This is a genomic window from Armatimonadota bacterium (assembly GCA_013314775.1).
Taxonomy (GTDB): Bacteria; Armatimonadota; Zipacnadia; order Zipacnadales; family JABUFB01; genus JABUFB01.
On sequence record JABUFB010000005.1, the window covers coordinates 288,358 to 334,648 of the forward strand.

The window sequence follows — 46,291 nt, forward strand, 5'->3', positions numbered from 1 at the left end:
AGCATGTCATGGAAGAGCATGGCATACGTGTTCTCACCACCGCGGGAGCCACCAGCATTGGCGGCGGCAGCGGCAAAGTGCAGTCTGTCACCCTCGACACCGGTTCCCGCCTGCCTGCCCAGATCGTGGTCGTGGCAGTGGGCGTGCGGCCCAACACCGCACTCGCCGAACACGCGGGCATCAGCGTGAACCGCGGCATCCTGGTGGACGACCACATGCGCACCAGCGACCCCGACATCTACGCCGCCGGGGACTGCACGGAGGGCTTCGACCCGCTCCTTGGGGAGACCCGGCCCATCGCCATCTGGCCGGGCGCGTACATGCAGGGTGAGGTCGCGGGGCGCAACATGGCCGGACAGGACGACGGCTACGTGGGGAGCATCCCCATGAACTCCATCCAGGTCTGCGGACTGCCCACCATCTCCGTCGGACTTACCACGCCGCCGGAAGGCGCCGAAGTCCTTCAGTACAAGTCGCCTGACGGTAAGCGTTACCGCAAGTTCTTTATCCTCGACAACAAGATCGTCGGGGCGCTTTTTGTTGGCGAGATCGACCGGGCGGGCATTATCACCGGCCTGATCCGCGACGGTAAGGATGTCTCCAGCTTCAAACAGAGCCTCATCGAACGGGACTTGGGCCTGCTTGCGCTGCCCAAGCATTACCGAAAACACATGGTCAGCGGGCCCGGGATCGAAGTATGAGAATCGACGCCACTGGACTTCACTACCGCCAACTCAATGATACAATCAAGGCCGCCATTGCCCAGGGCGAGACAGAGTTTGACCTGGTCAATGTGATCGGCCACAGGTACATCGGTTGCGGCATTGCCGCGCCTGTAGTCATTCGCATCGAAGGCATTCCCGGCAACGATCTTGCGGCCTTCATGGACGGTCCGCAGATCTACTGTTCCGGCAATGGGCAGGATGGCATCGGCAATACCATGAACGATGGCCTTGTGGTCGTCCCCGGCCACGCCGGCGATGTCATGGGTTACTCCATGCGGGGCGGCCGGATCTTCGTCCGCGGCAATGCTGGATATCGGATCGGCATCAATATGAAGTCCTATCAGGGTCGCGAGCCGGAAGTCGTCATCGGCGGCCGCGTCCGAGACTTCTGCGGCGAATACCTCGCGGGCGGCAAACTCGTGGTCCTGGGACTGGACCTGCCTCCGGGTGAGCCTATCGTCGGCCGCTATTGTGCCACCGGAATGCACGGCGGGCGCATGTATATTCGCGGCGAAGTCGCTCCGGATCGTGTTCGCAAGGGCGTCTCGGTGGAAGAAGCCGATGATGATGACAAGGAAATCCTGCGGGGGGTTCTGACCCCCTACTGCGCCCAGTTCGGCTTGAACGTGGAAGAACTGCTCGCCGCGCCCTTCACGCGGATCTTGTCCCAGACAACCCGACCGTATGGCCAACTCTACGCCTATTGAACGCACGCCCGGGGTGCGGCTCGTAACACAGCCGCGCCCCTCAGCGCGTGCAGTGCTTGTGGTTGACCTGCCGCCGGCACTGCACGAGACCTTCGCCCGTCCCCTCCGATCCCTTGACCTCGAGCCCATTCAGGCCAGCCGTCCCGAAGAGATACGTGACGTTCTTTTCGACAACCAGATCGCTGCTGCGCTTGTCCATTTCGGGCGAGATGTGCCCCGCGGAGCCGCGCATGCCCGAGCCTTGCGGAAACACCCCGCCGGCCGCGATTTACCGCTTCTCGCCTTGCTTCATGCCAGTTCCCTTGCGGGGTTCCCCCTGGACTGCGGCGTCGACGAGCTGTTGATCCTACCGGTCACCGCCGAGGAAGTCTTCCTGCGCCTGCGCTTCGTATTCTGGCGAACCAGTGGCGGCGAGGCCGAGGGCGTGCTGAAAATCGGTAACGTCACCATCGATGTTCCAGGGATGCATGTACGCGTGAAAGGCGTTTCGGTTGAGCTCACCTACAAGGAGTTCGCGCTTCTTCGCTATTTCGTGGAAAACGATGGTCTGGCCTTGCCCCGGACGCGCATTCTCGATGCCGTCTGGGGCGAGGACTATTACGGTGGCGACCGCACCGTTGACATTCACATCAGGCGCCTGAGGGCCAAGCTGCCCGAACTTGCACACTGCATCCAGACTGTGCATGGCGTGGGCTACCGCTTCGTCGCATCACCCGAGACGGTATAGTTCAGCCACAAGTCACGCAGGACAGCGCCGCGTTTGCGCCGAATCTGCTCCCCTATGATCCGATCCTTGTTGGTCTGCCTCCTGGCTATCGGTGGGTACTGTATCGGGCTTGCCGATGTGGACATCGGGCCCTGGGTATTCATCTATGGTGTCCACGACCCAGCCGCGATTGATCGCCTCCCGGCACTGGGCTGCAACGTCGCCTATATCGCGCCCGAGGTGGTAGACACCATCGGCCTTGGAGCCGGCGCCGACCTCATCGATCGTGCAGGAGCGGCGGGGCTCAAGTCAATCGTCGCAATTCCTACGGTTCTCAATGTACCGGGGCGCCTGCCATCCGCGGGCGGCGAAGCTTACCGGGAGTGGGTCACCGGCGTCATTCGCACGGTGGTTGAACGTTTCGGGGACAACCCCAATGTGATTGCCTGGGCCACGGGGGATCTGCTCGAGGAAGCCATCGACTACAATGAGTCCGACTTCCGCGCCTTCTTACAGCGCCGATATTCCTCAATCCAGGCTCTCAACACAGCCTGGGAAGCTTCCTTCGGCGACTTCGGCCAGGCCAGCCAGAACGAAGCGCGGAAGATTGACGAGACAATGCCTCTGGGTGTGGGCAGAGCTTCGCTGGATGTCGCGGATTACCGTCTCAAGGCTTTCCACGACGTGATGCAGCACTGGGCACGAACCATCAAGGCCCTCGATCCGAACCGGCCGCTACTCACGGGCCGTCTCTCGCGCTACCGCTCCTGCCTCGCGGTGCCCGACGAGTATGACATCATCTGCCCCTGGGCCTCGCCCGACACCCTTGAATCGGATCTGCTTGCCCACAATATGCACGCAGTCGCCATCGCCCGCCGCGCAGGGAAGTTCGCCGTCATCCCCTGCCTCGACGTGCCGCTTGACGAGGTGGCTTCAAAGCGAGGCGACCTGCAGCGCTGGATCGGCCTCGCGGGGATCCACGGGGCCCGGGGCATCGGCCTCGCGGACTGGTCACGGCTGCAACTCAGCCCCGCGCCGGCGGTGGTCGAAGCTGATGTTCAACGTTGTGCGGCCGCCGCACTCACCGGGGACACCCTGCGCATCAGTCCGATCTCCGGGTTCGCTATGCTCTACCAGCCCTACGCCGGGGGACTGTCCACCGCCACCGGACCTGCCTACGGGTTCATCGACGGCCCTGCCGAGGGTGAGCCGGGTTCGCCCTTCGCCGATTTCCGCCTGGGCTGCCGCTTCGGCTTCCCGGAGTACCTCACGCTCGATGACCTCACCGCCACCAATGTCTCGCGCTACAGCGCGATCGTCGCCCCTGTGGCGCTGGGCCTTCCCGAGCCGGTCTCGCGCCAGCTGTCGGACTACGTGCGCGAGGGCGGCGCGCTCATCACCGATCTCGGCGCCGGAATGCGTCAGACCGGCTCGTGGCTTCACCTTCCCGAACTGCTTTCGTCCACCTTTGGCATCCGACGCCTGGTGCAGATGCGTCACGAAACGGGCGCGAATCTGCGGGTAAGCTGGGCGCCGCCATGGCTGCCCTCGATGCTGCGAGGGACCCAGACGCGAGGTACCTTCCGCGACCTGTCCGTCGGCAGTCCCCGCGCAAGCGTCTCCAGCGGAGTGGATAAGCGGCGCGAAACATCAGGTCCGGCTTCCCAGAGCAAGTCCTGGCATGTCTCTGGCCCTGTCTGTTTCGCCGATCTCGACCAGAGCGCAGGCGCTGTCGCCGTGCTCACCACCGCCGCTGAGGAAGGACGCCGGGTTATCGCCGGCATCATCGGTAACCAGTGTGGAGATGGTGTAGCCCTGTTCGCTACCCACCAGCTGTGGGCCAACTGGCAGAGCAGCGATCCTGTCTATGCAGCGCTGCACCACGATCTCCTGGCGTCACGTCCGCTCGTGGAGATTGTGCAGGCGCCTTTCTGGACCGCCGGCCTGTGCGCCACCGCCACGCAGGACGGGGTTGCGGTGTTCAATGGGACCACAGAAACTGCATCGGCCGATGTGATTGCCCACGCCGCATCCGACGCGCTACACCGCAACTGTGTCTGCACATTCTCCGCCTTTGCCCGTACACCCCAGGGGCTTCGCTCCGGTGCGGTGCAGTTGTCGGTAGACGTACCGGCCTTGAGAACAGTCCATTGCCCACGCACGCCCATCACCCTCGAGCCATACCGGGGCACGTGCGCGGCAAAGCTCCTGGAGTATTCCCGGCAGCGGGTTCGCTTCGAGTTTGGGGGCACGGGAGCGCCGATCGCCCCTGGGCCTGACGGGGTACTTGGGGTGGGTGAAGGCGAAGACACCGTCGTCCGCTTGCGTCTGCGAGACGGGGACTATGCGGTAAACGTCGGTTCCTTTCACACGATAACCCTCGACCATGGGCGGGGCCGGGTCGAGCGTCTGCAGGTCGAATCAGGGCTGAACCGGGCTCTGGAAGTGACCCTCAACGCCCGGAAAGCGCTGGTTACAGTGGAGCCCGCGAGAAGGTGAGACCGCCTACTCGCCCTGGAACGCCACCCGAGTCCGCGCCAACAAGATGCCGTTGCGCTGGTGGGTCCAGATGCCCACATAGCCGTCTCCCAACGGATCCGGGTCATCGAACTCCAGGGCCTTCTTGCCATCCACGTAGTACGTCAGCTTGCTCCCGAAGCGCTCAATGCGGCAGTGGAACCAGTGCCGGTGGAAGGTATTCAGGTCCCCGCCGCTGGTGGGATTTTCGAACTTCACCGCGGTGGTCTCCGCAACCGTCTTCCCCTGTCGAATGATCTTGCTGCGGGTGTTATTGTCTCCGGCGAGCACGAAGGCATACCCGCTGCACAGGTTCTCGCCATCTCCGCAGATAATCCCGTTGATGTCGCTGGGATGGCTGTATCCGGGGGATCGCGGCAGATCCATCATCATGCATGCCCAGAATTCAAAGACCATGTCTCCACTGAACTTCCGCTTGTTCCAGATAAGCGGCGTTTCGGCGTCTCGGCCGCAGAACCAGGACCATTGCGGCTGGCAGTTCCAGCGGTCCGAGATCTCCCACAGGCCATCCTGGGGACGCCAGTCGGTTGGTGCGCCAGAGAAACTCGCGTCTACAATGTTCGGCGAGGTCAGTGTTACGTTGTTCAGGTTGACGCCCACTCCGCCCAGCCTCAACGCAACCCAGGGCGCCTCGACCCCGTCCGGCACTCTCGCCCACGCAAACGCCTCCCCGTCCAGGCGCGCGGTGAGTGTGCCCCCGCGGCGCTCCAGCACAAGCATCGGGCTCTTGTCGGCGGTCTGAACCTTCCCGCTAACGCCGTCCACGGATTCGGCCGGGCCACAGGAGATAAACTGCTCATCACGCTGCGAGCTCACCTGCACCAGGCTCGGGGCCTCGGGCAGCTTGTCCAGGCTGTCGGCCATGCACAGGTCAATCGTGCCCGTGCGTCCCACGAAGTATTCCAGTTCCATGCGCAGGACATAGTCCCCCCACGCCGGAAGGGTATAGGCATATACCCGGTTCCCCAGCGCCTGCCAGGAAGCCAACGGACGGGCCCAGTCGGCCATCGTGTCTTCTTTGGCGAACTGCTCGGTGATGGATACGGGCGGAGCCGGTGGGTCGAGGAAGCGCACCTCCATATTGTCGAATGCCGCCACAGTTTGCCCCGTGCCTTCCACGTAATACCCCACTTTGCCCGCGGATGCCCGGTTCACGTCGACCGTCTCCAGCACCCGCTGTCCATCCACGCTGACGCACACCAGTTGTCGATCCAGCGTCACTCTCACCGGATAGGTTCGCGCCCGATCAAAAGGCTGTGGGCGGGTTGCGAGCACTTTGCCCTTGCCGTCTTCAATTCGCCAAAGCTCCTGCCGGATCTCAGTCGGATTATCGTGGGACGGCCCCCAACGGAACAGGTAGTAATTCTGCCTGTCCATACAGCCGAAGCAGAGGCCTACGGAGGTGGCCGACCAAGGCAGCACGTCCGCCGACAGCTCATAGTTCTCCCAGGCGGTGCACCCCGTCAGCGCGATCCCCAGCTTGTGTTCGGCGTCGGGGCTACCGCAGAGCCGGTCGTCATGGATCAACCACCTCCCCGCGAGCTGATCCACCGGCTTGTCTCCCTGTGCCGAGTATCCGTCGCTGAAATGCCGGTACGGACGTAGCACCACGTCGTCGAAATAGGCCCTTCCGCAAGCCTCCATGTACAGGCCGATCTGACCCTCGCCGAAAGTGTCATCACGCGCGGAGCAGACTACCTGTCCATCTACGCCGGCATCCAAGAACCCATCATGGGCGCGGACTTTCAGCTCAGCCCACTGGCCCTTTACAAGGGAGCATTCCGCATCGGCGAGACTGCGCGCCTTGCCATCAACAACCGCGAGCAGTTCCGCCCGGGGCTTCTCCGTCGCGCCCGCCTCCGTGACCGGAACTCGCAGCAGGTAGTAGTTCGCCTTGTCCTGCGCATAGAACGCCAGACCTACGAAACCTGGATCTCTCGCCTTGACCGCGGCCCGAAACTGGTAACTATCCCAAAATCCCATCCCCGCCAGGGCAAGCGCGCGTGCGCCCTGCCCGCCGTACGAGAACGGATTGGCGCTCTTGGTCGCCTCCACCTGACGGTTCCGCGTTTCCGGCAAGGATGTGCTCCACTGCCCCTCCACCGTCTCCCAAGGGTTCGGTTCGTCCGGCGGCCGCGCGAAGTCATCGTCGAACACCATCTCGCCGATAGGCTGGGTGTAGACCTCCCCGACCTTCAGGCTCGAGGCCTCGTAGCCGATCCGGTCGCCGGGGGAAAAGTCCTCGTATGCCGCGAGCACGCAGTGCCCGTTCATCAGCACCCGGATGCTCCAGGCACGGCGCTTGATGGTCAACGCCAACGGTGTCTCCCCAGCCTCGGGCACCGCAGCGCTCGAGGCCAGTTCGTCCTCCTCGCCGTTGCGCCGCATGCCAAGCCGCAGGCCATCCGAGCCGGCTTCGAAGTAGAGGTGATTCCCTTCGTCCTTGTAGCAAAAGACCACCCTCAAGCGGCCATCAGCCCGCAAAGCAGCGGGTTCCGGCAGCTCGACACGGATGTCCACTTCGCCCGCGACAGGCTCGTCCAGGAAGGTAGTCGCGGCCAGCGCGGGAGTAGCGGCAGCCAGTGCAGCCAAAACAGCTGCAGAGCACGCCAGGAGCAGGCGCCGGCGGTAATTCATGGTCTCACCCTCTGCGGTGGGTCGCTTCTGTGGGAGCACAGCATCCAGATACCCCTTTGACACGTTAGCCGCGCGCATAGTTCACCGTGATGTTGGCCTGCAATGAGGGAATCCAGGAAACCAAATGGGCCGGGGCTTTGTTCGTCTCCCTTGGGGGTTGCGATATGCCACCCCCGGCGCATGCATTCGGCCCATATTTGCGGGCTCTGCGGAGTGAACTGATCTGAGAGGCTGGAGAATCGGCACTATCGGTGGCATTGCCATCGAAATCAACAGCTCGTGGCTCATCATTTTCGCCCTCGTGGTGTGGGACCTGGGCCGTCACGCCTTTCCGCAGCTCAGTGCTACCGGCCGCGAGTATCTCGCGTACGTGGCAGCCCTCGCCACTACGCTGCTTTTCTTCGCCTCAGTCCTGCTCCACGAGCTTTCCCATTCCTTTGTGGCGCGGCGCATGGGCATCGGGGTCAGCCGCATCACCCTCTTCATCTTCGGCGGCGTTGCACAGGTCGATGAGGAGCCGAGGACGCCCCGCCAGGAACTGCTTATATCCATCGCCGGACCTGCCATGAGCGTCCTGCTGGCGGCGGTCTTCGGCGCCGTGGCAATGCTCCTGCGCAATCGGTGGGGCACCACCATTCCCGGTCTGTGTCTGGAGCGTGTGGCGCAGGTCAACCTGGTGCTGGCGATTTTCAACATGGTGCCCGGCTTTCCCCTGGATGGCGGCCGCATCCTGCGCTCCCTCTTGTGGATGGGCTGGTCGGATCGGGTGCGCTCTACCCGTGTCGCCTCGGTCTTCGGACAGATGGTCGGGTACGCCCTGGCCGGCATTGGGGTTCTGCAAGGCGTCGCCCTGGCCTCCCCCTGGCTGGGTATCTTCTACGTGGGCATGGGCTTGTTGCTGGCGTCCGTTGCCCGGGGCACGTATAGGCGCGAATTGGTTCAGGCAGCCCTGGATGCCACCCCCGTGTGGCATTTCGCGGTGCCCCCCGAACTCAGTTTCCCGCTGGGTACGCCGTTGAGCTATGCCGCGCCATATCTCCTGGCGCGCGGCGGCGGAATGCCTGTCCCCGTGTTGCTCGACTCACAGCCTGTCGGCATCCTGTCCCGAGACCCTGTGGCGGCGATTCCTCCCTGGCAATGGACCCAGTTGCGCGTCGAGGACGTCATGGATACACTGCGGGAGGAGATGGTGCTGCGCACCAGTCAGTCCGCGAGTGCAGCCCTGGACCGTATGCAACGGGAAAACCGTTCCAGCCTGATGCTGGTGGACCAATGGGGCAATTTCGGAGGCATCGTCACTGCCGCGAGTCTCCACGCTGCCCTCGCGTCCATGCAGGGCTGAAAGCCGCTCACTCACCCCGCGATCCGGAGCCCACAGATGACTGGCTTCCAGCCTCGCACGTACCGTCGATCCATGAAGGCCGCCGACCTCACGGGATTCCGCCTGGTCGTGGCCGAATCCGACCTGCATATCCAGGTCGCTACCGGGTCGGGCGAGACGGGCCACGGATTGTTGGAGCAGTGCCGCGCAACAGCCCTGGCAGCAACGAAGGCAGTTCGTCGCGAGATCGCCGCGGAGATCGCTCTTCGCCCGGAGTTCGGCACCAGTCTCAAGCCACTCGACATGCGCCCGGAGTCGCCCGACCCAGTCGCGCAGATGATCCGCGCAGCCGCACTGGCCGGCGTCGGTCCCATGGCGGCGGTCGCCGGCACGGTTGCCGAGTTCGTTGCGCGCAGCCTGTCTGCCCTGGCGAGCGACGTCATCGTTGAGAATGGGGGAGACCTGTACATCATCACCACGAGGCCCCGCACCATCGCCATTTTTGCCGGCGATTCCCCCCTGAGCAACCGGGTGGCACTCCAGTTGCCTGGCCCGTGCGAGCTGTCTGTCTGCACGTCCTCCGGCACCGTCGGCCACTCACGGAGCTTCGGGAAAGCCGATGCCGCCCTGATCGCGTCTGAGGATGGAGCCTTCGCCGATGCCGCTGCAACGGCCCTCGGCAACCGCGTGAGCTCGCCGTCGGACATCGAAGCCGCCCTGGAATGGGCTGCAAGCCTTGACGGCGTCCGGCAGGCGCTTATAATCGTTGGCAGTGCCATGGGCGTTTGGGGTGAGCTCGAGATAGGGCGGGTCTGAACCGCATTCGCCGCATTTCATACTTGACACATAGACAATAATCGATATACTCTACGCATCATCCTCTCCAGAGGCGTCACGACGGAGCACGACTGCGCGAAAGGAGGCGCTTTGATGAGCCCGGTTGGAAACCTCACAGAATGGTATTACCGGATGGGCATGCCTCGGCGCCGGGCCTCCGGCGCCATCCTGCGCAGTCGCGTGGCTGTTCCGTCCAGCGCGGCCTGAGATATCAGGCCTGCCAGCCCCGGTCCAGCCTCCGACTCAAGTCTTCCCTGATTCGTTCTGTACGTTCCCAATCACCACCGAGACACAGGGACAGTGAAGGAGGCATTCACCGTGCCCAAGACTTACGCTGAGATCAACGAGAAGATACGCAAGGGCCAGGCCGTTGTCGTCACCGCCGAGGAAATGATCGACCTGGTGGAGGAAGAGGGCGTCAAGAAGGCCGCCGAGAAAGTGGACGTCGTCACCACCGGCACTTTCGGGCCGATGTGTTCCAGCGGCGCAGTACTCAATACCGGGCATTCCACTCCCCGGATGAAGATCAGCAAGGCGTGGCTCAATGATGTCCCCGCCTACTGCGGCTTGGCGGCCGTGGACCTGTACATCGGGGTCACCGAGCCCCAGCAGGATGACCCGCTCAACACCGTCCACCCCGGCCAGTTCCGCTACGGCGGAGGTCATGTCATCGAAGACCTCATCGCCCGCAAGGACGTGCGCCTTGTGGCTGAGGCCTACGGCACAGACTGCTACCCGCGCAAGGCGCTGGACACCTGGATCAATGTGAAGACTTTGAACCAGGCGTATCTACTCAACCCGCGGAACAGCTACCAGAATTACAACGTTGCGGTGAATCTGAGCACCCAGCGGGATATCTACACCTACATGGGCGTGGTCAAGAAGGACCTGGGCTCGGCCAGCTTCTGCTCGGCAGGACAGCTCAGCCCGCTCCTCAACGATCCCTACTACCGGACCATCGGCATTGGCACCCGCATCTTCCTTGCCGGGGCGCAAGGGTACGTGTACTGGGAAGGCACTCAGCACAGTCCCTCCGAGGCGCGCGGGGAGAACGGGGTACCCAAATGTGGATCAGGCACCCTCGCGGTGGTCGGCGATCTCAAGGACATGGACACCGAGTTCTTCCGGGGCGCCAGCATGCTCGGATATGGATGCACGGCGGCAGTCGGGATCGGCATCCCGATCCCGATTCTCGACGAGGAGATGGCCCGGTACACCGCGGTCAAGGACGCCGACATCGTGGCACCGGTCGTCGACTACAGCCATAACTATGGGCACAACGAGGGCAAGCCTCTCGGCTATGTGAGTTACGCGGAGCTCAAGAGCGGAACGATCAACATCAACGGTCGAGATATCCCGACTACCCCGCTGTCCAGTTACCGCAAGGCCCAGCAGATCGCCGGGATCCTCAAGGAATGGATCGCCCGGGGCGAGTTCTTCATCCAGGAGCCCATTCAGCTCCTGCCGACACCCGACACGGGGCAGAAGTTCAAGCCCCTCAAAGAGCGCCCGGTCAGCGGAGGTGTGGCGTAAATGGAAACCCGAAGAGTGGTTCTGCGCTTCCCGAAGCATCTGCTGGACAAGCCCATCACGTCTCAACTTGTGCGCCAGTTCGACCTGGAGTTCAACATCCTGCGTGCTGACATCACCCAGGAGTCCGAAGGCCTGCTCATCATGGGGCTCACCGGGAAGAAAGCCAACCTCGAGAAAGGCCTGCGCTGGGCGCGCGAACAGGGCGTTGAGATTCAGCCCCTATCCAAGGATGTGGTGCGCAACGAGAAAGCCTGCACTCACTGCGGAGCCTGCATCAACGTCTGCCCCACCGACGCGTTGACCATCGACTTGGAAACGCGCGATGTCATCTTCAACGCGAATCGATGCATCGCCTGTGAGCTCTGCGTTCCTGCGTGCCCCTTCAGGGCCATGGAAGTTGCGTTCTGATCAATTGCGGCCGTTTCTGACCTCCATCTGGGCCCGGCGCGGTCTTACGTGACCCGCCGGGCCTTCTCGCATCTCCCCGCTGAAATCTTCAGGATTGAAGTTGTACTCTACTGGACATACTACAGTAAATAGTATATAATCGCGGTCACTGTCGTTTGCTAAGGAGTTGATCACGATGAGAACCACGCTCCACTCCGTGCTTCGCTTGGTTCTGGCCTTGGGTCTCATCGCTGTACTCACCGGGGCGTATGGCCAGGAGGGTGCTCCGCCACGTTACCCGATTGCCGTGACAGACACGGACGATCTGGTGCAGCTGGCCACTATCGGGGTGGTCGCCGACACTTTCGGCTACGACGGGCTGGAGATGCTCTACCAGGTCCGCGCCATGGACATGCCCACTGCGGACATCATTCCTGTGTTCACCCTCTCGTATCTGTCCGGCGAGAGCTATCGGAGAGTGGTGGAACAGCGAGTGGAGGGCAAAACCTGGGCGCAGATCGCCGAGAACCTCAAGATTGAACTTGAGGCCTTCAATGACCTGGTGCTACCTGCTTCCTTCCGTTTCACCACACTCTCGTCGGTTCCTGACGACGTCATGCTGGACATGATGACCTGTTCCGCCCTGGCCTTGAGTCTCGGGCAGGATCCAGACCGCATCATGGACCTGTACCGGAAAGGGTGGCACCCTCTGGATGTCCTCACTGCCGCCCAGATTGCTCACCGCAGTGGCCGCCAGGTATCGGTGCTGCTTAGCGGCACACCGCGCGCCATCGACTGGTACAAGGTAGCGCGTGATGCCGGCGTTGATCTCGCGCGGATGGCCGCTGAAGGCGGCCGCTTGCGGGACAACATGGAGCCGCTGGTGCGCGAACAGGCGCAGCGCAGCGACCTCGAAACCCGTTACGCGCTTGAGATCGCGGCTGAGAACTACAAGGTTGCCTACGAGACGGTGCGAGATGTCCGCTACAGGTATCTTCTGAGCCCTTCCGAAGTGGTTATCACCTTCTACCTCTCGGATCTCGGTCCGTATGATCCGTACCGTGTTGCCCGGTATTATGTCTGGGACGGCTGGCGCAGTTGGGGCCCCACCATTGTGGGACTGGGCATCCCGCGCAGGCATTTCGCGGACTGGTCTATCTGGGTTGGAGGCTCAATCGACTTTCTGGCGATTGACGCCTGGGTGCTGCGCGATGCGCTCCTGGGCCATGCACTGTACCACGGAGGATTTGTGCCCGTCCCTGTATACAGCTACTATGATCCCTGGTTTACCTGGCGCGATGCCATTTTCTACGGTGGCATCTACCACAGGCACCACGTGCCCTTCAAGGAGTATTACCAGTGGCGCCGATCGGGCCGCAGCTGGCGTGATTACCCGCACTACAGCAGAGATCGCGCCGACTATCAGCGTGAGACCGACATCCTGCACGGCAGGCGAGTAGGTATCATCGAGGGACACAAGAGCTACGAGCCGCCTCGCGCGGCTGTGCACCGCAGCCCCGTTGGGCCGGAATACCGCGGCGGCACTCGGGGCCATGCGCGCGCGTACGAGCCGCCTATCACCCCCGGCCTGATCGAAGGCCGCAAGTCGGCGCCGCCGAACCAGCGGTACCAGCCCGCGGGCCGTCCCGGTTACGACAGCAGGCCGGTACCCCGCTACGGAGATCAGTCCGGTCCGCACTTCGAGGCCCCGTCGGGTCCGCGCCGAGACGTCCCATCCGGCCCGCGCTATGAAAGCACGCCCACGCCTCGCTTTGAGGCGCCATCCGGCCGGCCTTCCGAGACGCCAGAGCGGCCAGGCGGGCAGCCCGACAGATCCTGGTCTTTCGACCGGGGGAGTGACATCCACGTGGGTGGTGGGCCAGTCTACAACGGTCCGCCGCCCGGAGCCACGCGGTTCGGTGAGTTGATCGGTGCCCCCAGCGGTTACGGCAGCGCGCGCCGTTTCGGCAGCCCGGGCTTCGGTACATCGCGTCCTGGAGGAAGCTCTCCCTGGAGCGGTTCACCGGCTCGACCGTCCTGGTCCTCGCCCGGTGGATCAGCCAGTCCTTCGTGGTCCCCGCCGAGAAGTTCCGGTCGGCCTTCGGGTTCCGGCTATGGGCTGATTACGGGCAGTCAGTCCGGCGCCAGACCGGCCACCGCACCTTCCGGAGGCCCCAGATCCGGTGGCGGACGCCGGCGCTGACGACGACCCGCCAGTAGCCACGCATACAAAGACCCCGGGGAGCACCCGCCTCCCGGGGTCTTTGGTGACTCGCGCCTGTCGCGCCGGCTATTTGGCGCTACCGCCTCATACGACAACCGCATTTGATGCAGAAGGCGGTCGGGCGGGGGTTGAGTTCGCCGCAGTCTGGGCACGGGACGGAATCGGCGGGGACGGGAGACCGGGCAGCCCTTGCCCAGCTTGCGCCATGGTCGCCGCAGGTGGTTTCAACGGAAGGCACCGGGGACGCCATCGCCGGAGCGATGTCAGCTGCATCGAGCACGATCTCCGGTTCCTTCTCCTCGTCCTCATCATCCACAAACTCGACTTCCTCAAATACCCGCCGCGAGGTACGGATGCGCTGCAGGTCTCCCATCGCTCCGTGCAGGTCAGGGTCTGCCTTGAGCGCCTGCTTCAGCGTCTCCTCGGCGGCCTCGTACTCGCGAGCGTGTTCGTAACACAGGGCCAACAGATGGAGTAGTGATGGATCGTCGGCGCGCAGTTCCAGCCCGCGATCAACGTAACGCCGGGCCGCCCGCCACCGTCCCAGGCGGATCAGCAATTGCGCCGCGCCGGAGAGCGCGAAAATGCTCCGGGGGCTCAGCTCCAGCACCCGCTCATAGGCTGCAACGCCCTGCTCCAGGTGGCCCAGGGCCGCCAGGGTCACCGCGTGGTACGTGCAGAGCTCCACATTGTCCGGCCAGCGTTTCAGTGCGCCTTCGATGATTGCCAGCGCCCTGCCGGGATTGCCCGAGTTGAGGTGCGAGCGTGCAGCGATGAGATGGGGACCGATGCCCGCGCTCGGCCTTGAAAGTCCCGGTGGCAATAACACGCTCCCCGCCGGCGCCTCCGCTCTCCCCAGGGCGTCTGAAACCGCGTCGCTGATCGCCGCCAGGATTTCATCCGACGTCTCCGTCTCCAGCGTCGGCTCTACCACTAGCCCGTCATCCTGAACACGCAATACCAGGCGCGAGAGAGGATTCTCGCCCAGCGCCGCACGCAGGCGCTCATCCTCGGCCAGAGCAGTGAGGATCCGCAGCAGGTAGTCGGCGGCGAAGGAGGGGCCGCCCGGGGTATCACTCATCACACTCGCCGCTCACTCATGCGCTCGCGCCCTCAAGGTATTCTTCGAGTGCGCACAGAAGTTGTCGTTCGGCTTCGGTGCGCAGGAGATCGGCGGCGCGCTGACCCATTATGTCCAGCATGATATCCTCTTCGCCGATCTTCAGCATCTCGATCACCAGTGGCGGAAAGAGCGGGATCGCAGCCAGCCCTTTGTATGCCCTGAACCCCTCCTGCCAGGGCATGTCCTGCACTATCTCCCGCACTTGCCCAGCGGCGTCATCCGGGAGGACCTCGGCCGCCTCCTGCAGCGCGCGCGGCACGGGCACGCCGGCGCCCACCATCACCCCGAGGCCCAGGCAGAACAGGGACACGCGCACCATCGGCGCCGTGTCCTGCAATGCCTGCTCGATGACCTGCTCGCACCCATCGGCACTGCTCCCCTCGCGGCCCGTGGACAGTCGCGCGATCAAGCGGTAATGCTGCAGCCGCTCGTGAAGGCGCAGGTCACTGTCGATGAGGTCCGCCCACGCCGTGAGGGTCTCGTCCATCACGCCGCCGACTTCTCCTGCCCGCGCCAGGTAGCGCGCCGTCGCCGAAAACCAGTCCGGGTGCTTTCCCATCGCCTGGCTGAGTGTCTCGCCTGTGTCGAGGCGGCTCAGGATGTCGAGTAGCGCTTGGCGGAACTCCGGTTCTGGAGTGTTCTCTTCCAAAAGTCGGAAGCACTCGGTCAGGTTCACCCCGGACCGAAGAAGCACCGCCAACCTGCGGGCGAAGTTCGCAAGCGTGACTCGTCGCCGGAGCTCAGAAACGTTTGGCAACGGGAACACCTCCAGGGTTATTTCAGTCGCGCTATAGCCTGCGTTTTCTGATCCAATACCGGTCCTTTGTGACATGAATGGCACGGAATGCTTGGCAGCGAGCTATTGGTCCGACGGGTCATAGCTGACCCGGATGACTTCCTGCGCCGAGGTGATGCCCTGGTTGATCTTGATAAGCCCGTCGTATTTCAGGCTTTTCATGCCCGTCCTCAAGGCGATCTGCCGGACTTGCGCCCCTGTGGCCCCATTGGTGATGGCCTCGCGGAGTTCGTTGTTCATCACCATCAACTCGTACAATGCGACACGGCCCGAGTACCCTGTATTGCGGCATCTGGTGCAGCCCCGGCCCTTGTGGAACTGGATCTTCTTCGCCTGCTCGGGGCTGAGTTGCAGACGCTCGAGCTCGACGTCGGTGGGCATGCACGTCTCGCGGCAGTGAGTGCAGATGCGCCGGACCAGCCGCTGGGCCAGGACGCCGATGAGCGATGAGGCGATGATATACGGCTCAATGCCGATGTCGATGAGACGCGTCGCCGCGCTGGGGGCATCGTTGGTGTGAAGGGTAGTGAGAACCAGGTGCCCAGTGAGAGACGCCCTGAATGCCATCTCAGCGGTCTCCAGGTCGCGGGACTCACCCACAAGAATAACGTCCGGGTCCTGGCGCAGAATGTGTCTTAGGGCCCGGGCGAAAGTCAGGTCAATGCGGGGGTTCACCTGGGTCTGAGTGATGTTCGCGACCTCGTACTCGATGGGATCCTCGACGGTGGTGATATTCCGCGTCTCATCATTGATGGCATGGAGCGCGGCGTACAAGGTGGTGCTCTTCCCGCTACCCGTTGGGCCCGTGACCAGGATCATCCCCTGGGGCATGCGGATCAGTTTCTCGAATTCGCGCAGCACTTCGGGCGAGAACCCCAGTTGCGTCAGGGAGACCAGCACTCGGCTGCGGTCAAGCAGGCGCATGACGACCTTCTCCCCCCAGAAGGTGGGAAGGGTCGAGACACGCAGATCCACGATAGTGTCCTCGATGGACGTGGCGAAGCGCCCGTCCTGGGGCAGGCGCGTCTCGGAAATGTCGCAGTCGGCGAGAATCTTGATGCGCGAGACCACCGGTGCGTGCATATCCATGTCCAGCCGGGCCTGCTCCATCATGCGCCCGTCCACCCGAAACCGCACCTTGAATTCTTCAGCGCCGGGCTCGATGTGGATGTCGGAAGCCCGTTGGCGGATGGCCTCCGCCAGCAGTTTCTGCACAATCTGCACCGTCACGCCCTGGTCGACTACGTCCGCCAGGGAGCGGTCGGTCCCGGGGCCGAAGCTGTCCAGTTGCTCCGCCACGCGGGTGTCGAGCCGCTTCGCAGTGGCCGCTGTGTTCACCTGGGAGACTGCCGCTTGGGCGTAGTAGCGGTCGATGGCCGCCATCAGCTCCTGCGGGTCCACCTCGATGGCCTCCACGCGCCTGCCCGTGCGGGCCCGGATGGCATCCAGGGCGAAGACGTCAGTCTTGTCGGCCATGGCGACTACGAGCCTCTGCTCGCTGATCTCCAGGGGCAGCACCCTGTGCTCTTCAGCCAACACTTTCGGCACTTCCCGGAGCGCTTCCGGGTCCACGTTATAAGATTCCAGCGAGGACTTCGTGGGTCGCAAGGTGCGTGGCCCGCGCCCCGATGCTCCTGCGGCGGTCGAAGGTGCGGGGCTCGAGGGAGCAGGTCCTACCGGCTCATGCGGCGTCTCGGGCTCCGGGTCCTCGCCTACGGTCTCAGCCACGTCCGCCAGGTCGCTGGTGGTCACGTGGCCGCTCTGGATCAGGGCCGCGATGAGACTGATGCCTGACCGTTCGGCGGTCTCCTGGGCTGCAGCGATCTGCGCAGGTGAAACCTTGCCCTGGGCCACCAGGGCCTGAGCAATCTGCGACTCGCGATTGGATGCCATTGAGCGTTCTCCTCGGCGGTGCGATGGGTGTCCACTCGATGCTGTCTGACTGCACAAACAGTTCGACTGGTGCCCGGGTTTTCCTTCCGTCCAGCACGAGGCCAAGGAGATGGCGGGCATTTCGGGGAATGGAGAGAGAACTGACACTCTTCATAGGGGGAGGTCGCGCCGATGGGTGCCTTCGATGACATCCTTTCTATGCTTCAGAATGCTGGAGCCGAACACCGTGTCATGGAGCACGAGCCGGTGCGCACAAGTGAGCAGGCCGCGCAGGTGCGGGGCACGGAACTCGGACAGGGCGCGAAGGCACTGGTGCTCGAATGCGGCGATGCCCTGGTGATGGCGGTCATATCAGCGGCAAAGCAGGTGGACTTCAAAGCGCTGAAGCGTGAACTCGGTGAGAAACGAGTGCAGATGGCATCGCCCGAAAGGGTCTTTCAGGCCACCGGTTGCGAGCCCGGCGGTGTCCCGCCCTTTGGCCATCTCTTCGGGCTGCGGGTGATCCTGGACCCGGCCTTGCTCGAGTATGAATGGATCGACTTCAACGCCGGCGAGCGCACGCGCTCAGTGGAGATGCGATCCAGCGATTACCTGCGCCTGTCCGGGGCGGAGATAGTGACCTTCGCCAAGTAGCCGTCAGGACGTATCACGGCACGCGTATGCGGTATTGGAAGGCTTTTCCGTCGTGTCGCAGGACAAGTCTTCCGTTCCGGACCGCTGCATCACAGGGCGTTTCGGCACCCTCATCATTCAGGGCCCACACCGTGACACCCTGGGCCGGCAGGCCGAGCTCCGCGGCGTTCAGGCTGGCTTCGAAAGGCCTGCTGTCGGGCAGTGGCGTGAGCGCAAACCCGTCCGGCGTTTTTTCAAGACGGAACGCCCCATCCGTCACTGCGACGCCGAAGTCCACCTTTGTGCCCTCCGAGTTGAAGCGTGATGGCTCCCGCGGGCCTGCAGTCGGCGGCGGAATGAGGGAGACGCCGGCGACCTGGCCGTTCTCGCGCCGCACCACGAGCGTACCCATCAGGACGGCGTCGCTGCCCATCCCCGCCCCCACCGGCCCACGCAGTGCGAGCCGGCCTCTGCCATCATACAATCCGACTGCAAAGCGGTATTCGCCTTCCGCGTCCTGCGGGATCTCCTTGACCCTGGTGTAGCGTATCTCGCCCTGCCATCTGTCTGTTGTCGGGCTGGGTCGGTGGTCGTCCTGGAAGGCGATCTTGTCGCGGCGCTGCGAGGTGTCGGAGTAGAAATGGACGAAAACCATCATATCGCGCGGGGCCGCCTCTTCGGCGTCCCAGACCAGGTCATAGGAGACCTTGCGGTCGCCCAGGTACCGGAAGTTCTCAACATGCGGCTCGATGCGTGCCCGGCGATCGGGATCATCGGTCCGGGCATTGCAGTACCAGTATCCCGGCGCGGTGGTGCTCTCCTGCCAGATGTCCCCATCCCGGTGCATTTGGCAGGTGAGATCGCGGCCCAGCACCACATACCCGTACTGCGGTAATGTGCGGCCCTCCACAACCCAGTCGCGCTCGCCCCGGTTCACGTACACCTTTGTCCCGTTGTCCCACGTGACGATCATCCGGTGGATGTCGCCATCCACGAACTCCACGCGCTGGATCGCCCGCAAGGCCAGGTTCCGAGCCACGGGCTGGGCGAGCCAGTACTTGCGCACGGCATCCCGGCCCCAGCTGGGGCTGTCCACCATGAGCGCATGGCCGGTGAGAATCTCGGCGGAGATATAGTCATCCGAGTTGATCCCGTGGTTGATCCGGTCCAGTCCGCCCTGGTAACGGTCCGAGTAGCCGACTCCGTGCTGGATGAACCGCGCGTGGTTCACTGCGTCGAACCACGGGACCCGCTGCCAGTCGTCGCATGGCGCGTAGATCCGGAACCGATCGGGCTTAGCGGACAGTGCAAGGTGCTGCGCATCAGCCCCGTCCAGGTATCCCGTGAGCTGGTCGTGTCCTGCCTCGGAGGTGGTTGGCGCGTTGTTGCCCAGAAAGTCGCGGATGTATGCGAAGGCCTCGCCCCACATCTGCCGCGTTTCCGTGGACGGGTGGAAGTTCCCGGCGCGGTCGTAATAGTCGAAGCACCCCGCCGAGGTGAACACGTCGATGAAGTAATGGCTGGGCGACACGCCCTCCTTGATGAGCGACAAGTTCCGCGCGAGAAATGGCATGAAGCTGTCGGGGCGCCACCGGTATGACTGGGCCTCGCGGCCCTCATTCAGCCAAGCCTTGATCGGTTCACCGCTTCGTGTGAAGCAGATGTTGTCATAGGTGTAGCCCGTGGCGTCGGGATAGAAGTCGATGTAGTTGTCATGCAGGCCCCACGGGATGTCCGCCGAGTCGCAGACTTGCCCGATCTTGCGCATGTCCTCAATCGTGCCCAGCGCTGGATTCGGCGGCCAGATGTCAGGCAGGCGGTAGTCGTAACCCCAGCGCTGCCAGTTGTGCACGGTCAGGAAGCTGTCAGTGAGGCCGTAGCGAATCATCTCGCCCATTTGGTCGGCGATATCGGCGTATCGCCCGCCCCAGATGTCGAAGCAGAACCGTCCCGCGAGCCGTTGCACGCCTCCGGCCGGCGGTTTGTCGTAGATCGGGCGGTAGCGCACCGCACAGTCGAATGCCCCGCTCTCCCCGGCGACCAGTGTGAGCATCCCGTTCATGTGAGTATGCAAGGCGTAGCGCCTCGAGTCCGGGTTCACGTCGAAATAGTCCGGCGGTACGTCCACCGCCTGCAGCAGTGACAGGCCGCCCTCGAAGTCGCAGCCCACGTGGCTGGTGGAGAGATTGTGCCCGCCGAATCCCGCGCGGAAAGCCTTTGGATTGCGGATGGCGTACCCGTGCCCGTAGTAGATCACGGGGGCGATCCGATCGCAAGGACCCAGGGCGAAGTCGGTCACCCGCTCGGGGCAATCCCAGGCAATGCGCAGACCGTCCTCCTCCTTGTACACGGTGAGATTCAGGTCGATCCGTCGGCCCTCCCTGCGCAACTGGTGGGAGTGGACCGCCCGGCCGTTCTCCATTCGCGTGGAGTAGTCCAGGAACTCGATGGACGTCGGCCAGTGGACGGCGGGCTGCCCGAGGATCTCAAGGGTGAAGCCGTCGAAGCTCACGGACGACCGTCGGCCCACCAGTGTTAGCGTGCCGTCAACGATGCCGCGCTCCGAGGGCGTGAGGACCACCGCCACGGCATTGTCTCCCTCGCCCAGCAGGAACGTGAATCGGTCATCGGCCTTCAGCGTGCCCTCGACAATCCTCCGCCCGGTCTGTACCGCCTCCTCCGTCGCCTGCTGGAAGCTCACCTTACGCGGCGCAGGCGGGGCTCCCGCAACCACCATTGGCTGGGCCCAGTAAGATGAATCGCAGGATGTGTTCTGATTGGGTCCCGGGTGGCTTTCGAGTCGCAGGAGAATGGTCTTCCCGGCGAAGGCGCCCAGGTCGGCCTCGCCCGGCACCCAGACTTTCGCGTCGGTGAAGTTCTCGTAAATGACCCTGGAATCCGAGCCGCCGGGGTCTGTCCCTGCCCACACTCGGAAGAGAACGCCGTCACTCAGGGGTTCGGTAGGAGTGCTGTCGCGGATGGCATTGGCGAAGGTGACGCGGAGCGGGGCGGTGTTCGGGAGCGTTACCAGCCAGTCGCAGAATGCAGTGCCGGCCTTGGGACTCCACGGTGGATGGATATTGATGCAGGGCCGGGCATCGCCGCGACTGATGGTCTGGACACCGACCGATGTGCGGCTTGCGCTGTCACTGCCCAGCCAGCCCGCCGGTTTGTACTGCATCTCGCCGCCGAAGAACTGCCAGACGACGCGGTGAGTGCCCAGCGTCCACAGGGGCAGGGCACCCCGTGCAGGCACGATGTTAGGCTCCAGTGGCGTCGGCACGAGGCTGTTGCTGTCTGTCCGGGTGAACCTGGTGGTGACAATCCGCACCGCGTGGGCCTTGCGCCAAGCTCCAGCCTGCTGGAAATCGGCATACACGTGAACCGGGTAGAGCGCGGAGTAGCAGCCCTTCCCGAAAGCCACCTGGAAAGCCACTTGCGCCCTGCCCCCGGGTGCCACCGAGAACGGCTTGTGGCTCTCGCCGATCACCCGCGAGTCATCCACCATGTCGCGCACAGAGAGAGTGCCTTCGATGCGCTCTGCGCCTGTGTTCTCGAGGTCCACTTCAACCTGCGCGGGCGCGTCGTAATTGGTGATCTCGGGCAACTCCTGGATGAGCAGCTTCAGGTCACCCTCAGTCACCTCGTGACCGTTCCAGGCGAAGCAAAGGCCGGATGTCAAGCAGGTCAAGATGATGGCTGCGTGTCTCATGTCACTCCTCCAGGGGGCAGTGGCTCCGTATCGGGTTTCGGAGCGATTTCGTGTAGCTTAGTTACCTGTGACCCGAAAGTCGCATTGGACGGTGGGCTCCACAGCAAGCCTCGGCCGGCATGTAGCAGGCCGAACACTGCTCTGACGAGAAATGGCACTCGCCGAGGGCCCGCTGTGGGTTACTGTGGTCAAGTTCGCCCGCGAAGTCGATGCGTCCTGCACTCCGGGGCCCTGCAAACCGAAGTGCGTTCGCGGGGCAACCCCGGGGTAGAATGAAACGTGACGCGAGCATTAGCAATCAGGAGGACAGTGACATGGTGACCAACAGGCAGACATTCATGCTCATCGCCCTGATCACCTCAAGCTTCGCCCTGGCGCAGGACAGCTACGAACCGCCGGAGGGAGGCGGCGAATGGAGCTATCTCACGGTGCAGCTCAGAGGGACCGCGCTGGATACCGATGCCGTGGGCAAAGCCGTGATTGCCTGCAATATGACCGAGACTTTCCACCGACTGCAGCTCGCCGCCGAGAAATTGGAGCCCAATGGCGTTTATTCTGTCTGGGTGGTGAAGTACGATCTGGAAGGGAAGAAGGTGCTCCGGCAGTTGCGGATCGACCGACCCGACCGGCGCACCACCGCGGACCGGTTCGGCAAACTGGCATTCGCGTCCAATGTGAGTTCCTGCGTGCAAACGGCGTACTCTCATGTTGAGGTGCGGCTCCATCCGGACAAGAACCCGCGGAACATCGCGACTGCGAAGGCGGCGCTCATGGGGCCGATCTCACGGCTCGTCACTCCCGAGTGACGCGGTCTACAGTCGCTTGCGGAAGGCGGCCATTCCCAGGAGCACGAGGGTCAGCGCGAAGACAGTCAGCAGGAGCATCTGCGGCCATAGGACACTGATGCCTATCCCTTTGAGGAACACGCCGCGCACGATCTCCAGGAAGTACCGGAAGGGGATGAGGTAGGTCACGTACTGTATGGCGAGCGGCATGTTCTGGATCGGGAACATGAAGCCGGATAAGAGCACGGAAGGCATGACCAGCAAGAAAGCCAGAATCTGCGCTTCCTGCTGGGAGCGAGACAGGCCGGAGATGAGCAATCCCAATCCCAGGTTGCTCACCAGAAACACAGCGGCCATTGAGAAGAGGATTGCGAGGCTACCCCGAAACGGTACGTGGAACCAATTGATCGCCACGAGAAAGACGACCCCGGAATCTATGAAGGTCATGATGCCGAAGGGGATCATTTTGCCCAGGATCAGTTCGCTGCGGCGCAGCGGGGTGACCATGAGTTGCTCCAGGGTACCGGTCTCACGCTCTTTCACGATGGCCAGGCCGCCGAGGTTGACCGTGAGCACCAGCAAGATCAAGCCAAAGACGCCGGGCACCATGTAGTTGATGCTGCGCAACTCCGGGTTGTACCAGACGCGCGGCTCGGGACGCAGAATGGGAGCAGCTGCGCCGAAGGTGCCGTCCGTGCGCGCCAAGCGGGTGCTGATGCCCGCGGCGTGTTCCTTGAGCAGCCCCGTCATGTACCCCGCCGCCACTCCCGACGTGTTGGAGTCCGACCCGTCCACGTACAGGCCAATCTGCGGCGGTCTGCCACGGCCCAGGTCGCGCTCGAAATCCCGCGGTATGTAGACCCCGAGTTGGGCGGTTCCCCTGAGGAGCGCACCCTCAATCTCGCGCGGGTCATCCGCAACGCCGACCAGTCTGAAGTAGTAGCTGCTCGCGATTTCCTCGGCGACCCGGCGGCTTTCCGGGCCGCGGTCGGCGTCGCAGATCACCACCTTCACGTGATGCACGTCGCTGGTTGCCGCGTAGCCGAACAGGATGAGCTGAATGATAGGCGCAACCATGACCAGCCGGATCGTCAGCGGATCCCGGCGGATCTGGATGAACTCCTTGCGGATGATGTAGGGAAGACGGGTCATGGTTCTCCCCGACAGAATCAGATAGGCTCAGAGTTGCTTGCGGAATCGCTTCGCCGCAAGGGTCACGATGGCGAGAGTGAAGACAAGCAGGATGAGCAGGCTGCGTCTGAGCACTGCAAAAGGCGCGGCTTTCAGGTAGATGCCGCGAATCACGATCAGGAAGTGGGTAGCCGGGACCAGGTTCGAGGCGATCTGCAGGGCCTTGGGCATGCTGGCGATGGGGAAGCTGAACCCCGATAGAAGCACCGCCGGCAGCAGTGTGGCCAGTGTTGCCATGAGGATCGCCAGGCGCTGGGTGGGTGCGATGACCGAAAACAGCAGCCCCATGGACAGGGACGCTACCAGGTACAGCACGCTCGCCGCAAGCAGAAGGGGAATGCTTCCGGCGGGACTCACGCCGAAGACCAGCCTGCCGGTGGCGATGGACAGGAGAACATCCGCGAAGGCGATGCCCACATACGGGATCATCTTGCCCACAAGGATTTCGGGCGCCTGGGCGGGGCTGGTCACCAGGGTCTCGAAGCTGCCCCATTCGCGTTCACGCACGATGCAGGTGGAAGTGAGCAGGCCGGCGAGAATGCTGAGCAGGATTGCGATGAGGCCCGGCACGATGAACTTGGTGCTCTCAAGGCCGGGATTGTAGAGAACTGTGGGGTGGACCGTGAATGCGGGAGACAGGCTGACTCCCGCCGCACGGGCGAATCGCGCGGAGTACTCGGCCGACCAGTCGAGGAGTGCGCCCTCGACGTACGCCACTGCAACATTAGCGCGGGTGACGTCGGCTCCGTCCAGGACGACCTGCACTTCAGCGCCGCGCCCTGCCCCGAGTTCTCGCTCCATTCCCGGCGGGATCACCATGACAAAGGTAACCGCGCCACGATCCAGCAGGTCCTGTATGCGGGCGCGGTCGCGGATAACCTCGATCAGGTCGAAGTATCGGTTTTGGCGGAACTGGTTGATCACATCCCGAGATGTGTCGGAACCATCGAGATCGTGCACGGCGAAGGGGATATGGTCCAGGTCGAAGTTGATGCCGTAGCCATACACCAGCAGCAGCAGCACGGGCAGGGCAACGATGACGAACAGGCTGCGAGGATCGCGCAGATTGTGGATCCATTCGGCCCGGGCGATTGCGGCGATGCGGCGCATCATCCGCGACCACTCCCCACCGTATCCGGGCGCTCGCAGGTTCGCGCCAGGGAGACGAACACATCCTCCATGGTGGGGGAGACGCGATGGACGCGGTCAACGGTTACGCCGGCGGCTTTGAGAACCCCGGTAACCAGCGCCACAGGGTCCTCAATTTCGGGGGCGCACTCGGCGTGAAGGGCATCCCCGTATAGCGCCACCTCGGCAATTTCGTCGCGTCCTTCCAGCGCGTCTAGCGCCGACCAGACCGGGTCGGCGCGGATTTCCACCAGGTTCTGAGCATGTTCGCTGCGCATCTGTTCGGGCGAACCTTCGGCGATGAGCCGCCCATAGTGCATCATGGCCAGGCGCGTGCAGTGTTCCGCCTCGTCCATTACGTGAGTCGTCACGAAGACCGTAGTGCCATGGTGGGCGAGATCGTCGATCTGCTCCCAGAAGAGACGCCGGGTGAGGGGATCGACCCCGCTGGTCGGTTCGTCGAGGTACAGGATCGGCGGCTCATGCACCATGCTGGTTCCCAGAGACAAGCGCTGCCGCCAGCCGGTGGCGAGGGTCTTGGCGAGACGGTCGCGCACCGGGCCGAGTTCGAGGCGCTCGAGGATGCTGTCGATCCGTGCCCTTGCTTCTCTGCGGCGGACCCCATACAGGCCCGCGTAAAACTCCATGTTCTCGGTCACCGTCAGATCGTCATAGAGAGAGAAGAACTGGGGCATGTAGCCGATGTTTGCGCGGACGCGCTCGGGGTTGTGGGCCACGTCAATCCCGGCGACGCGCGCACGGCCGGAGCTGGGCAAGAGCAGCCCGCAGAGAATGCGAATAGTGGTGGACTTGCCGGAACCGTTGGGGCCGAGAAATCCAAAGACCTGACCCTCGGCAACCTGGAAGCTCACGTCGTCCACAGCGACGAAGCTGCCGAACTTGCGGGTCAGGTTCTCAACCTCGACTGCGAACGAGATGTCAGGTCGTCCTTTCTGCCCCGGCCAACTTTCCGTGTCTCTCGGCGACCATGGTCATGAAGACATCTTCCAGCGATGGCTCGGTCTCTTGGATGCGACGGCAGTCGACCTGTGCATCCGCCAGGGCCTTGCGGATTGGCTGCGCGTCGGCGCCCGGGCGCATGAGCACGTGGAGACGATCACCGAAGACCTCGACCCCTGCGACTTCCGGGCAGGCTTTGAGCGCCTCGCGCGCGGTGCGTTGTGGGATGCATGAGACCTCGTAGATGGCGCCCTGAATCGCCTCCCGCAAAGCGGCAGGAGTATCTGCAGCGATCACCACTCCCTCATACATGAGGGCGACGCGGTTGCAGCGCGAGGCCTCGTCCATATACGGGGTGCTGATGAGCATGGCGACCCCCTGGCGCGGGAGGTCATAAAGAATCTTCCAGAAATCTCGGCGCGAAACGGGATCGACGCCTGTGGTGGGCTCGTCCAGGAGCACGACTTCGGGCCGATGGATGAGGGTGCACAGGAGAGAGAGCTTCTGGCGCATGCCACCGGAGAGTCGCCCCGCTTGACGTGCCCGGAATGGCTTCATGTAGGTGATCTCCAGCAATTCCTCGCGCCGCTCCTCCCAGGTCCCGCGTGGAACCCCGTACAGGTCGGCGAAGTAGCGGATGTTCTCGTCCACAGTGAGGTCCCGGTGGAGGCTGAAGCGCTGGGGCAGGTAGCCGATGCGCTGCTTGACTGCCTCGGGTTGGCGCAGGACGTCATGTCCAGCCACCTGCGCGGAGCCGGACTCGGGGCGCAGGATGCCGCAGAGGATGCGCATGGTCGTGGTCTTCCCGGCGCCGTCGGGACCGAGCAGGCCCACGATTTCGCCGGTGCTCACCGTCAAGTCCACACCAGCGCAGGCGACGACTTCGCCGAAGTTCTTGCGCAGCCCCTTCGCGGCGATGGCCAGAGCGGAGCTCACGGGGCTACCTGTCCTTCGGCACTGGCTGCGAACTCCACATCGGCGGGCATTCCGGGTTTCAGCAGCCCGTCCTGGTTATCAACGGCAACTTCCACTGCAAAAACCGTCCGAGCGCGCTCTTCCTGGGTCTGCACGTATTTCGGCGTGAACTCTGCTTCGGTAGCGATGTGCCGGACCGTTCCGGGGAATCTGACGTCGGGCATTCCGTCCACAAGGACTGAGGCGGGCTGCCCCAGGCGGATGCGGGGCAGCAGAGGCTCCGGCACGTAGACGGTGACCCAGGTCTCGCTGAAGTCCACCAGGCTTACCAGTGACGACCCGGGCTTCACTACTTCCCCCGGGCGGACGTACACCTCACTGATCGTCCCGGCGCGCGGGGCGGCGACGGTGAACTTCTCCAGGTTCGCTTTGGCCGCAATGAGGGCCGCTTGAGCCTGCGCGAGCTGAGCTTGCGCAGCTTCGGCTTCCTGCTTTCGGATGTCTACCTGCCGCTGGTTCTCGCGGGCAAGGAGCAGGGATGCCTGGGCCTCGCCCACCTGCCCACGTGCGGTCTCGATGGCGCCCTGTCGTGATCCGGCGCGGACGAGGCTGAGTTGAGCGAGGGCTGATTCGTAGCTGGCCCGGGTCTGTCGCACAAGGGCGCGGGCCTGGTCGATGTCCTCCTGCCGAGGGCCCTTACGGGCGAGGGTCAGGGCCTCGGACGCGCTGCGTTGCCGAGCCAGCGCCTGATCCAGCTGGGCCCGGGCCGCCTGAACCTGGTCCGGCCTGGGGCCTGCGCGCACCAGGGAGAGCGCCTGTTCGGCTGCGGCGAGGTCGGCGTCTGCCGCCTCGTATGCAGCGGTGGCGCGGTCCAGTTCCTGCTGGGACATGGCGCCCTGAGCGACCATGGAGACCACGCGGTCGTAGTCCTTCCGCGCCTTCTCCCGGGCGGTGCGGGCCTTTTGCACCTGGGCGCGGGCTTGCTCGATCTCTTGGTCCCGGGCACCGGCCTCAATATCGGCGAGCTGCGCCCTGGCGCGGTCAACGTCCGCAGATGCTGCCTCGTAGGATGCCTCGGCCTGGCGAATCTCCTCAGGGCGCAGGCCGGCTTCCAATTGCCGAAGTCGGGCTTCTGCTGCTTCCATAGCTGCACGGGCCTGGCTGGAATTGGCTTTCGCAGCGGCGATCTCCTGGGGACGTGAACCGGACTGCACGTCTCTGGAGCGTGCCCGGGCGGTGCTCACACCTGCTGCCGCTCTTCTCACGTCGCCCGATGCGATGCCCTGCTGAAGCTGCAGCGCGGCCATCGCGCGATCAAGATTGGCCCGGGCTGCTTCCACTGCCGCCTCTGCGCGGGCCACCTCGGCAGCACTCGCCTCGCCAGCAACAGTGGCTATGAGGTCATCCTTGTCCACACGGTCGCCCTCGCGCACTTCGCAGACCAGGACGGTCCCCGGTACTTCGCTGGCGATCTCGATGGTGCGAGCCTCCACGATTCCGCTGGCGCGTATGGGGCCGTTTTCGTCGGCACGCAGGTTCCGAGTAGCGCGGACAATCAGCGTGCCGGCCCCGGCGAGCACCAGCATGGCCAGAATGACACGCAGCGGCACCGGGATGGGCCTGATGGGCGCGCGGTCACTCATCCGCCGACACCAGCCTTCCAAGACCTTGGATGCCCGACAGGAGAATGGTCGCGAGTTCCTCCGCGGTGACCCGTAACGCAGCGGCCTGGCTCGGGGCGATGGTGGGCCACAGGACCCCCCAGAAGATGACCTGCGCCTGGAAAGTGCGGGCGGCGAGGCGCAGTTGTCGCGGGTCGGTCATTCCGGGGGCCAGACGCTCCGTGAGTTCCGCGATGAAGCTGTCCAGTTGGGCGACGATCTGATCTTCCAGGCGCGACGCAAGTTCGGGGTCAAAAAGCGCTTCGCTGATGAGGACTTTCACGAGATCGCGATGGTCTCGAAGGAAGCCGAGGCGCTCTTCGATCACCGCCACCAGCGCATCATGCGGGTTGAGACCATCGATGGTCTTGAGATACTCGCGGGCAAGCCCCATGCCGTGCTCGAGGAAAGCAGTGAGTATGTCGCGCTTGCCCGGGAAGTAGAGGTAGAGGGTGCCGGGCGAGAGGTCTGCTTCGGCAGCAATGTCCTTTACGGTGGTGGCGTGATAGCCCTTGCGCGCGAAAGCCCGCGCGGCAGCCTGGATTATCTGGCAGCGGCGGTCGAACTCGGCGACGGGGGTCTGATCGCGCAGGGAATCGGCTGCGGGAGGCATAGCGGGCTCCGGGGCCGACGGAATGAATGAACGTTCATTCATTATGCACGCGACGGCGCGGAAGTCAAGTCGCGATGACTGACGCGGGCCACCCGGCGGCCATGCGGGTGGGATGCGGCCGTTCGGGCCTGTCCGCTGCCGGCGCGGGGTCATTCTCTCGGGACGATGAAATACAGCGCCCGGCGGACCTCCTCCGAAGCGAACCTTGCGTCCCCCGGTGTGACACTGCATTTGGTATCCCAGGAAACGATGCCGGGCTTCGCGTCCTGGGGAACGGTCAGGCTGAGTTGCACCGTGGTCTTTCCCCGCGCGGGCAACGTGATCTCGTGGCGCGGTGCCGCGCCATGCCACGGATGCGGGGTGCCCAGAATGACGACGGTCTCGCACTCATATTCGCTGTCCAGATGCACCTGCCAGGAGACAGTCTCGCCGCGCTTCACGTGAACCATGCTGGGTTCCAGGCGCATGAGCATCCGGGGAGCGATGGGCGGATCAAGCCTGCGCTGGGCGGCGAAATGCAGGGGCGCAGATGAGAACAGGTAGCGCGGGTTCTCGTCGATGGGCAGAACACGCCTGCCCTCGCGGAGGATGGGCAGTGGGCGCTCTTCACCCATGAGCCCGACCACGCGCTGGATCTCGCAGCCCTCGGCAGGCTCCAGTTCACTCTTTCCCGCGCTGTCCCAGACCGCGGTGACGAAGCGATCACCGAACCGGCACTGGACCCCGTATGCAGGCGCCTTCAGGTCAGGCAGGAAGCCCTCACAGGTCGCATCGCTCAGAAGGCGGGTCATGTTGCGGTAGGCATAGTAGGCGGGCTTGGGGTTGCCGTACCAGTCCACGATTCCGAAGTTGTGCTCAGCGTTGGTGGGATCGGTACCCTCGTCCTGAAAAGCGTACCAAAAGATGCGGCGGATGCCCAGCGCGGCGAGAATCAGGTGGTTGCGCACCACGTACCGGGCTTGCTGCGGGTAGCTGGATGGGGGCATCCACCAGAAGCCCTCGTGGGTCGGGTGCCCGGTCTCGCTCACAATCAGTGGGCGGTCGGAATCGCCGAACTCGGCCATGACGGCCCGGCATTGCGCGACACTCTCGATGAGGGTCTCCGGGCAGCCCAGACGGCCCCCGACCGGCGTGGGGGTGGACACTTTCGGGTACGGATGCAGGTCAAGGGCATGGATGGCATCCTTGAGGCCGGCGCGGTAGCAGTCGCGCAGGTAATCGGAGCCTGGACCGAAGAGTTCGCCACCGATTGCCGGGCCGGCGAGAAGCATGAGCGGGTCGAATGCATCGGCGGCGGCCTTTGCGGGGACGAACTTCCCGACGAACTCCTCAGGGAAGGTGTCCTGGAAATCCGGCTCATTCTGGGTGGCGCTGACCCAGACTCCGGTCTCGCGGGTGAGTTTCTCGTAACTCGCCGGTTCCGTGAAAGTGGCGAAGGGCAAGCTGCTCAGGCCGCGATCCACGAAGAGATCTGCCCCGGAAGGTGCTGCTGAGAACCAGCGGACATGCCGCACGCCCGCGTCCTGCAGTAGGACGAGCATGCGCTGGGTGTTACCGGTCTCGTCGAGGTGTGGCTGGTGCGCGCCACCGCCGCCCGGGTAGAAGTTCATGCCCCACAGGTCCGACATCCGTCGCACTTCAAGAGGGTGGGGGAGCCTCACAGAAAGGCTTTGGGAATGGGCAGCCGCGGGTTCTCCGCCGACAGCTTCGGCCTGCAGTTCATATTCGCGGTCGGGCTTGAGCCAGGTCACGATGCCGGGGGAAGCGGTAAAGCACTGGGTTTGCCAGGTTCCCGCGCCCCGTTCGCGAAACCGGATGCGGGCATATCGTGCCCCCGGCGGAAGCTGCTGCCAGTCTGCGCGAACCGATGAGTAAGTGTTCTCCCGTACACCACAGGAGAGTGCTTGCCCGGGGGCCAGCGACGCTTCATGCAGGCTCTCCGGGATGCCCCAGACGTAGAGTTCGCGCAGAAGGCACTGGTGGGCGCCGGGCTTCTTCTCAACGGTGAGGGTAAGAGAGTCGGCAGGCCCTGCGGATGGCACTTGCAGCGATGACTGCGAGCCCCAGACGATGGCGTCATCAGTGCCGCACAGCAGCACGGCGTCCTGATCCAGGGAGGCCCAGTCCGTCTCTGTCACCGGCGTCTCGCCGCGGGTGAGAGCCGCCTTCATGCGCCCGGCGGCATTGTACGAGCGCTGCGGGTCATTGTAGACCACGAGGTCGATGTGGGTGACGCGCACGGGTTCGGCGAATGTCAGCGTGATGGGGCCGCCGGGCCAGCCGACGGAGAGCGCGTCACGGTGGGAGCCATCCGCCAGCGCCGCGGCGATTTCGGGCGAGAATGTCACGGGCACCGCGAGGTTCCTGTTGCGACGGGCATTGCCGGTGAGGCAGAGCTCATCTTCGGCGCAGGCCGAGGACGCGATGAGCAGGGCTAGTGCGAGACAGATCAGACTGTTGCGGGCGGTCATCATGGGTCGCGGTCACTCCCCGGGTGTGACGGGACAGACTTGGTATGCGGGGCGAACCGGCTGTCCGGGCTGCAGGGATTGCGGCAGACTGACTTCAGCGCGGCCGAACTGGAGCTTGCGCCAGCCATCGGTCTTGAGGCCTTCGGGGACGAGACTGAGGGCCATCGGCTCGCCCAAAGTGACGCGGACGCCGTTGCTCGTGGTGTCGGTGAGGCGGAACTCCGGCGCGGTCACTTCGCCACTTGAGACGCCGGCTGCCGACAGGTTCGATCCCCGTGCTTTCCACTCGCTCCGGCAGACCGGGATGTTCTCGACAAGTGAGTCGGTTTGAACCGGCCCGGTGGCAGGCAGCGTCAGGTCAAGGTCGAGGTGACGGTCGGCGCATATGCAGTTGCTGACGGGACCAGATCTTCTCGGCCGGTGCGTGGACGGACACCGCGAGCAGAAGCGATAAGCAAGCCGCGACGACCTGCGGCATGGCACGTGAACTTCGGATCACCTCTGCGCGAGTTTCCCCTCGATGCCGGCGCGAACCTGCCCGAGGATAGGTTTCCTCGGTGCGTCGGCAATATTCTGCAGCCATCCGGCGTCCCGGTCACGACCTGTGTTGGTGCGGATCGCTTCTTCTTGGCGGGATCGTCCTTCGCGGACAAGTGCGGCAAGGGGAAGGACTGACTGACGTCGGGCTTCTGGTCGGCCTCAGCTTTGTTTGATCCCGAGAAGGGGCGTCTGAATGAAAGGGCTGGTCAGGCTTGAGGTCCCGGCGAACTGCCATGCTCGGCGAACGCACTCCCACATCGCCTGATCCGATCAGTAACCTGGTCTACTCTCCATTGAGGTTTACGGCCCCCCTTGCACGAGCAGCCTCACCGGGCGAAAAATCCCTCCCATCGCGGCGGAGTCGTGTACCCGCACCGCAAGGAGGTTTTCGGCGCCTGCGCGGACGCCTTCGGCCGTGAAGCTGAAGGGCTTGTCCCAGAAGTCCACCGGAGCCAGGCCGGTGGATTGCGCGCTGCGTTCGCCGATCAACTCACCGTTCAGGTACACCCAGGCTCCCTCGTCTACCCCCGCGAACTCCAGGGTGAACTCGCGGCCTTCCATCTCCTCCGGCACCGTGAAGCGCACGCGGTACCAGGCATAGCCGTCGTACGCTCCCACCGACGTAGTCTCCCACCACGCCGGCACCGGGATCTTCCCCCAGCCCGTGTCGTCGAACTCCGGTCTGTACCAGCCCTGCTGAACGCCAAGATCACCAGGGTCGGTCTGGAAGGCCCACTCGGCCGGAAAGGCAGCGGCGTCGGTACGGGTCTCCAGCACATCCAGCGCCGTCCAGGCTACGGCGGGACGGCCGAAGACATCGGCCACGGCGGCGCGGACACGGTAGGTTCCCCCTGTCGGCAGGTCCAGTTCAACCTCCTCGCCGCTCTTCATTTCCACGCCCTGATCCGGCCCGTACACCTCCCATGTGACCGATGGCTTTCCATTCTCGAATTCACCGGTGCCCGCAGTTGCGATAGCGCGCAGTGAGATTCTGCCGGGGGCTTCCGGCACGAGTTCGGGGACCTCGATGGCGATGCTGGGTTCCGCGCCTAGATCCGGTCGCGTCGGCTCTCGCCCGGAGGTCAGGCGCGTTTCCGTGTCACCCCTCTGGACCAGAACGGTTCCGTCCTCCCGGCACCGGATCACCTCTTCGTAACCGGTGGGTGTGAACCGCGCATCATCCACCGCGATGTCGAAGTCAATGCCCAGGCGAATGCAGCGCTCCACTTCGAGGGCTGCGTTAGCGAGGACCTGACGGTACGTGGCGCCCTGCCCGGTCTCGCGCTCCAGGTGCAGCCACTTGAGGTACTGCAAGGGGTACGGCGCGAAGGTATAGCCATAGGGGATGACGACGCAGGTTCTCGCCGCACGCAGCAGTCCGTCCATGTCCCGGCGTGGGTTCGCGGCCTGAGCCTGCTTCACCAGCGATGCATAGTAACGCTGGTAGCTGTGGGGCAGACCGGAATTGTCGCCAATGCCCACCCATCCGGTCCAGACCCAGAAGTAGCTGGCGCCCCTGTTGTACAAGAACGGGATGCTGGATGCCTTCAGGCGGGTCTCGGTCGGCGAATAGAACGCCACTCCCCAACGCTTCCCGAAATTGCGCGTCGCACCGCGCAGGACAGCCACGCGGATCGCGCAAGCATTCTCAATGGTCGGCGGAATCTGGGTGCCGAAGGCGCGGTTATAGCTCTCGACGAGGTCGCCCATGGCCACGTCCTCGTCCACGATCCCGCTTACGCCCTGGTCCATCGCGAGCTGATACCACGCGGTGGTCCAGATGGCCTCCCAGACCGGGTAGTCCCTCTCAACAATCCACAGATTGCCGCGCCCGAATTGCCGGTCGATGAAGTTGTTGATCCAGGTCTGCGAGTAGTTGCCGATGTTTGGGCGCAGGGATGCCTTGAGCTTCTCCTGGAGTGATGCGACCGCTTGCGCCGGGGTGAGCTTCCCGGCGAGATCAGCCCGCTCGTTCAGCACGCGGTTGTGGATCGCAGGCTCATCCACGTAGATGCCTCGCCCCCAGTAGTTGGACCGATAAAGCTGCGCCGGCCAGTCGTCCATGGGCCAGAAGAGGTTGTTGTCCCGCGCGCTGCTGCGGGTGAGCCAATCCGTGCGGGGCGTTGCCTGGAAAAGGTTGAAGCCCGCCTCAAAATGCCTGCGATGGTCCTCCGGCGTGGTCTTCCGGTACTCGTACTTGCCGTCGGGCAGCGCCCAGTAGGGCTTGCCGTGGACGTCGGTATCACGGGTCATGTGGCCGATGATGAGGTCGGGGTTGAGCTTCACCACCGTGGTTTCCGCAGGCGGCTCAACGGACTGCCCGTTCTCGGCGCCGGCCCGCTTGAACGGGTAGCCCTGGAACTGCACGGCCTCCGGGAAAGCGCCATCCGCAACCACAAGTGGACCGCCGTCCACAGACTGCGGCCAACCATACTGCCACAGGGAAATCCGGGGGAGGTGTGCTTCGCCGGTGACCTCATTCACAAACTCGACGGCATCCGGCCAGTCCGGTTCTCTCCAGAGGTAGCGGGCAACCCGGGGGCTCTGATCGGCTCGCGGCCAACCATCAAGCAGCAGCCAGGCTTCGTACGTCTGACTATTGAGCCGCGCGAAGGACAGACACACCCACTGGAAGTCGCGACCATCCACCTTTTCGCCGGGGCCCAGGGCCAGCTTCATCTCGACAACAGTGAGATTGCGGTCGCGCTCGAATACGGGGCGGTCGCCCGGGTCGGCATTGAGCGCGTACGTGGCCACAGTGCCAGGAAGGCCCAGTGGCCCGGCCTGAACGCCAGAGTGTGCGCCCATCAGGACAGCGATCGCGGATATCATCAACGATGCGCGACACATTGCGACAATCACCTCTGAGCCGTGCAAAGACCGCTGTCAATTCGCCGGAAGGAAGTTGGTCTCCCGCCCCCAAAGCGCCTACTCCCCCTCGCCACTCTCATTCGCAAAGTCCATGGCCTCGGTCTGCGCCAGCTCCCGCACCGTCCTGTGGGAGAGAAGCACCACGTCCATGAGTTTGCCACCCACGGCCTCGGCCACATCCGGGCACTTCACCTTCAGAAGGTACCAAACCTTGTCGTCACACTCGGACCCCAGTTCGCTCACGGTCTCGAAATTGGCATGGCCCTTGGAGATAACCAAGTCCGCCTGCCGGAGCTCATCGCGTGCCTCTTCACTGACCTCGCCCCACGGGAACCCGAAGTAATTGCTGCCTGTTTCGACCACCCGCACCAGATCAGCCAGACCCGTCTGCACCGCATCCGCCATGAGCGCATCGTTCACGATGGGCCCGGACTTGACCATGAGCGTCACCCGCTTGGGCCCAAGTTCCTCGATCAAGATGCGGTCGAAGACGATCTCACCGGCATTGTCAGCGAGGTACAGGATCGACCGCGCCCGCGATAGTGATTTCCGGAATGGGGCAAGCTCTTCCCGGTCGAACCCACGCTCGACCTGCCTGACGATGTCCTCCATCATGTCATACTCCTGGGCGATCCCCAGGTCGATGATATTGCCGGCAGTGGCCAGCAGGAGGGCATCCAGGAGAGGATCGTCCGACTGCTCGAGCCGCGCCCGAAGGGCCGGGTAAAGCGCCAGCGCGGCCTCATTCGCGGAACGTTTCGCTCCCAGATATGGGTCGTAGATGCCGGTGACTTCGCGTGCGGCCTCAAAAGCATTCTGCGACAACTCCCCCGGCGTGAGCGCCAGGGGATCGGAGATCGCCAGGTACCGGCGCATGGTCTCATCCATGATCTCTTTCTGTACGTGGGGGTCGTCGGTACACTCGCGGGCTGTGTTGAGAGCCTGGCGCAGAAGGCACGCCAGGCAAGCCACTCTTGCTTTCATCGCATCTCCTCGGTATCTCGGCTCCAACTCAGTCGGTGGCGACGCCCGAGTATACCACGTCGAAGCTGCGAGCCCAACCTGCTGCAGTCCAGCACCGTCTGGGACAAAGTGTTGATGTTTTCTTGATTTTAGCGCTCTTGGGGGTTGACCTGGACTTGCCAGGTCGATATACTCAAGACACTTTCGTCTGCGTAGAAACCTTCGTTCGTGGTTGTTCGATGGGAGGAAACGCTCCATGCGACATCGCCTTCTGCCGTTAGTTGCAGTCGCGGTTCTCGCCGTTGCGGTGACGCCGGCATTCGCCGACTTCTCGCCTGTCTACACGGACTGGACGTCCTGGACTCCCGCCACAGGCTCGGGTACCCTCTCGTTTCCGCAGTTTGACGATCTGGGTGGGGCCCTGACCCTGCAGAATGTGTACTGGGAGTTCGGCACCTTCGTGAACGGCAAAGCCGATTTCCACAACAACTCGGAAGAGAGCAGCGCGACCTGCTTCTATATCTTCTACGACACAACTGATGTCTACGACGGCCTGGGCAATTCTCTGGGCCAGTACCTGCCCCAGTACAACTCCGGCAACTTCGCGGTCGCCCCGCTGGCGAGCGTGACCAAGTCGGGTACCAGCACCACTGAGGGCGACAGCGGTGTCTGGAACAGTGCTGCTCACCTGGCCTATTTCACGGGTGCCGGGAACGTGGTGGGGTTCGACTTCGATGCCGTGCTCTACGAGATTTTCGGCAAGCCTGACTACGTATCGGTTCAGGACTACGACAACACCACCTATGTTGCAGGCACGATCCAGTATGAGTACCGCAGGACCGGGGACATCCCCGAGCCGGGTACGCTGGCGCTGGTCGGTCTGGGGCTTATCGGTCTGGTTGGTGTTGTTCGGCGTCGCAAGGTCAGCGAATAACGCCGAAAGTCACGCCGCACCCGCTGTACACGAACGAAGGTAGGCTCCCCAGTTGGGGAGCCTTTTTTTTGTGCCGAGACTCCTATCTGGGCACCTGTCGCGCACTGGGGCCTGGGGAACCCTTCCGCGTATAGCGATTCTAGGGTATACTCTGCACTGGAGAGTGGGTCGCGCGGCCGCGTCCGAAACTCACGAGATTCGCCTCGCGAGCCAGGATGAGGAAAGTCCGGACTCCGAAGAGCAGGGCGCTGGCGAGATGCCAGGAGGGGCGACCCTACGGACAGTGGCACAGAAAACAGACCGCCGGCAGCATCATCAAGCGGTGGCGAAAGCCTCGACTACTGGTGCAACTTCGCGGCACGGGGCTTGGGGCCTTGCACCACGGGCTCCCGCTTGCGAGGGCCGGTAAGGGTGAAAAGGTGCGGTAAGAGCGCACCAGCGTCGTGGTGACACGACGGCTTGCCAAACCCCGCCCGGAGCAAGTCCATATAGGGCAACGTGCCACACACCATCGAGGGCGGAGACAGGTAACAGGACAGCAGGGCTGCCCTGTCGACCGATATCTCCCTTGACGTGAACCCCGGTCATCGAGGGGAACAGGTGTGTGCGAGAGGGCTGCTCGCCCGAGTTGCCGGGTAGGACGCTCGAGGCGCCTGGTAACAGGCGTCCCAGATAAATGGCCGCTCCGCAAGGTACAGAATCCGGCTTATTGACCCACTCTCCGGGCCATTTTGGGTCAGTAACAAACCATTATTGACACACATGGAGGCTGTAAGCAGGTCCTGCAATGCCCGTCCAATGAGGCGTCTCGGGCAACTGTAAAGTGCCATGACTGGCGACCTATCGGAAAGGTCGTGGCACAATGCAGATCGAACGCCTCGCCGAAGAGTTCTGCCTCTATCTCGAAGCCGAGAAAGCCTCCAGCCCCCTGACCATCACCTCGTACCGTTCGGATCTCAAGGACTTCGCGCAGTTCCTGTCCCAGCAGAGCATTGAGCTTGAAGTCAGCGCGGTGACGCCGCAGTTACTGCGGTAGTACCTTCTGCATCTCACCCGGCGCGGTCTGGCGCCGGCGACCCGTGCCCGGCGACTGCACGCATTGCGGTCCTTCTGGCGGTTTCTCGAGGAGACCGAGTGCACCACTGACAATCCCACGCGGCGGCTGTCCTTACCGAAGCGCCGGAAGTCGGTGCCTGCGTATCTGATCCCGGAGGAATGTCAGGCCCTGCTCGATGCCACGAGAGACCAGCACTACGCGCTGCTTGCGGTGCGGGACAGGGCGGTGCTGACTGTGCTGATCTTCTGCGGCCTGCGCAGGCAGGAGTTGCTGAACCTGCGGCTGGGGGACGTCAGCCTGGAGGATGCCACGCTGCGTGTGGTGCGAGGGAAGGGCGGCAAGACGCGGGTCGTGCCCCTGGTGCCGCAGGTCTCGGATGCGGTGCAGGAGTGGCTGGACGCCCGGCCGGATGCCGGCCATAACTGGCTCTTCACGGGGCGCGACGGGCGCCGATTGCGCGCCCACGGGCTGAATGACCTGTTCCATCGCGCCGCGAAGGTCGCCGGTCTGGATCGGCGCGGCGTCAGCCTGCACACGCTCCGGCACTCCTTCGCCACGATGCTCCTGCACAGCCAGGTGGACCTGTTCTCATTGCAGAAGCTGCTGGGACATTCGTCGATCGAGTCGACCGCGGTCTACCTGCACGTGGACATGACCCGGCTGCGTGCGGCAGTCGCGAGCCACCCGATGGCGTGAGGCGGGTGATCCACATCGGCGAGAAGTGGGGGAGACAGTCCGGGATGCGAGGCTTGCGTCCTGACTGGCTCCCCCGATTGGGCGGCTACCGGAACTGGTGGGCACTGGCGGGAGGGAGGACAGGCGTAAAAGTGGAAAGCGGCGTACCGTGCAGACCATGCAGTGTCGTCACGAGGTGCCACCATGTCTCGACTCGTGTACGCAGTCCGGGCAACCGGGTCCGTCCCGGCCGCTGCCGTGATTGGGCTATGGCTGGCGGCCATGATCGCCACCGCGGCCCCGCAGGTTGCCTCGCCCGCGTGGAAGGCTACTCTCGACAACAGCCCGGGGCTGCACACTACCGCGCTTGAGATCACCCCCGAGCTTCCCATGCCGCCGCCGCCGAGCCTCGTTGCAGACCTGACCTGCATGGACGGTGGGGTCTGGCGGGCGCGAGTGCCGGTCGACCGGCTCTCCGAAGGCGCACTCCGGCTGTCCCCGCAGGACTTCACATCGCTTGTCCCTGGACGGACGGGCGCCGCTCTTTCCTTTGCGGAAGCCACGGCGCTCTCCCTCACTGCGGACGGCTCCCCGGCGAGCACACCGCTGCCCGCGCGGGTGCGCTGGGTTGGTGACAACGGGGTCAGGTATCCGTGGGAGAATGACCCGGCGCCGATCGCAGTGGAAGCCAGAGGGAGGCGGTGGTGGCCCGGGCTGCACCGCAACAATGCCGGGCACTTCGCCTGGCGCTATGAGCCCAACGGGCTGCTGGTGGACAATGTCACCTTCGGCAACATCAACCGGTCGTGGTACTGGTTCAAGCCGGGTACGCAGGAGAGCTTCCAGTTCAACTTCGGCGTACCAGACAGCGGCGGTCAGGGGTTGCAGGAGATGGCGACGGGCGACGAGGGGGCGGCTAAGACGGGCCTGGCGCGGCGGGCTGACTACGACGCGGGCGGGAACCCCTATCAGTCAGACGCAGTGTCGGCCGACTGGACCTCCCTGCGCTGGCGGCGGCAGTTGAGGGCGTCTGACGGACGGGATTTCTTCCAGGAACTGCGGTACAGTACACTCGCCTGCGGGATCCAGGTGGAGACAGATGCGCCGTCCTTCGAGTTGTCGTTCCAAAGCGGCGCCGCGGCCAAAGGACCTGCGGCGATCATCATCGCCGAGGGGCAGCGAGCTCGCGTGCTTGAGCCTGCATCCGGCCTCTGCCCGCAGGCGCTGGACGAGAACTGGGCCGTGCTGCTGGCGAATGAGGGGAGCCCGGAGATTCCGATCATGGTGGTCTTCCAGCGCCGTCCATCGGGGTTCGCGTGGAATGACGGCCGCCTGGTGGTGCAACGCGGTGCGGGGGTGGGCACGATCTGCATCGGCTCTCCCTTCGGCGTGATCCCCCAGCCGCCGGACACGCTAGCGCGCTGGCGTGAAAACCCCTCATTCGTGCCGGTGGACCACTTCAGGCGCTTCGCCGCGATGCTCGCGGGCTACCCGTGGCGGTGCGAGGAGTCCTTCTGCGTGGCAGACGGCTGGGTGACAATCCGCGACCGCTTCCAGTTCCTGCCATGGCAGGACGACTGGGGATCGCAAGCACAGCACCTCGCACCGCTGCCGCCGCTGATCGCCTACTCTGTTGACCGGGGCTACCTCCCGCCGGAGTGTGTGTCAGGTCTGCAGGACATGGACTGGCCCACGAAGTGGGGGCCGTACAGGGTTGCTGAAGGCGATAGTCTGGAGTACCGGCTTCCGGTGCCGGAGTGCAGGGACTTCGCACCGCTTGCCGTGGAACCGGGACCGGAGCAGTGGGCGCTGGAGCAGATCATCGCCAACTCGCTCAACGCGACTGCGCTCCAGCGGCTGCACACCGATGAGCAGGGGCCGGGCATCTACCCGCACTGTTCCGCCCATGACATGTGCGCCGGAGCCTGGCGGGCGGCGAACTTCCTGTCGCCGGAACTGCGCGACCGCGTGCGCCAGGATACCCGCGCCACCATCCAGAGCGCCCTGTTCCCGCAGAACTATCGGCTGCGCCAGGATCCCGTCACCGGGACACCGTACCTGGCATGCACCTTCGCCTGGGGGCACGAGGACACACCCAACCAGGAAGGCATCGCGGACATCGACTTCTGGCAGGGCCTCGTGCTCTACGGCCTCTACACCCATGCCAAGTACGCGGGGGACTGGGATGGACTCAAGGCCCACTGGCCTGTCATCCGATCCCTCGCGAGCTACTGGGAGGCGCTGAACAGTTGGGCGCTCATGGGGCCGGGGGCACGGGAGTCCGGGGAAATGTACCACGGGGACATGGCGACCGCGGGCTTCGCGGGCCTGATCGGCTTCCGCGGGCTGGCGCGGCTCCTGGGCACGCCGTACCAGCGTGACCTTGCCGAGTACCTGCTGGTTCGCAACGCGGTGCCGATGGTGGCGAAGTTCGGCTTCCTGGATTACGCCCGCCAGATGGATCAGCAGGAGGCCCGCGGCGAGGCACCATGCACGGGGTTCGGGGAGCTGTGGACCGCCTCCTTCCCGGGTATAAGGCCTGCCGTCCGTGACATGGGATACGGCGACATCTGGTGGCACACCGGCTGCATAGGCCCTCAGAGCGCACAGCCAGAGGTGCTGGACCTGCTCATGGACCGCTGCCCGCAGGACATGGCGGCCTGGGAGCAGGAATTTCGCGCCGCATGCCCCGACGAGAACCTCCTGTCTCACGATGAGATCCGCGTCCCGCCCCACATTCTCCTGAGGGCCTTCCTCGGCGGGGAACTCGGGGCCAATGCCCGGGACCTGGCGCGGCGCTGGCGGAAGACCTACCTGCCGCGTGACGCTCACGTCGCGGCAATGCTGCTGGCGTGGGAGTGCCCGATCCGGCTTGCGGACTGGGCTCCCGCTCACGTGGAATCCGCACGGTGGGACAAGTCCACGCGACGCGCTCACATCAGACTGGACGCCGGCAGCACAGGAGCCACGGTGGCATGGGGTCAGCGTGGCGCCGCAACGCAGACCCTCCTGGACGGTCGCTCCGTGAAGCCCAGAGCCGGCAAGAGGGCGGGCGAGTGGGTACTGATGCAGGTAAGCGCCCCGCGCGGGAAGCACGAGCTGGTGGTCCAGATGGCGAGTCCTGCCGGAACTGAATGAGGGGACCCGGGACGCGCGCAGGAGCAGCCGCAGGATCGCTGCCGCGAAGATTGAGCCGGAGGTCTGTCTGCACAACAGGCACACCATCTTGCCCGAAGTATTCGACGGCGGGGTACCTCATTGAGTCGTCCCGGATCCCCCGGCCCCTCTGTGCTCTCGCAAGCCGGTTGCTTGCTCACAATTCCACTTCGTTCCTCCGGTTTGTATGCGCCCGGCCACTACAGCCCGCGCGCTTCGTGCGACAATGTGACCTGCCCCGCTCGCATCTGGCACCGGGCGGTCACCCGAACTCACCGGCCGGACAGGCAGCGTCCCGTGAACCCTGGGCGTCCCAGAAGGTTGGTCCGCCTGACCAAGCGAATTCCGTTACTGCGTCCGCATGGTGCCCCGTCGGTGACGAGACTGCTGCCTTCCTGGAGGAGAGCGATGGCCAACGTTCCAGCGCGCCGCAAGACGCGTGCGTCAATCAGTTGGAGGGTATCTGCAGTTGCCCTGGGCCTTTGGTTGGCCACTTCCGTGCATGGAGGCGATGAGATGGAACCAACAGCCACGCCCGCCGGCGGGATCACGGCCGTGACGCGGACCGGCCCGACGCTGGTACAACCAGGCGAGCCCGGAGAGGGTCAGGCCTGCCGTTACGGGCTCGGGTTCGTATTCCAGATTGCCCCGAACACCGCGGCGGTCTCATGCAACGTCCGGACGGTCGGTCAGGGGCACTGGGACTTCGAGAACGGCACGGACATCATTGTGTTCGACAACCTTGCGTCCATCAGCCAGCAGACGCCGCTCGTCTGCGCACGCAACGAGGAAAACGTGGACGCGGGCACCGGTAAGCGGCGGGTGACCGTGAACTACCCGATCACCGTCGGCTTCGTGCCGCTCGGCGCGAAACTCCCCGACGGTTCTGTGCACCCTGACGCGGGCACGGGCTTCGGGCTGTCTGAGGCGCTGCGCTTCGATCTCAATGACCAGGGCTTCTTCACCTGGGACCAGCCCTCGACGCGCCTTTGGCACGTCTACCAGTTCGCCTACGATGGCGAGAGTTTCCGCGTTACAGACGTGCAGCGGAAGCCGTCCGATGCTCCCCTGAAGACCGCAGACGGCCTGTGGGCCATCGTGGCCCCGGGGATCTCGTGCGCCATCCCCGATGGCAATGACCTCCTGTTTGCGGTGGTAGCCGAGGACGGCACACGGCAAGTCGCCGGCGTCAGCCGCTGGCGTCGCGACGGCTCCAACTGGCGTCCACTGGTCTTCTACGGCATTTCAAGCGGATCGGAGCCGAGCCTGATCCGCGATATCGACGGGTCTCTTCTGTACTCGGTCCGAGGGGCAGGGGCTGAAGGACGGGCGGTGATGGTATGGCGGTCTCGCGACGGCGGCGAGAACTGGCACGAGGTCCTTCACAAGCAGGACCTCCGCGCGGATGCGCCGGTTGTGCTCAACCAGGCGGCCGACGGCACGCCGTACATTGCCGCCAATGATCCGGCGAGCTTCCGGGCTACGGCCTGCTTGTGGCCACTGAACGCCGACCGCAAGGATGTCGGAGCGCCCGTGATTGCCCGCGACTGCGTGGCGGACTTCGGCCCTGCCCCGGAGGGTACTACCTGGTTCGCAGACCACCCCGTCGGCTGCACCGTGAGGCTTGCCGACGGCGCCTGGCATGCTGTGCTGGCCTACCGGGTGATGGCCTTCAGCACCGTAGGTGTGGGAGGCGAGACGCTGACGCCTCGCACAGGCTGCTACATCGAAGAGGTCTCGTCCACCGGCCCTGTGCAGCCGCCCTGGGTGTTCTGAGCGCCTCCGGGCCGTCGCAGCCGATGATCCGGAATGCGGCGGCTCGCGCCAGGGCAGGCATCCTCCTGCGTCAGTTGGAGAAGGGTTCCCAGGGTGCCGGACCGCTCCACGGTCATCGAGCCTGCGGCCAACAGTTTGGCTACCGGTACCTGGCACCGTGCGCCGCCCGGAACCCGGCAGGTAGGTGCATGCGATGTGGTGAACCAGCCGTTGGGTGTGAGCGGTATCCCCGACTACGGACGGGGCAGTCAGCTAACTCAGGGGGAGGCAAGGCGCTTGTCCACAATCCTCGATTGGCTGAACCGAGCGCGGCAGCGTGCGCAGTACGCCGGCGATGAGCTTCTGGAGTCCGGGCAAGTCAGCGAGTTCCTGAAGGACGCAGCGGGGTGCCTCGGACCATACGGCATCCTTGGCCTTCTCGCGGCGAAAGCGATTGAGACGATGGAGCCTGACCCGCACACGCGCATTGCCAATGCCCTGGTTCGTACTTTCTGGACGGCGCTCGACGGGGAGCTTGGCGGTCACCCGCCGGTGGTGACCCGGGAAGAATGGGAGGCCTATGCGAAGTCCGGTCAGCTGGTGACGGCGGCGGGTGAGACCCTCGAAAGCGGCATGGACTGGCTCCAGATGGTCACCGCCGACGGCGTCAAGCCCAGCGCGGAGTGGCCCGTGGTGTCCCGGCTCGCGGACCTCGCCGAGAAGTGGCTGCTGGGTGCGGGAGTGGAGCCCGAGCGCGCACATCAGGCTCGTGGCGCCATCCACAAGGCCATGTCCGAGGCAGTGCAGGACTTGCGCCACCAGGACGAAGGCGTCAGACAGGCGCTTGAGGCCCTGCGGGACTGGGCGGGAGATGAGGGGTTAGCCCGCCTCGCGGCTCTGCAGAGCGCCATGGACAGCGTGCTGCTGTTCGGGGAGACACCCCAGGACGAACTCTACGTCCCCGCGCGCATCCGCCTGTTTGACCAGCGAGGGACCACCAAGATCGCGTGGGAACAGCGAGAGCGGGTAGAGGTCGCTCCCAAGCCCGCCCATGACCTGCTACTGCCTGTCCTCTCGGACAGCAAGGCGCAACTCGTGGTCATCGAAGGCATCATGGGCGTCGGGAAGTCCTGCCTCATGCGCAAGCTCTGCGCCGAGTTGTCGCGCTCTTATGTGCCCGGGGACAGGGCGCCCGTCTACGTGCGGTGGAAGGACATCTATCGGGAGGTCGCCCAGGGACGGGCACTGGAGGAGATCGGGCGACAGGTCAGCGCTGACCACCAGGATGACAGCCTGAACCTCCATGATCTCGCGAGCCGTAAGAACGTGACGCTCCTCATTGACGGTTTCGACGAAATGGCGAGCCACAACCCCCAGTACGTGCTGACCTGCTTCAACGCACTCGAAAGGCTTCGGCGCGATGGCAGGACAGTGGTGGTGGCCACGCGCACCCAGTTGATGCAGACCGGAGTATGGGATGAGTGTTGCCAGGCCGGGGCCATCGTCGCCGAGGTGCAGGAGTTCAACGACAGCGATCTCGCCGCGTGGTGCGAGAACTGGTCGAGGTCAGCGGCGAGGTCCGCCGTCACCGCGGAGCGTCTGCGCGAAGTGACGGACGATGATGATGTCCTGCATACGCCACTCCTGCTATACATGCTGGCCCGCGACGTGGCAGCGGGAAACATCTCCGGCTCGCTGTCCCGCAGCCAGATCTGGTCCGCATTTGTTGCTAACACCATCCGGGGGAAAGCGGCCGGTGGCGGTGAGGACCCGGCAGTCGCGATCCCTCCCCACCGATATCGATTGCTGCTTCAGGAGATAGCCGCCATCGCCTCTTGGCCCCGGTCTCAGCGCGCCTGTAAGGAAGCCCTGCTGTCGGAAGTCGTGGCTGAATCACTCCTCGGGGACCTCCAACTGGGCGACCTCCAGACGGCCTTTGTCCTCCATTTCTTCGAGCCTGGCACGGGCGTCCGCGAGTTTGAGTTCCAGCCGGACGGCTTCCGGCAGTACCTGCTGGCGGAGTGGTGCGTGCGCATGCAATTGCAGACAGTGCCCGGGCTGGCAAGGCAGGTTGAGGACACCTCCCGGGACAGAGTGCGCCCCGAAGACAGGCTTGCACAGCTTGTTCTCCAGGAGGATGAACGCGCGCTTCTCAATGACCTGTGCGAGGAGTTGGGGCGCCTGGCCCTGGAAGACGGAACCGCGCTTGCCGAACGCCTCGTAGCGCTCGGGATCAGCGCGAGACCGGGCTCCGATAGTCCGATCGATGAAGCCGCCGCGAGCCAGGCCGTCGAGGACCTGTACCGTCATGTGCGCGAGCAGGCAGAGGGCCCTTCAGTGGTGGGGGTCAGCAGCGACACGAGGGCGGGTATCCCCGACGGTCAGGAGGTCCCTCGGTCCCTGGATGACCTTCGTCTCATCGTCAACTACTGGGAGCAGTGTCTCATCGCCACCTTTGGCCTGTACCGGGGTCTGGGGAAGTACCCCAAGGACCTCGACGACTGGCGCAAGCGTGGGCGTCCCGAGGAGGAGTGGGAGCAGGTTTTCCCCAGGGACCCGTACGCACTGCATCGGTACCTCAGAGCGCGGGACGCGGTTCGCGGGCACAACTGGTCCCCCAACCTGGACCTGGCGAACCTCGGCCTGAGCGGGGCCGACCTGATACGGGCCGACCTGAGCAGGGCCGACCTGAGCGAGGCCGACCTGAGAGGGGCCGACCTGAGAGGGGCCGACCTGGTACGGGCCGACCTGATAGAGGCTAACCTGACCGAGGCCTATCTGCTCGGAGCCAACCTGATAGGGGCTAACCTGACCGAGGCCTATCTGCTCGGAGCCTACCTGAGCGGGGCCTACCTGAGCGGGGCC

General features: G+C 64.2%; 32 protein-coding genes and 1 other RNA gene (1 of these 33 cut by a window edge). 18 read left to right on the forward strand and 15 right to left on the reverse strand.

Annotated elements, in window-relative coordinates; translation table 11 throughout:
• The 4 genes in view from HPY44_05490 to HPY44_05505 are tightly spaced (at most 58 nt apart) and all read left to right on the forward strand, a layout consistent with a single transcriptional unit that may run on beyond the window.
• Positions 1-701, forward strand: the 3' portion of a protein-coding gene (locus HPY44_05490; GenBank protein ID NSW55445.1) for an NAD(P)/FAD-dependent oxidoreductase. 589 nt of this gene lie to the left of the window's left edge; the window shows 701 of its 1,290 coding nt (coding positions 590-1,290); the start codon falls outside the window, past its left edge; it ends in the stop codon at positions 699-701.
• Entirely contained in the window at positions 698-1,432 is a 735-nt protein-coding gene (locus HPY44_05495) for a hypothetical protein (GenBank protein ID NSW55446.1), read from the forward strand. Before HPY44_05490 ends, HPY44_05495 begins: the two co-directional genes overlap by 4 nt.
• Before the next feature lie 58 nt (positions 1,433-1,490).
• Positions 1,491-2,159 (forward strand): response regulator transcription factor, encoded by a 669-nt coding sequence (locus tag HPY44_05500; GenBank protein NSW55447.1) that lies wholly within the window; start codon positions 1,491-1,493, stop codon positions 2,157-2,159.
• Positions 2,160-2,213: 54 nt separating this feature from the next.
• Positions 2,214-4,637 (forward strand): beta-galactosidase, encoded by a 2,424-nt coding sequence (locus HPY44_05505; protein ID NSW55448.1) that lies wholly within the window; start codon positions 2,214-2,216, stop codon positions 4,635-4,637.
• A gap of 6 nt (positions 4,638-4,643) precedes the next feature.
• Here the strand turns inward: HPY44_05505 and HPY44_05510 are convergent, their stop codons facing one another.
• Entirely contained in the window at positions 4,644-7,313 is a 2,670-nt protein-coding gene (locus HPY44_05510) for a hypothetical protein (protein ID NSW55449.1), read from the reverse strand.
• A 370-nt stretch (positions 7,314-7,683) separates the two neighbouring features.
• On the opposite strand from HPY44_05510, the gene HPY44_05515 reads away from it, so the two are divergent.
• The 5 genes from HPY44_05515 (at position 7,684) to HPY44_05535 (ending at position 13,594) form a co-directional block, all read left to right on the forward strand.
• A complete protein-coding gene (locus tag HPY44_05515) occupies positions 7,684-8,655 on the forward strand; it encodes a site-2 protease family protein (GenBank protein NSW55450.1) in 972 nt (323 codons plus the stop codon).
• A gap of 36 nt (positions 8,656-8,691) precedes the next feature.
• Positions 8,692-9,450 (forward strand): UPF0280 family protein, encoded by a 759-nt coding sequence (locus HPY44_05520; GenBank protein ID NSW55451.1) that lies wholly within the window; start codon positions 8,692-8,694, stop codon positions 9,448-9,450.
• A 321-nt stretch (positions 9,451-9,771) separates the two neighbouring features.
• Positions 9,772-11,004, forward strand: a complete 1,233-nt coding sequence (locus tag HPY44_05525) for a hypothetical protein (protein ID NSW55452.1) — start codon at positions 9,772-9,774, stop codon at positions 11,002-11,004.
• Complete coding sequence (locus HPY44_05530) at positions 11,005-11,412, forward strand: 4Fe-4S binding protein (GenBank protein NSW55453.1); 408 nt, start codon at positions 11,005-11,007, stop codon at positions 11,410-11,412. It begins immediately after the preceding gene.
• Between the two features lie 175 nt (positions 11,413-11,587).
• Complete coding sequence (locus HPY44_05535; GenBank protein ID NSW55454.1) at positions 11,588-13,594, forward strand: hypothetical protein; 2,007 nt, start codon at positions 11,588-11,590, stop codon at positions 13,592-13,594.
• A gap of 97 nt (positions 13,595-13,691) precedes the next feature.
• Here the strand turns inward: HPY44_05535 and HPY44_05540 are convergent, their stop codons facing one another.
• The 3 genes from HPY44_05540 to tadA all read right to left on the reverse strand — a co-directional run bounded on the left by HPY44_05540 (position 13,692) and on the right by tadA (position 17,427).
• Positions 13,692-14,696 (reverse strand): tetratricopeptide repeat protein, encoded by a 1,005-nt coding sequence (locus tag HPY44_05540; protein NSW55455.1) that lies wholly within the window; start codon positions 14,694-14,696, stop codon positions 13,692-13,694.
• Between the two features lie 16 nt (positions 14,697-14,712).
• Positions 14,713-15,495: a type II secretion system F family protein gene (locus HPY44_05545; GenBank protein ID NSW55456.1), complete on the reverse strand. Its 783-nt coding sequence runs from the start codon at positions 15,493-15,495 to the stop codon at positions 14,713-14,715.
• Between the two features lie 102 nt (positions 15,496-15,597).
• Positions 15,598-17,427 (reverse strand): Flp pilus assembly complex ATPase component TadA, encoded by a 1,830-nt coding sequence (gene tadA, locus HPY44_05550; protein ID NSW55457.1) that lies wholly within the window; start codon positions 17,425-17,427, stop codon positions 15,598-15,600.
• Positions 17,428-17,598: 171 nt separating this feature from the next.
• Between tadA and HPY44_05555 the strand changes: the two genes are divergently transcribed.
• Complete coding sequence (locus HPY44_05555) at positions 17,599-18,060, forward strand: hypothetical protein (GenBank protein NSW55458.1); 462 nt, start codon at positions 17,599-17,601, stop codon at positions 18,058-18,060.
• A gap of 13 nt (positions 18,061-18,073) precedes the next feature.
• Here HPY44_05555 and HPY44_05560 read toward each other — a convergent pair whose 3' ends face one another.
• The gene (locus tag HPY44_05560; protein ID NSW55459.1) at positions 18,074-21,751 is read right to left on the reverse strand and encodes a hypothetical protein; all 3,678 of its coding nucleotides are present in this window, start codon (positions 21,749-21,751) and stop codon (positions 18,074-18,076) included.
• A gap of 314 nt (positions 21,752-22,065) precedes the next feature.
• On the opposite strand from HPY44_05560, the gene HPY44_05565 reads away from it, so the two are divergent.
• On the forward strand, positions 22,066-22,557 hold the full coding sequence (locus HPY44_05565; GenBank protein NSW55460.1) for a hypothetical protein: 492 nt from the start codon (positions 22,066-22,068) through the stop codon (positions 22,555-22,557).
• A 6-nt stretch (positions 22,558-22,563) separates the two neighbouring features.
• Here the strand turns inward: HPY44_05565 and HPY44_05570 are convergent, their stop codons facing one another.
• The 10 genes from HPY44_05570 to HPY44_05615 all read right to left on the reverse strand — a co-directional run bounded on the left by HPY44_05570 (position 22,564) and on the right by HPY44_05615 (position 35,870).
• Positions 22,564-23,688, reverse strand: coding sequence for an ABC transporter permease (locus HPY44_05570; GenBank protein NSW55461.1), 1,125 nt, complete (start codon positions 23,686-23,688; stop codon positions 22,564-22,566).
• Positions 23,689-23,715: 27 nt separating this feature from the next.
• Positions 23,716-24,840, reverse strand: a complete 1,125-nt coding sequence (locus HPY44_05575; GenBank protein NSW55462.1) for an ABC transporter permease — start codon at positions 24,838-24,840, stop codon at positions 23,716-23,718.
• Positions 24,837-25,793, reverse strand: a complete 957-nt coding sequence (locus HPY44_05580; GenBank protein ID NSW55463.1) for an ABC transporter ATP-binding protein — start codon at positions 25,791-25,793, stop codon at positions 24,837-24,839. Before HPY44_05580 ends, HPY44_05575 begins: the two co-directional genes overlap by 4 nt.
• 1 nt (position 25,794) lies before the next feature.
• Positions 25,795-26,751: an ABC transporter ATP-binding protein gene (locus tag HPY44_05585; GenBank protein ID NSW55464.1), complete on the reverse strand. Its 957-nt coding sequence runs from the start codon at positions 26,749-26,751 to the stop codon at positions 25,795-25,797.
• Positions 26,748-28,373, reverse strand: coding sequence for an efflux RND transporter periplasmic adaptor subunit (locus HPY44_05590; protein NSW55465.1), 1,626 nt, complete (start codon positions 28,371-28,373; stop codon positions 26,748-26,750). Before HPY44_05590 ends, HPY44_05585 begins: the two co-directional genes overlap by 4 nt.
• Positions 28,366-29,004 (reverse strand): TetR/AcrR family transcriptional regulator, encoded by a 639-nt coding sequence (locus HPY44_05595; protein ID NSW55466.1) that lies wholly within the window; start codon positions 29,002-29,004, stop codon positions 28,366-28,368. The genes HPY44_05590 and HPY44_05595 overlap by 8 nt, the downstream gene beginning before the upstream one ends.
• Positions 29,005-29,153: 149 nt before the next feature.
• Positions 29,154-31,478, reverse strand: coding sequence for a hypothetical protein (locus HPY44_05600; protein NSW55467.1), 2,325 nt, complete (start codon positions 31,476-31,478; stop codon positions 29,154-29,156).
• Between the two features lie 9 nt (positions 31,479-31,487).
• Positions 31,488-31,709 carry a hypothetical protein gene (locus HPY44_05605; GenBank protein ID NSW55468.1) on the reverse strand — a complete coding sequence of 74 codons (222 nt, stop codon included), beginning with the start codon at positions 31,707-31,709 and terminating at the stop codon, positions 31,488-31,490.
• 606 nt (positions 31,710-32,315) lie between these two features.
• Positions 32,316-34,865, reverse strand: a complete 2,550-nt coding sequence (locus HPY44_05610) for a hypothetical protein (protein NSW55469.1) — start codon at positions 34,863-34,865, stop codon at positions 32,316-32,318.
• Between the two features lie 78 nt (positions 34,866-34,943).
• Positions 34,944-35,870: a DUF89 family protein gene (locus tag HPY44_05615; GenBank protein NSW55470.1), complete on the reverse strand. Its 927-nt coding sequence runs from the start codon at positions 35,868-35,870 to the stop codon at positions 34,944-34,946.
• A 235-nt stretch (positions 35,871-36,105) separates the two neighbouring features.
• On the opposite strand from HPY44_05615, the gene HPY44_05620 reads away from it, so the two are divergent.
• The 7 genes from HPY44_05620 to HPY44_05650 all read left to right on the forward strand — a co-directional run.
• Complete coding sequence (locus tag HPY44_05620; GenBank protein NSW55471.1) at positions 36,106-36,783, forward strand: PEP-CTERM sorting domain-containing protein; 678 nt, start codon at positions 36,106-36,108, stop codon at positions 36,781-36,783.
• 160 nt (positions 36,784-36,943) lie between these two features.
• Positions 36,944-37,508, forward strand: an RNA gene (gene rnpB, locus HPY44_05625) — RNase P RNA component class A.
• Between the two features lie 137 nt (positions 37,509-37,645).
• Positions 37,646-37,819 carry a site-specific integrase gene (locus HPY44_05630; GenBank protein NSW55472.1) on the forward strand — a complete coding sequence of 58 codons (174 nt, stop codon included), beginning with the start codon at positions 37,646-37,648 and terminating at the stop codon, positions 37,817-37,819.
• Positions 37,820-37,882: 63 nt separating this feature from the next.
• Entirely contained in the window at positions 37,883-38,536 is a 654-nt protein-coding gene (locus HPY44_05635) for a tyrosine-type recombinase/integrase (GenBank protein NSW55473.1), read from the forward strand.
• 183 nt (positions 38,537-38,719) lie between these two features.
• A complete protein-coding gene (locus tag HPY44_05640; protein ID NSW55474.1) occupies positions 38,720-41,653 on the forward strand; it encodes a hypothetical protein in 2,934 nt (977 codons plus the stop codon).
• Between the two features lie 534 nt (positions 41,654-42,187).
• A complete protein-coding gene (locus tag HPY44_05645) occupies positions 42,188-43,447 on the forward strand; it encodes an exo-alpha-sialidase (protein ID NSW55475.1) in 1,260 nt (419 codons plus the stop codon).
• A 276-nt stretch (positions 43,448-43,723) separates the two neighbouring features.
• Positions 43,724-46,291 (forward strand): pentapeptide repeat-containing protein (locus HPY44_05650; protein ID NSW55476.1); only part of this gene is annotated, 2,568 nt, incomplete at its 3' end.

What these genes read in the sequence shown, in the direction of transcription:
- HPY44_05560 (NSW55459.1), bottom strand. Translation starts at nt 21,751, where the DNA reads ATGAGACACGCAGCCATCATCTTGACCTGCTTGACATCCGGCCTTTGC.
- HPY44_05555 (NSW55458.1), top strand. Translation starts at nt 17,599, where the DNA reads ATGGGTGCCTTCGATGACATCCTTTCTATGCTTCAGAATGCTGGAGCC.
- HPY44_05615 (NSW55470.1), bottom strand. Translation starts at nt 35,870, where the DNA reads ATGAAAGCAAGAGTGGCTTGCCTGGCGTGCCTTCTGCGCCAGGCTCTC.
- HPY44_05595 (NSW55466.1), bottom strand. Translation starts at nt 29,004, where the DNA reads ATGCCTCCCGCAGCCGATTCCCTGCGCGATCAGACCCCCGTCGCCGAG.
- tadA (NSW55457.1), bottom strand. Translation starts at nt 17,427, where the DNA reads ATGGCATCCAATCGCGAGTCGCAGATTGCTCAGGCCCTGGTGGCCCAG.
- HPY44_05495 (NSW55446.1), top strand. Translation starts at nt 698, where the DNA reads ATGAGAATCGACGCCACTGGACTTCACTACCGCCAACTCAATGATACA.
- HPY44_05540 (NSW55455.1), bottom strand. Translation starts at nt 14,696, where the DNA reads ATGAGTGATACCCCGGGCGGCCCCTCCTTCGCCGCCGACTACCTGCTG.
- HPY44_05570 (NSW55461.1), bottom strand. Translation starts at nt 23,688, where the DNA reads ATGACCCGTCTTCCCTACATCATCCGCAAGGAGTTCATCCAGATCCGC.
- HPY44_05505 (NSW55448.1), top strand. Translation starts at nt 2,214, where the DNA reads ATGATCCGATCCTTGTTGGTCTGCCTCCTGGCTATCGGTGGGTACTGT.
- HPY44_05645 (NSW55475.1), top strand. Translation starts at nt 42,188, where the DNA reads ATGGAACCAACAGCCACGCCCGCCGGCGGGATCACGGCCGTGACGCGG.
- HPY44_05590 (NSW55465.1), bottom strand. Translation starts at nt 28,373, where the DNA reads ATGAGTGACCGCGCGCCCATCAGGCCCATCCCGGTGCCGCTGCGTGTC.
- HPY44_05610 (NSW55469.1), bottom strand. Translation starts at nt 34,865, where the DNA reads ATGTGTCGCGCATCGTTGATGATATCCGCGATCGCTGTCCTGATGGGC.
- HPY44_05520 (NSW55451.1), top strand. Translation starts at nt 8,692, where the DNA reads ATGACTGGCTTCCAGCCTCGCACGTACCGTCGATCCATGAAGGCCGCC.
- HPY44_05640 (NSW55474.1), top strand. Translation starts at nt 38,720, where the DNA reads ATGTCTCGACTCGTGTACGCAGTCCGGGCAACCGGGTCCGTCCCGGCC.
- HPY44_05510 (NSW55449.1), bottom strand. Translation starts at nt 7,313, where the DNA reads ATGAATTACCGCCGGCGCCTGCTCCTGGCGTGCTCTGCAGCTGTTTTG.
- HPY44_05630 (NSW55472.1), top strand. Translation starts at nt 37,646, where the DNA reads ATGCAGATCGAACGCCTCGCCGAAGAGTTCTGCCTCTATCTCGAAGCC.
- HPY44_05600 (NSW55467.1), bottom strand. Translation starts at nt 31,478, where the DNA reads ATGATGACCGCCCGCAACAGTCTGATCTGTCTCGCACTAGCCCTGCTC.
- HPY44_05620 (NSW55471.1), top strand. Translation starts at nt 36,106, where the DNA reads ATGCGACATCGCCTTCTGCCGTTAGTTGCAGTCGCGGTTCTCGCCGTT.
- HPY44_05575 (NSW55462.1), bottom strand. Translation starts at nt 24,840, where the DNA reads ATGATGCGCCGCATCGCCGCAATCGCCCGGGCCGAATGGATCCACAAT.
- HPY44_05535 (NSW55454.1), top strand. Translation starts at nt 11,588, where the DNA reads ATGAGAACCACGCTCCACTCCGTGCTTCGCTTGGTTCTGGCCTTGGGT.
- HPY44_05565 (NSW55460.1), top strand. Translation starts at nt 22,066, where the DNA reads ATGGTGACCAACAGGCAGACATTCATGCTCATCGCCCTGATCACCTCA.
- HPY44_05530 (NSW55453.1), top strand. Translation starts at nt 11,005, where the DNA reads ATGGAAACCCGAAGAGTGGTTCTGCGCTTCCCGAAGCATCTGCTGGAC.